The sequence below is a fragment of the Shewanella sp. 433 genome (genome assembly GCF_059338565.1).
In genome coordinates, this window is sequence record NZ_CM181703.1 from 1,268,769 (window position 1) to 1,326,439 (window position 57,671).

Genomic DNA, 57,671 nt, shown 5'->3' on the forward strand with positions numbered 1-57,671 from the left:
TTGTCTGACGAGTGGCGCTAACGGGGTAGGCTAGCTTCAACTTGTGCGATCTGCTGCTGTAATTGCGCATGGTCGTAGGCATTAATGTTGATATGGCCCACTTTGCGTTGAGGTTGCGGCGTCTTGTTATACCAGTGCAAACTGGCATTGGCGGTAAGCGCCTCCCTTGGCGCTGCAGCTGTGCCCAGTAAATTGAGCATTGCCGTAGCGCCTTGAGCTTGCGTAGCCCCTAGCGGCAGACCGGCTATCGCCCTGAGGTGGTTTTCAAATTGACAGGTCATGGCGCCCAGCTGTGTCCAGTGGCCGCTGTTATGCACTCTAGGCGCCAGCTCGTTAACCAGTAGTTTATCTCCCACCACAAATAACTCCATGGCGAGCACGCCCACATAGGGCAGGGCGTCAAAAATCGCCCGCATATAATCTTCGGCGGTTTGTTGCATCATAGGCGTTATCCCCTGAGCTGGGGCGATGGAGCGCACTAAGATCCCTTGATGGTGCACATTGTCGGTTAGCGGGTAAAACCGGGTTTCGCCTGTCGTGCTGCGCACACCGATAAGCGACACTTCCCGGTCAAACGCTATCCACTGCTCTGCCAGATAATCCGTTTGGGGTGGGCTGGCAACAAGCTGTGCTAGTTGTTTATCCTCTTTGACTAGCCACTGGTTTTTGCCGTCATACCCGTCATGTAGGGATTTAAGCACCATGGGCAGACCAATCTCTTTAGCGCTTTGGTCTAAGTCGATACCGTAGCAAAAAGGTGCACTGGGGAGCTGCAGTCGGGCTAGCAGCTGTTTTTCCTCGATACGGCTTTTGCAATGGGCAACGCTATTGACGCTCGGCGCGATACGGCAAAAAGCGGCTAAGCCTTGCAGTAAGTTAAGGTCGACCTGCTCCTTTTCTACCGTGAAAGCATCTGGCTGACCTAAGGCATCATAAAGGTCTGCAAGGTTATCGCCCGCTTGCCATGGCGCAATCAGTCCTAAACCTTCAACGCAGCTTAAATCGGTATCGCTGCCTGTATCGGCCACAAAGCTAAACTTGAGCCCCAGAGGGAGCCCAGCCAGTGCCAGCATGCGGGCTAATTGACCGCAGCCAATAATGCCAATACGCATTATTCTACCTCCAGTGGCACGCTGGCAGTTTGTGAGGCTCTCCAATCGATAAGCCGCTGAGTTAAAGCGCTATCACCTAATGCCAATATTTGCGCTGCCATCAGGCCGGCATTAAAGGCACCCGACTCGCCAATGGCTTGGGTGGCCACTGCAACACCTTTAGGCATTTGCACGATAGACAGTAAACTGTCCATCCCTTTTAAGGATTTGCTCGACACCGGCACCGCAATTACGGGCAGGTGGGTCATCGCGGCAGTCATGCCGGGTAGATGTGCGGCGCCGCCAGCGCCGGCAATGATCACCTCTATGCCCTCTTTAGCCGCATTATGGCTAAATTCGACCAGACGCTCAGGGGTACGATGCGCCGATACCACTTGAGTGTGATAGCTTATCTTTAGTGCATCGAGCACTGAGGTTGCATTTTTCATGGTGGGCCAATCACTCTGTGAGCCCATAATTATGGCGACTTTAGCTTGTGTCATTGCTGCCTCTTAAGTTGTTAACCAATGTGTAAATAGTGCGTAAGTGGGGATGCCAACCAATACGTTGAACGGGAAGGTGATCGCTAACGAGTAGGTGACAGACAGGCTATGGTCGGCCTGGGGAATGGCAACGCGCATCGCCGCAGGCACCGCAATATAAGATGCGCTGGCGCCTAAGGTGGCCAATAAGATAGCGCCGCCATTGGACAGCCCTAAATAGAGCCCCAGTAAACAGCCGATAAAGCCGCCAATTAAGGGCATGGCCACGCCAAATGCCAGAATAAAGCTGCCCATCTGTTTTAGCGCCTGAATTCGACTGGCCGCCATCATCCCCATCTCTAATAAGAACAGCGCCAAGACACCATGGAACAGGTCAAAGAACAGCGGCGTGATAGAGCCTATTCGGTCGGCGCCCCAGTAGCCAATAACCAGCGCCCCCACAAGTAGGATTAAGCTTTGATTACAAAACACTTCATGCAGTAACACGCGCCACTTTACCTGCTGGCCTTTTTCTTGGGCAAGGGCGATCCCGACGGCAATCGCTGGGATCTCCAGTAACACCACAAACAGCGGGAAATAGGCTTCATAACTGATATTTTGCGATTCTAAAAATGCCACCGCGACCGCATAGGTACCAATGCTCACCGAGCCATAATGGGCCGCAATCGAGGCGCTATCGGCGCGATTAAGCTGGCCGATAAAGCGTAAAATGGGAAAGGCGATAAGGGGTAATATTAATCCCATTGCGATGACCCACATCGACTGGGGTAATAGTGCGCTAGAGCCATGTTTGGCTAGCGCTACGCCACCTTTTAGGCCGATGGCGATTAATAAAAACAGGGTCAGAGTTTGATAGAGTGCCTTAGGAAATTGCACATTGGATTTTAACAATGTGGCTAACGCTCCTAAGATGAAAAAAGCGATAGTAATGTCGAGTTGCATATTAGCGTCTGCTTAAGTCAGATGTGATGTTGACCTGCGTTGTTGATGTCAGAGGCTGACGTTGGAGGCGCGATGATGAAGTGAGTCGATTGAAAAGAGTGACAGTGCACAGGGTGAAAACCGCGCCTGCAGACAGGAGCAGTCCGCCACCATTGTGACCCTGCATGCTAGCTACACCGCCAAGTGCGCCCACTCCTGTGGCAACGAGTAAACTAAATAACAGCGCGCGGTCCTGATGTATCTGCTCAATGATCTGTTTCATCCCATCCTCGCTTGTTTTGCAGCCGATAGATTTCGGCGACTAAATTTATGCGGTGATCTTGCCAAAAATAGGTTATATATAAAAATAGATATTTATTGGTTAATATATAGATAAAAATCTATACAAGGGGCAATCATGTCACTCAGATTACAAGCCCATTTAGGCACGCTGCGGCAGATGGAAATTTTGTTAGCGGTATATGATAGCGGCAGCGTCAGTGGCGCCGCGCAGCAATTACACCTGACTCAGCCGACAATCTCGATGCAATTAAAAAAACTGGCCGATGTAATCGGGCTGGCCTTGTATAACATCGTGGGCAGAAAAGTGGTGTTTACCGAAGCAGGGTTAGAGGTGGTGAAAACTGCCACCGAGGTATTAGACAGTTTTTCTCGTTTAGAGATGTCATTGTCTGACATGGGGGAGTTAAAGTCGGGAACACTTCGCTTGGCGGTGGTGACTACGGCTAAATATTTTATTCCACACTTATTAGGCCCCTTCTGTGAGCGTTACCCCAATGTCAGCGTGCAATTAAATGTGGGCAACCGTCAGCAGATCATCGAACGCCTTAAACAAGGTATTGATGATTTTTATGTGTTTAGTCATCCTCCGGGCGATCTAAATACCGAGAGTATCGAGTTTTTTAATAACCCGTTGGTTGCCATAGCCCATGAGCAACACCCGCTGGTGCAGCAGGCTGAGGTGTCGTTAGCTCAATTATGTGATGCGCCTTTTTTAATGCGTGAGAACGGCTCAGGTACCCGTTTAGCTATTGAAAATTTCATGAATCAACAGGGCGTTAAGCTCAATGTGAAGATGACCATTGAGAGTAACGAAGCCATTAAACATTCGGTGATGTCTGGTTTAGGAGTGAGTATCTTATCGGCCCACACCCTCACGTTTGGTGGCCATATGGGGCTGGCACAGTTGCGGGTGAAATCTTTGCCTATCAACTCCAACTGGTATTTTTTGTGGCTAAAATCGAAACGGCCCTCGGCGATAGCGCAGGCCTTTTTATCCCATGTACAGAGTGAGGGGCGTGAAATGCTGCTAACCGAATTGGCCCGTTGCGAGCCGATTTAAGGTGTTACTCCCACATGACGTTGTCTTGGGATGCTTGCGCCGCCTTGAGTAATTCGATAAGCGGCAAGGCGCGGTGACGCAGGCTGACATCTGGGGCATCTTCATCTTGCTCCTTATCGGCATCGTGCTGCGCGCGAGTCGCTTCGGTAGCGGCTGGCAGTGCCGTCACGGCGGCCGATAATTTTTGTAATGCAACAGGTACGTCAGCGGCCAAAATTGCGCCGGGCACTGTGGTGCTGTGGCCCATCATTTGTAATAAATGGGTCGCAACATCGCCAAACATGGTGATATCTGAATAGTACTTTGTCTTAAATGTAACCAACATGGCAAACCCCTTAAGTGTGGCGGATGATTGGTGATAGTAGGTTAACTTTCAGTATGATGCCTTAATCATGAGCCGACTACCTAAATCGGTACTTATCATGGGAAAGCTATTGAAGCAGATTATTGTGGCGTAGGTAGGTATCGCGACAAGGCTGGCTGACGACAGCCTTGTCGCGCTAAGCATAGGCACCTAGTGATTATCAGAACGCTCAATCACATCGCGGCTTTGCCACTGTATGGTTAGCAATACCAGTAATGCTGCGACACCAGCTATACCTAAATTAAATGGATTAAAGAGTACTAAGGGAACGATGAACAGGGCCACTAATCGCTCTATTAGGGTCAGCCTGCGCAACATATAGCCTTCGATAGCGATAGCCAATGCGACTATGATGGTGCTGGTTTGTGCTATCGCAAATAGAAAGCCTAGCCAGCTAACATCGGGATTAAGCAGATCGGTATAAGCCATCATGATGGGGATGATAAACAGGCCGCCGGCTAACTTAAACGCTTCTACCGACGACTTCATTGGGTTGGCGTTTGCCACACCGGCGCCAGCGAAGGCCGCCAATGCGATAGGCGGGGTGACATTGGAGGTTTGCGACAGCCAAAATACAATCAAGTGGGCGGTCAATAGCGGTAAACCAAAGTCACCCAGCATGGGCACGGCCATTACGGCTAGTACGATATAAGCTGCCGTTACCGGTAAGCCCATCCCCAGCACTAAGGCCACAATGCTGACCAGCCCTAGCGCTACCAACATATAGCCACCAGAAAAATCCATCACAAACTGGGTAAACTGCAAGCCAATACCGGTTTGGCCGACAACGCCTACTATGATCCCCGCCGCGCCACAAGCCACCGAAATCGGTAGCGCCAATAGCGCTCCGTTTTTCATGCCTGAGATAAATTTTCGTAAGCCGATGCGGCTATGTTTACGCAGCCCTGCGGTTAATAAGATTGCCGCGCAGCCTGCCACGCCCACCAGTAGCGGTGAATACGCCAGCATCAGCAGCACTGTGATCAGCACTAAAGGGATAAGGTGATGGGCGCCATCTTTCATGACGGTGATCACCGCTTCGGTGCGGCTTTGAGCCTGCAAGTTGAGCTTACAGGCCATCAGATGCACATAGAGCAAGGTACAGAAAAAGTACAAGATGGCTGGTGCTATCGAGGCTAACATGATGTCGCTGTAAGGCACGCCAGTAAACTGCGCCATAACAAAGGCGCCAGCGCCCATGATAGGAGGCATGATTTGCCCACCGGTGGAGGCTGCGGCCTCAATCCCCGCTGATTGCTCCGGGGTATAGCCGAGCTTTTTCATCATGGGAATCGTGACCGAACCTGTGGTAACAGTATTGGCGATGGCCGAACCTGAAATGGAGCCTAACCCAGCTGATGCTAACACCGCGGCTTTTGCCGGGCCACCGCGGTATTTACCGGCAATCGAAAAAGCCAGATCGATAAAAAACTTACCGGCGCCTGTCACCTCTAAAAACGCGCCAAACAACACAAAGATAAACACTGTGGTGGCGGCGATCCCTAAGGCGGAGCCGAACACGCCATTGGCGGAGTAAATCTGAAACTGGATCAGCTCTTGTAACGAATAGGCCTTAGTCGCTAACGCGCCAGGTAGCATATCCCCAAAAGCGCTATAACTGAGAAAGAGCAGTGCTATCAATACCATGACAGGGCCTACTGTGCGGCGACAGCCCTCCATCAATAATCCCAGCAAGGCGCAGCCCGCAATAAGATCGGCGCTGCCCAAGCCATACAGTAGATGATCGATATCGTTGTAATCAAATATCCACAGACGATAACCGGCAAAGACGGTGGCAGCGCACAGCACGAGATCGATTGCACGCCCTGGGAGATAGAGCTTGCTATAGCGGTTAGCAATCAGTGGGTAATGTAAAAAAATCAGCACCAACACCCAGGTGAGGTGGATAGGGCGAAAGTAGGTGGCCGATATTGTCGAGGTAATGCCTTGCCAGATCTGAAATGCCGAGAGTGCGACAGCAATGGCGAGGATCCCATAGCCAAAGAGTGTCACAATGCGCTCAAATGGCATCTGTCTATCGTTCACGAGAGGTGAGTTACTTCGATCGGCAGATGCATTGTGTTCAACTGCACTCATAAAAAATCCTTTATCAAACGGGAATGTTGACGGCTCCGCCGCGGCTTAGCCTGAAAATCATGTTACTGGCTACTGATATAAGCTGACAAAGGCAACTGTGTAGTTGCCTTTGTCAGTGATGCCAATGTTAGATACATCAGTTTCGCGGGGTAAATGCGCGGTGCATCAGCTCAGTGATGCTCTGCGGTTTACTTCGCGCTGGCATCCTTAGCAATTGAATCGAAATATTGCTGCGCGCCAGGGTGCAGTGGCACTCCCTTTAGGCGAAACGCATTTTCAGGTGTAGTCGCTTCGGCCACTTTAACCACTTTACGTACTTCGGCCATGTTTTCGAATGCCGCTTTGGTTAAGTTAAACGCCATTTCATCGCTCATCGTAGCGCTCACAACCAATACGTTCCACACACTTAATGTGGGGACGGCGTCTACCTTGTTGTAGACACTTTCAGGGATAGTGTAGCTGCTGTAGGCTGGGTATTGCGCCATGAAAGCCGCACTTTGCTCATCAGTGATCGGGATAAGATTGATATCATGGGTCAGAGCCACTTGGGTTACCGCGCCCACCCCTTGGCCGCCGACAATAAAGCCTGCATCGATTTGACCATTGGCTAAGGCGTTAGTGGTTTCTGAGTAGTTAAGATAAACCGCATCGATATCGTTTTTGATATCAATGCCCATCGATTCGAGCAATGCTGCAGAGGTTACGGCGGTGCCACTGGCTGGCGCCCCTAACGAGATACGCTTACCTTTTAATTGGTTTAGTGAGGTGATGCCCGATTTTTTGAGGCTGATGGCATGCACTAGGTTGGGATACAGCGCAAACAAGGTATTGACCGGCATAGCGCTCTTAAATTTACCTTCACCTTTGTAGGCATCAAGAACCACATTGCCCATGGCGATGCCGGCAATCATATCGCCTCGAACCACTTTAATGGTGTTCTCTACCGAGGCGGCGGTGACTTCGGCTTTCACATTAACATCGTCAACATGTTCAGACCATACTTTGGCTAAGGCGCCACCAAAGGGATAGTAAATACCGCTTTGGCCGCCAGTTCCGATGGAGTAGTTTTCGGCATGAAGTGCCGTTGGCAGCATAAGCAGTAGAGCGAGTGCTAAGACGCGATTAATCATAGTCGTTTCCCTTTTTCTATCAAACAGTGAATGTGACTGCAATAAAATTGTTTTAAATCTTATTGTTATATTATTCTTGTGGTTTTATTTGTTGGTTCAACGATAGCTTATCTGTCGTTCACGCACCTGATGCTCCAAGGTTGTCAGCGTGAACATATTAGACGATAACTTTGCTTCTTTGTTGCAAGAAGTGTTTTAATTGGTAATGCTTTTGAGTTTTTAGTGTTGTTGATAGTCAGTTAATACGTGATTGATGTCAAGTTACTGGGCTGTGGCTGGCTAAAGTCTGTGCGGTAGTGCAGATGATGTTAAGGTTATTTTCGAGATCAGTGAGGCGTTGATGCGGGTAAAGTTGGGCAGGAATAGACATGTAAGCTATAAAAATGCCAGTCACAGTGACTGGCATTTTAGTTTAGTTGCGTGGTCAATAAGCGATATTGCTCGGTAATTACTTAGCTATCACTTAGTTCACGCTTATCTTGTTTGGATCACCAAATGCGCACGCGCTCTTCTTCGCTGAGGTATAACGCATCGCCAGGTTGCACGTCGAACGCCTTGTACCATGCATCATGGTTACGTGGCGCGAGCGCGCGATAACGGCCCGGGGCGTGAGTGCCACCGCGCAGTTGGTTGAGCATGCTCTGCTCGGTGCGTTTTTCTTTCCACACCTGTGCCCAAGCCAAGAAGAAGCGTTGATCGCCCGTGAGGCCATCGATAATTGGGGCTTCTTTGCCGTTGAGACTGAGCTTATAAGCATGATAGGCCATAGATAAACCGCCCACGTCGCCGATGTTTTCCCCTAGGCTATTGCGGCCATTGACGAAGTTATCAGGAAGCGGTTCGTATTGACTGTATTGCTCAGCAAGACGATCGGCTTTGGCATCAAAGGCGGCGCGGTCTTGATCTGTCCACCAGTTACGTTGAATGCCATTCGCATCAGACTTTGAGCCTTGGTCATCGAAGCCATGTCCCATTTCGTGACCAATAACGGCGCCAATACCGCCATAGTTAACCGCAGGATCGGCGTTAGGATCAAAAAACGGTGGCTGTAAGATGGCCGCAGGGAAAACAATTTCGTTAAACGAGCTATTGTAGTAGGCGTTAACGCGTTGTGGTGTCATGCCCCAGCGGTTACGGTCAGTTTTTTCTAGCTCTTTAGCGACGCTATCGGCTCTAAAAAACTCTCTGAGGTTAGTGACATTGGTGACTAAGTCGGTGCGACTTAGGGTTAAACCATCAAACTCTTGCCATACGTCGGGATAGCCAATTTTGGGGGTAAAGGCTTTGAGTTTGGCGTGGGCGTTGACTTTGGTTTCGTCGCCCATCCAGTCGAGCCCATCGATGCGCTCACCTAAAGCAGTGCGTAGGTTCTCTACTAATTGCGCCATCTGTTGCTTCGATGACTCAGGGAAGTAGCGCGCCACGTACACTTTTCCGATAGCAAAGCCCAGTGACTGCGTGCCAGACATCTGCTCTACAGCACGCTTCCAACGTGGGCGAGGCTCTTGCTGACCGCTTAAGGTTTTACCATAAAAATCGAAACTGGTGGCGTAGATATCTTCCGACAATAATTCGGCATTGTTACTGATGGTGTGGAAGGTGAGGTAATCACGCCAGCTAGCCAAATCCTCATTATTAATTAAGGCGATCATGGCGTTAACTGGCTCAGGCTGAGAAATATTCAGCTGCGGGACTTGGTAGCCCGTTTGGGCAAAATAGCGATCCCAGTTAAAACCTGGATATTGTTTACTTAAGTCCTCACGTTTAATTTGATTGAGGGTCAAATCACGGTTGCGGCGCTTCTCTCTGGGCCATTGGCCTTCGGCCATCTTGGTTTCTAACGCTAAAATCGCCTCGGCGCGCACTTGGCCATCTTTAATACCAGCAAAAGCCAGCATATCGGCAATATGAGTCACATAAGCCTTGCGAATATTAACGAAGCGCTCGCTATCTTCTAAATAGTAGGAGCGATCGGGTAAGCCTAAGCCGCCAGCGCCAATGGACATCTCATATTGGTTAGGGTCGAGGCGATTGAACCACATCCCACCCCCAATGGGTGAGGTGCTGCCGATAAGCCAAGACTGACCAAATAGGGTGGTTAAATCGTCGGTAGAATCAATAGCCGCAATGCTATCTAAGGTGGGCTGGATAGGGGTGATGCCACGTTTGTTGATGGTATCGGTATCCATATAGGCGTTATAGAAATCGGCAATTAGTTGCTCTTCGGCGTTAAGGTTATCGCGAGCGGCAATATCATCGATGATCTCTTTGACCTGTTTCTCGCTGCGCTCGGCTAATGCGGTAAATGCACCATAACGAGTCTTATCGGCTGGCATCTGGTAGTTGTCGTACCAAGTGCCGCTGGCATACATAAAGAAGTCATCGCCAGGTTTAACGGCTAAGTTGCGCGCGGTTAAATCGACCCCAAAGCTGCCCAGTTCGGCTTGCTTGCTTGGGGTGGTGACTTCACTTTTTACATCGCTGGTATTTACATCAGATGTGCCACAGCCACTAAGAAAAGTGCTGGCCAATGCGATGGCTATTAAGGATTTTTTCATTGTTTTATATTCTTCCTTGCTGGTGGTAGCTTGTTGATTGATGTTGTTTATCTTGTAAGACTGTCAAAAAATGTCAACCGTATAATTGTTAGCAAAGTTTTAACCGACAAAAACACGGGGCCAAGGGGGGGGCTGAGGAGGTTATTGGGAGGTTAAGCTAAGAGGGACTCTTGGGTTGGAACTGGGCTGGAGCGCTTAGGGGATATGTTACCTCACCTTATGAATTATTCTACTGAGCCTTAACGTGCTATTGGCCAAGACAAGATTTGCAGATTGATAGAGATTGATAGAGACCTTCATGTCCGTGGGCGATACCAAACTCATACCCCTGATGGGCCATTTTGCTGCGTCAGTGAAATAATTGTGGGATATGGCGTGCATAAAGCTCAGATAGCGGGCGGCTATCTGAGCCTAAGGGGGTTACTGGCTAACCATTAATGCTGGAGATTAAGTGCGTAACTGCGCTTACGTTTAAAGGTGCGTCGACAAAAGGTTACTAAACTAAACGATAAGATCAGTGTGCCGACACCGGATACTAAGGTGATCAGCACCACATAGCTCAGTGGCATATTGAGCGCATCATGCAGTGGTCTAACAAACGTCGCTATTTGACCCGAAAGTGGTCTGTCGCTGTGTTTGAGTGCAGTCTGAATGATACCTTGCTGATAATTCATACTGATTTGGTCGGCTTCACGTAACCAGACATCGCTGTGGCTATCAAAGCGTATGCTGTAGATGAGCTCGGGTGTCTTGTTGTTACGCGGCTTACTCACGGCGACCAACTGAGATTCAGGCCAAAATTGCTGGGCGTTATTCAGCTGGCTCAGCCAGTCACTTTGTTGGCTAACCGGATATGGTATATCCGATGATGGCACTGATTTTACTGCATCGATCCACAGCCCTTTGTAAGTAATTAAAAAGCCGCTAATGCACAAAATAAATAGCGGGACAGAAATAAATAATCCCAGTTGTATATGGCTTTTTACCAAGCTGCTGGAGCGAGTGTTACGCGGAATACTCTGCTTGAGTCGAAACGACTTGCGCACACGCCACCACAGATAAATACCGACCAAGGTGATTGCGCCGCCCAGCAGTGATGCCCAAGCGTTAGTGTACTTACCTACATCGCCGAGTAAAAAGTTACGATGTAACCAAAAAATAGTGCTGTAAAAGGGAATGTCGGCAGAGGCACTGACAGACAGCTCATTGAGCTGATTATCGAACGCGATAGACTTGCCGCGCATCGATGCTTGAATATAGGGTTTGTACTCGGTAGGAAAGCGTACCGTGGTCATTTCAGGGTAACGTTCAAATAGCGACTGCAGAGCAGCGGCTTTCTGCTCAGTGGATAAGTGCATAAATGTCTGCCCGTGGTTATCGAGCCGCTTAATGATATCGACGCTGCCTAAATACACTCCAGTGGTTAATACGAGTAGCATGGTGATGCTGACACAAAAACCGACCCAATTATGGAACCACTTTAATGCTGGTACTAGATTCATATTGATCTTCTCACTCTACGCAGCGGTATTGCTGGCAGATTCTCCGTGATTAATGTTACGTGGCGATCATAAAAAGCAAGATTGCTTTTATGGTTAAGCCAATACGTAAACTTAAAATTATTTATGAGAATGATAATTACTCTCAACAAGAAGTTCAATTAAATAAATGTAAAGTTGTGCGGTTGAGTTCACAAATTATAAGGCGCGCCACTGCAGCTAACGTATTGCGGTCATAAGCCGCAGTGGATTATTAGTAAGCGAAGGAGTGAACGATATGATTGCCATCGTCTGAGACGGTAACTTAAGCCTGATAATCTTCATGCTTAAGTCTCGAGCGTAGGATTACTTGAGAATGATCTCTCGCATTCGATATTCGCCGGTGAGGGTTCTGACCTCGGGGTATTTTGCAGAGATCTCTTCAGACATTTTTTTATCTGCTTCAGTCCATTTTTTCATGAAAGCATCGTACTTTTGTTTGTTGGGTTCCAAGTCGCTGGCATTTTCGAAGGTGACCACTAACAACATATTAAAATCACCACTGGTGGGAAGATCGCTGCCATAAATTTTCCAGTCTTTAATGTAACCCAGTTCTTTTTGAATGTTAGCCGCTTTCACCCAGCTATCGCGCAGACCCGCTAAGTAGACGTCGCCCATATTAGGGTCGATACGCACTGTGGTGATGGCAATGATCTCGCTGCCCAGTTCATAATCCTGATAAACTTCAAGCCTGTCTTTAGCTACAATCGTGCCACTCAATAAGGTACCCAATAAGATAATTAACAGATTTTTCATTTTATTTGCTCCGGTGAGTAAGATATCTACATGCTCATTCGAACCTGTGCTGTATGAGCCTCAATGAGTATAGACAACTTAACATTCGCAGAGGCTATGCATTAAAAAGACGTATCTGGGTTATTTTGCTTATTTACTCAATGTGATAGGTGAGGGGAGTTGCTGAAGGTAAAACGGGTATGGTACAAACATTAAAAAGGAGCCTAACGGTCACTGCTCAATGATCTGTTAGGCTCCGATGACTTATCATTTCAAAGAGGCGTATGCCTTAAACATGACTTTCATGCTTGCAGCGATAAACTAATCGGACGATTTTTGGCGCTCGCGTTTATCTTTACGTTTCTCTTTTAATGAGCGTTGTGGCGCTTTCTTTGCCTTTTCTTTACTCATAGATATCGACTCCAACGTTTAACTCGCCATCAAATACCGCGCCGTTATTCGATTTTGATCGCTTGGGCTCAATTATTATTTCCAGCTCAAATTGAGGCGTTATATACATTAATCCATTTGATATTTAAGAGTTAACCTCACTGAAGCGTCATACAATTTATATCGCTTCTGGTGATATTTTTGGGCGCTTACGTTAAAAGCGCTGCCATGCTATTGAGTAAATGTCGCCCCAAAATGCGGTTAACGGCTTAATGATTTATCAAGTTAGATTAATCTTCACGGCCAATAAATGCCTTCAAAATAACATCTCCTTCTACATGAGCATGTCAGCCTAAGCCTTGTGCTTTGGGTTATCGACGTTCGCCGCCAGCCGCCACCAACAGCGAGTAAAATAAGCATGATGCCACGGAGCTGAGCATGCTTTAGTGTAAAGTCGTGCGGGTTTTCTTGTTACTACTTACCTGGGTGATAATAAAGAGCACTGGTTTGCCTAAAATATTAACTTGAGCCATCTCCCCTTTAGACTGCCCCAGTAAACTGGCGCCTAAATCAGAAATAACTGAAAAACGTCCTGCGCTGGGCTTGTGTTTGGGCGGGTAGACCAGTTCTATTTGATATTCTTGTTGGTCTTGCATATTCACAAGGCTGACTTGGCACCCGACACCAATTTTATCGCTTGAAGCGTTATCTTGAAGATCATCTAATTTTGCAATAACACCAGCCAGTGCTGTGGGGCGCAAAGATGCATTAAAGCTATTCTGTAAATAATAAGATTCAGTTTTTAATGTTAATGTCTGAAATACATTTTTAATAAATGAAGTAATCATATTTCCTCTAGTAGGTTAAAAGTGAGAAAAGATTAATTCGAGGTGTAAGTTTGTCAGCTTATATCGATATTAATATTTTTTATTTAGTGATTTTGCCGAGCGCAAGCAGCGCCCGGCTTATACTGGGAATATAAGTGAGAAGCGCGTTAGCACGAAAAAGTTGCAGCTTAGAATTGGGGCGCACTTTTTCTGGGAGAATAGTGATGAAAATGTATCGGTAAACATAGGTTTTACATCTCCAGTCGCTGTTAATAAAGGGGGGTTGTACGCTTAATGTTACTAGCATTTATCTAAGTTAGCCTCTGTGATAAATGCCATTCTAAAACTATTTACTCACTAATTACGAGTTGCAATTTTCACCTAGTGTAATAGCTAAGTTTTAGAGCGATTTTTATAATGGTCGTTCGTTTTTAATGAACTGACCTATACATTAGGCCAACTAAAAAAATAAAGCAAGCCTGATCATTTTATCGTGTGTTTTTTTATTTTTTAAGCAATTAATATGATAGTTATAAATAAAAAAGTTTAATGAGTAGTATTAATACCTGCTGAAATAAAGAGTATGGTCCATTTTTTAGCGGCAGTTTGCTGAATGATAAATGACAAGGTCTAGGATTAGGTTGAACCCCAGAGGTATGTAAAGGGGTTAGCGTTTCATTCAGCTATCGATAACTTATCATTTTTGATTAACTATCTACCTGAGGAATCGACAGTCTAGAGGGCGTGAAAGCGATTTAATGGTATCGTCCTTAGAACTGTAACATCTAGGATTAGCTTAACTTATTCTAATGAATCACTGGTTTTTATCGCTGAGTTTAGTGCTAGTATGGAGGGGTCTTAATGCACAGGTAGGAAGCTGACATCACACCAATTTTAACTAATTAAATTAATGCGTTGTATTAATAGTGTGTATTGCATATTGAGCAAGTAACTTACGTTTACTTCAGGACATCAAACGCTCGTTAAAATGACTAAGCTGTGAACGGTTAGCCTTAGCTAAGATGCCCCAGTAAACACTGGAGCTAAAAATGAGTAAAGAACATAAAAGCGGTAAAGAGAACAAGAAACAACCTTTAAAAACGGCTAAAGAAAAACGCAACGATAAATTGGCGAAGAAAGCCAACAAAGGTATGTTTGACAAGATTAAGTAACCAAGATGGTATTAGCGTTGTGCACGTGACACCTAGTCACTGGCAACGATTGTAGGATAGAGGCTGGCAGATACTGCTGGCCTTTTTGTTTTTCGCTTTGCCAATTAATGCTTTTTAACGCCTAATGAAGTAGGCAATTATTAATTGCCCTACTGCGCATCTTAATCCTCTCCGACTCCGCTGAACTTGGCTATTAAATACCCTAGGTGATCCAGAGATAATGGTTGTCAAATCGCCTCGCAATGCTCAAGAGGTGAGGCTAAACGCATTAAAAATCTCACTCTTTGATTATACTGGTTCAAATTTTGGCGCAATTTTTATTAAGCCATGAGATTGTCAGTTGCGTTAGTGTGCTATCTCATTTCACGCGGGTATTTGTATTAAATGCTGGCTGCAGTACTTTAGCGCCACGTCAAAACGGTCGCTTTGAGTCAGTTGCATCGTTCAGTTTGTTTATTTTGCTGCCTTGGATTGGACCGCCACATTTTTACAGGCATCTATTGACGACCTGCCTGTATTACCTATGTTGAATATGGTGATTATTGGAGAAATTTTGAGTCATTTTTATCACTCTTGCCGCTATCTGCTTGCCCCGTTATTGCTTACTGGCCTGTTATTGGGCGCCATCGATTATTTTAGTGCTCGCTGGGTGGGCTGGCTCGATACCATACAGGTGATGCCATATTGGTTACTTGCCATTGCGGCGCTGATCGCGCTGCAATTTAATCGTAGTCGCCTCAGTTATATTGCCAGCTTATTATTGCTGTTTTATGCGCTAACCCAGCATGGACTGCTAAGTCGAGAGGCTTATCAATGGGTGTTTATTGGCGGCGGGGTCATCACTGCGGCATTCTGTTTCATCAAAGACCGTGGTTTGCTCAGTATCCATACTTTGGTACGTCTTGGCATTATTACATTAAGCTTTTTAGCGGCTTATTTATGGTTAACTCTACTGGAGCATTCTCCAGAGATGGCGCAGCAGGTGCGTGAACGCTATCTGCCTTTCTTGTCTGCCAATGGCTTAGCCACATTACCGGTATTCTTAGCTGGCGCGGTCATGTTGTTTAAGCTGATTAAAGACAGTAACTTAGTGCATACGAGTCTTGGGCTGACGTTTATTGTATGGCTGATGCATTATTACGCTGCTGATTGGCAGTCGTTGGCGGTGCAGCTCAATATGATCGCCGTGTTCCTGTTATTGACTGTACTGTTTGACTCTTATTTTTTGGCGTATCGCGATGAGCTCACCGGCTTACCTTCGCGTCGAGCTCTGTTTAATCTCAGTTTGTCTTTAGGTCGAAAATACACAGTCGCAATGGTCGACATAGACCACTTTAAGAAGTTTAACGATACTTATGGCCACGATGTGGGCGATCAAGTGCTTAAGTTGGTGGCGGTAAAACTGTCGCAGGTCACTGGCGGCGGTAAGGCATTTCGCTATGGTGGTGAAGAGTTCACTATTGTGTTTGCTAATAAGCAAGCTAAACAGGTAATTGAACATCTCGATGCGGTGAGGCAATCGATAGAAGATTACGACATTGTGCTCAGAGAAACTAAGCGAAAAGCTAATCAGAATAGCCATGCGAGCAAAAATCGTAATAAAAAAGCGGTCGATAAACAGCGTATTGTCAGTGTCACGGTATCAATTGGGCTAGCCGAGCACCTCGGTGATCAAAATTTTGAGCAATGCATGAAGCAGGCCGATAAAGCCTTGTATAAGGCCAAGAAAAAAGGCCGTAATCAGGTGTGCGCTTAACCATGTCAGCCATAATATACTGAGCAGTATTGCGCCAAGGAGCTAATTGATTACGTACACCAATTTAAGATAAAGCCTAGTGCTAATTGGAGAGAGCATGACGGAGTTTTTACTGCAGCGACTCAGCGATATCAATTGGCATTTAGGCGGTGCCCAGTTGTTCTCGCTATCGCTACTGCTCATTTGGTTATGGGCGATTTGGCCGAGCGCCGATATAAAGACGCTGATCAACGATAAAGCGTTGCAATCACGGTTGTTATTAACCACCTTTGCCATTAATGGATTATGGTTACTCGATGCCAGTATTACCGCTGGCATCCACCTGCATTTTTTAGGTCTCGTCACCCTTATGCTAATGTTTGGCTGGCGTCTGGCAACGGTCATAGCACTATTACCTGTACTGTTTTTTGCCACCTTTATTTTAAAGCAACCTTTTGATTTTGCAATTTATACATTGGTTGCCATCGCCTTGCCCCTGTTTCTTTGCTATGCCGTTTACAGCATGGTGTATCAATATTTACCGCATCATCTGTTTATCTATATTTTTTGCGCGGCTTTTATTAATGGCTTGCTCTCTATGGTGTTTCATATGGGGGCTTGGTCTGCTTGGCTATGGTTAAGTGGTGATTACCCATGGGATTACTTGGTAGATAACTATTTGCTGTTAATTCCCTTGCTGGGTTTTCCTGAAGCGCTACTCAATGGTATGGCAGTGACCATGATGGTGGTGTATCGCCCACAATGGTTATATGACTACTCAGACAAGCATTATTTTTAGTTACGGCTTAAGCGGTAATATTTGTTGGGTCTACAGGACGATTTATTGGTATCATAGCGAGTAAATTATATAGGCGTGCGCCGGTTTTAAGGCGATGCATATCGACTGTACTCGAACACCCTAATTCACTGCTGCTTGAGCACAAGCTTGGCAGCAAATACTGTAGACACCGCAATGGCGGTCGTTGGAAATTCCATGATTGAACAGCAGCAAAACAACCCATTACATGGCCTAGGTTTAGAAACCATGGTCACTGAACTCGTCGATTTTTATGATTGGAAAATTTTATACGCGGCGTTGCGCTTAGAATGTTTTAATACCAATCCTAATATGGCGGCTTGCCTTAAGTTTTTGAAAAAAACTGAGTGGGCCAGAGAGCGGGTTGAAAGCTTTTACCTGTATCGTTTTAAGCGCATGCCTAAAGGTGATGCAGCGCAATTTGAACTCAAGCCTAGAGAGCGTGGCTTTGCCTATGGCATTGTGCCTCGTAAGCCACAAGAGTTAACGATTGAGTTAATTGAGGAAATGCGCGTTAAAGCCACTGCCGATTATGAGGCGATGAAGCAAAATAAGACGCGGCCTCAATACGGTAAAGATAAACCACGCGCTCAAGATGCCTATGCACAAAATAAGCGTTCGGGTCATAATCGCCCAGCGCCATCACAAGATCCCAATAATCCTTGGGGGAAGTGATTGCTATTGTGGCGATAAACAAAGGCGAATGGCTTACCATTCGCCTTTTTTGATCTTATAAGCATCGTTTTTAGTAAAGGTGCTCTTTAGCTGAGATGCTGTTTAAAAAAGCTTAAGGTGCGACTCCATGCCAGTTCGGCATTTTGTTCATCGTAACGCTGAGTCGAGTCATTATGGAAGCCGTGCTGGGTATTGGGGTAAGTAAACATCTGATAGTTGGCGTTAATACGCTTTAAATCTTGCTCATACTCAGGCCAAGTTTGATTAACCCTGTCATCGTGTTCTGCCAGTTGGATAAGTAAGGGCGCCTTGATATTACTGCGCAGCTCAGGTGTGGCAGGGGTGCCATAAAAGGGCACTCCGGCGGCCAATAATTGACTGTCCACCGCCGCTAAATAATTGACCATATAGCCACCAAAACAGAAGCCCACCGCACCGAGTTGACTATTGCTTAATGGATGAGATTTTAAGAAGCGCGCTGCAGCGACAAAATCATGCTGAATCTTATCCTTAGCTAATGTGCTTTGCATGGTTCTACCTTCATCGTCGTTACCCGGGTAACCCCCAAGGGGAAATAGTGCATCGGGGGCAAAGGCCACAAAGCCTGCTTTGGCTAAGCGCCGCGCAACATCTTTAACATAGGGGTTAAGGCCTCGGTTTTCGTGCACCACTAATACCACGGACAGCGGCCCCTGTAGCTGCGTTGGCACCGCTAAATAGCCGCGGCCTTTGCCATGGCCGTTAGGTGAGTCAAACTCTTGGTAGCTGGCTTTAATGTCCGGGTCATTAAATGAGACCTGCTCTGCTAAGGCATAATTGGGTAATAATGCCGAGGTGAGCAAGGTCATTGAATAACCTACTGCAACGAGTGTGGCCAGTTTTTTCATAAAGGTGCGTCTATCAATCACGCCATGGGCGTATTCGTCGTACCAATCGAAAGCTTCTTGGGGGATATGATTAAGTGGTTGCTGAGCCATTATGCTTCCCTTCCTCTTTTGTTATTAGGCAATCCAGTTGATGCGATAAATAGTGGCTAACCATTACGTTTTCGAAATAATTCTAAGATCAGTGATTAAGCACGTTATCGACCTAGTGTCAGTTATTAAGATAGTTGCAGCTTAGGTGGCTTTCAAACCTAGTAGCATGATCAGCGTGGCTTAAGGATTTAAGGATTTAAGGATTTAGGACTTAGGACTTAGTGGTTTAGTCGCTGACATTCGGTTAATTGGGCCCGCTGAGGTCACGCCGCGAGAAAATAGATGTTATTAACCGTGTATAAACGGGCTGTGATAAAGGAAGCATTGAGTCCAGAGCACTGCTGTTTCACTGCGTAATAGAGTTGTTTAACAGCGAAATAGGGGCTTAGGTTGGTCGCCGCGTGATAGCAAAAGGGCATAAGCGTTAAGCACTTGTGCCCCGTCGATTATCTTGCCGCGATAAGATGAGCGGTGAGCCTTTCTCGGTGTTTACCCCAGAGAGAGCTCTTTAGCGCGATCGGCGGCAGAGTCCATCGCATTAGCGACTAATGCATCAAGCTCACCGTGCTGAAACGCCAGTATGGCTTGCTCTGTGGTGCCTTTTGGCGAGGTCACTTGGCGGCGCAGCGTGGCAAAATCGTATTGGCTGTCCATCGCCATAGCAATGGCGCCCATGGCACTTTGCAACACGGCTTTAGTGGCTGTCGCCTGAGGTAAGCCTTGGTTAATGGCGGCTTTTTCCATCGCTTCTAAAAACAGAAAAAAGTACGCTGGTGAACTGCCAGCGGTTGCCACTATGGTCGACATTTGGCTTTCCTCTTGCAGCCAAACGGTGTCACCAACGGCGCGCATCAGGTGGTCGGCGGTATCGAGATCGGCTTGCAAGCTAGGTTTAGGAGCGTATAGGCCGGTTAACCCTTTACCTATGGCGGTGGGCAAGTTTGGCATGGCGCAGATCACCCGTTGATGATCGTCAAGCTTAGCGCTAATGGTGTTTTGTTTCACGCCTGCGGCAATCGAAATGACGAGCTTATCGCCATTATGCTGTGCAATTACCGGGGCTAACTCTTCGCACACTAGCGGCACAATAAAGGGTTTAACCGCCAAGATAATCACGTCAGCGAATGCAGCAGCGGTACTGTTGTCTTGATGCACGCGCACATTAAACTGCTCCACCATTTCGCTGCGCGTAGCCTGAGTCGGTGCGCATACCAAGATGTGTTGACTGGAGTGACCATGCTTGAGTAGACCGGCAATGATGGCTTTGGCCATATTACCGCCACCGATGAAGGCAATACGCAATTGTGGGTCTAAGGGTGAGTCCTGATTAAAGATAACGGTCTCCTTGAGGTATGTTATTGATGTTTGTAGCTGGGATGTCGATGCGGTGATAGCGACTCGGCAATCTATCTTTAATTGATGAGCGATTGCCGAGTCGAAGGGGTTATGCGCGTATTTGTCCGTCACCGCTGACTAAATACTTTTCAGTGGTCAATGATTCAATGCCCATGGGGCCATAGGCATGCAGCTTGGTGGTGGCAATGCCTATCTCGGCACCCAAGCCGAGTTCGCCGCCGTCAGAGAAGCGAGAAGAGGCGTTAACCATAACCACAGAGGCATCGACTGTTCGCTGAAAACGGGCGGCTGTGAGCTCATTTTGGGTGCTGATCACCTCGGTGTGGTGGCTACCAAAACGTCTAATATGGTCGATAGCCTGCTCGAAGTCATTCACCTGGCGAATGGCGATTTCAAGATCTAAGTATTCTTGACCAAAATCTTGCTCATCTATCACTTGGCACGCGTCAAAGTGTGGGCTGGCATGTTCACAGGCATTAATGGTTACCTTATGTTCTGCTAAGGCTGAGGCCACTTTAGGTAAAAACTCGGCGGCAATCTCTTTGTGGACCAGTAGGCCTTCTAAGGCGTTGCACACCCCGGTGCGCTGGGTCTTACCGTTAAGCAGTAAGGCTAAGGCACTATCAAGGTCGGCATCTTTATCGACATACAGATGACAAACACCTTTAAAATGCTGAATGACAGGTATTTTACTGTTGTCGGTGACAAAGTTAATTAAGCCTTCGCCGCCCCGAGGGATAATGACATCGATATAATCGCGTTGTTGCATCAACTCTAACATCAGGGCGCGATCGGGGTCGGGCACCACGGTAATCAACGCAGGCGGCAAGCCATAATGAGTCAATACCGTTTGCATAATTGAGGCGATCACCTTACTGGTTTGCAGCGCCTCTTTACCGCCACGCAGTACAACGGCATTGCCCGATTTAAAACATAAGGCTCCGGCATCGGCAGTCACATTCGGACGCGCCTCATAGATCATGCAAACCACCCCGAGTGGCACGCGCATTTTACGGATATTTAAGCCATTGGGACGCTTGCCCATGTCGCGCTCAGCACCGATAGGGTCGGGCAGTGAGGCAATGGTTTCAATGCCTTCGGCCATGGCCTCCACCCGCTCTGGGTTGAGGCTTAATCTGTCTATCATAGCGGCGCCAAGTTTGTCGGCATCGGCGTTAGCCAGATCAATCATGTTGGCGCTGAGGATCTCATAACTGTGAGCACGAATGGCGCGTGCCATATCCAATAGCACAGTATTTTTTAATTGTTCATCGAGTACCGCAAGGGTTTGTGCAGCTAACGCGGCATCTTGAGATAAGGTTTTTATTAAGCTCATATTTACTCCAATATGGCGATATTTTTGTCGGAAATGATCGCGCCAGTTTTTTGCTGGACATCATTAGCAAACTCGCGATCTTCTTGTTCCGCAATAAAGTTCAGTAGACAACTGCTGTAGTTGGATTTGGCTTTTGCCAGTTTAGTGCCATCGCCTTTGCGCACTAATACCGTATCCCCGACGGAAAAGTTACCTGTTACGGCAACTACATCGTCGCTGGTCAGCGGTGTATGGTGATCTAAGTCGCCATCGAAATCATTTTCGACGATCAGCTCACCTTGTGCTTGCGAGGTATGGGTCATCCAGTGCAGATGTTCCTGCATTGGGTGTTCAAACGGGGTAAACAGGGTCCCCGGATTTTGCCCTTTAAGCAGTTGGGTAAAGGTGTCGCCGTCAAAGCCATTGACTATCACAGTTTCGATGCCGTGAGAGATGGCTTTTTCAGCAGCCTCAATCTTAGTACGCATGCCACCTGTACCCACGTCACTGGTGGCTCCGCCCGCCATCGAATAGATATTGTCATTGATGTCGCTGACCTGTTTTATCAGCTTGGCATCATCATGGATGTTCGGGTTTTTGGTGTACAAGCCCTTTACATCGGAACAGATGATCAGCGCATCAGCGTCGGCTGCGGCGGCCACCATCGCCGAGAGGTTGTCGTTATCACCGACTTTTAACTTGTCGGTGGTCACGGCATCGTTCTCGTTGATGATTGGCAGCAAGCCATGCTCCAATAAACTGAAGATGGTGTTTTTAATACTGATGTAGCGCTCACGATGACGTAAATCACCATGAGTCACTAACAACTGCGCAGTGGGGAAATCGAATAACTTGTCCCACGTTGCCATCATGTCTGCTTGACCCGCAGCGGCCATCGCTTTTTTTACCGATACCGACGGCTTATCTATGCCATTAAATCGATGCCAGCCAGCGGCCACAGAGCCTGATGAAACCAATACCACTTCGCATCCGTTGGCGCGGCAGTTTGCAATAAACTGCGCGATACCCAATAGATAGTGGCTGCTGCAGCCTTGTTTGTGGGGTGCAATTAAGGCACTACCCACTTTAACGACAATGCGTTTCCAGTGTAAATCTGCCATGTTGCTTCCCCTAATTATCTTTCTTCTGCTAGTACGCGTCCGGCTTTATTGAACGTCTTGATCGTTTTGTGGCAAGGATCTTTAGAGAAGATACTGGTGATCCAGATAACTAAACTACTGACCACAAAGCCTGGGATCATTTCATACATGACGCTGGTTAAGGCTTCACCATCGGCCAGCACTGGCGCATAAATCCAAAACAATACGGTAGCGGCACCCGAAACGATACCGGCAATGGCTGCTTTGTAAGTTAAGCCCTGCTTGTGTAGGCTAAACAAGATCAGTGGACCAAAGGCTGCACCAAATCCTGCCCATGCGTTACTGACTAGCGACAAGATACTGTTAGAACGATCCATGGCCAATAAGCTGGCGACGATGGCGACACCAGCGACACCGAATCGACCCATTTTGACCATCTCTTCTTCGGTTGCTTCTTTTTTTGATGCCACACGATAAATATCTTCCGTGAGTGAACTCGATGACACCAACAGCTGCGATGAGATGGTACTCATGATCGCGGCTAGAATAGCGGCTAACAGGAAGCCACTGATCATTGGATGGAACAAGATCTCTGAAAAGACAATAAAGATGGTTTCGGGATCGGTAAGTTTTAACTGAAACTTGTTGGCATAGGCAATACCGATAAGGCCTGTCGCTAAGGCACCAATGATGGTAACTGTCATCCAGCTCATACCAATTCGCTTAGCGACTTTAATGTCTGATACCGAGCGAATCGCCATAAAGCGCACAATAATATGCGGTTGACCGAAGTAGCCCAAGCCCCAAGATAGGCTAGATATCAACCCAAGTAAGGTGACATTTTGCATCGCTTCACCAAAATGAGGGATCGATTCATAGGCAAAATTCATCATATTATCGGCAGTGGTGAACTCTTGGTAGGCCACAACAGGCACCAAAATCAATGCGACAAACATGATACACCCCTGAACAAAGTCAGTTAGACTGACGGCTAAAAAGCCCCCCAGCAGGGTATAAGAGACCACCACACCTAAGGTAATGATAAGGCCAAATTCATATTGAACATCAAAGGCCGACTCAAACAGTTTTCCGCCCGCCACTAAACCGGCTGAGGTATAGAGGGTAAAGAAGATCACGATAATGATGGCAGCAATAATACGAATATTACTGCTGGGATCATGAAATCGCTTGGCAAAAAACTCAGGGATGGTTAACGCATCGCCCGCCACTTCGGTGTAAACCCTAAGCTTAGGTGCAACAATTAAGTAGTTAACAAGCGCACCGAGTAAGAGTCCAAGTGCAATGTAAATAGTTTCAAAACCAACCAAAAACATCGCCCCTGGCAGACCCATCAACATCCAACCACTCATATCAGAGGCGCCCGCCGAAAGAGCGGTTACCTGAGGGCTGACTTTTCGGCCACCGAGAATGTAGCCCGAAACGTCACTGGTAGAGCGTTTATACGCGAATAACCCGATGCTGAGCATGGCAATAAAATAGATGGCCAGCGATACATAAGTGAGGTAATGCATGGATTATTGGCCTCCTAACGCTTTGTTATTATGAATCCCGTTAGGTTTCAACATGACAAAGAGATAGGTGCTTAAAATCGCTAACAAACACATCAACTCTACTCCCTCCTTTAGTCTCGTTTTTGTCTTCTGCCAAATGGTGGTTATGAGATTTTCTTCCGCTGCATTGTCTGACGACATTGTGCCCTCCTGAGCATAAATAGTGTGGTTAAGTAACACTAGCTGCACGCCAAGTAGTTAGAGTGCTAATAGTTAGTGGTCTAACTATCTTAACACTATTGAAGTTAAAGATTCCAGTTATGAGCTAATTTTTCAGCAGCTTGGACTTACTCAGAGGGTTTTACATTGTTTGAATGGTAATTAATTTGGGGGCTGATTTAGTGGCGGTGCTGTGTCGGTCGGTATGGTTGGTGCTTTTAGGGATAACTTATTTTTCGAGGGTTTAGCCAGCTCACGTTTTGCTAAGCCGTTGTTTGCTAAAATACCGCGTGACTTTATTGGGATGTTTTTTGTGTCACTTTTATGAGTTGTTTTTAATTAATGTTCTCGCCAAGCGGATTGGCGACTCGCCTCATTATCAGGCCCTTTTTAGTTGGCTGTACTTATAGTGGGTTTGGCAAGGTGATTAGCCATTCATCAAACGTTACAGCGCCGCCATAGTCAGAGGATATCATGCAGTTAGCTCCCATTGAGCGCGTGAAAAGCGCTTTTGTTGCAGGGATTTGGGCGACACTTGTCAGTATTGCGATTGGATTTGGATTTAAAATTTGGTTAGCGCAATGGGTGGTTAAAGCCGACTTGGCGTTATACCACACTGTGGTTGATATTATTTCGCTGTCGTTAATTTTGATGACAGGTTTTCGCGCCTCTATGGTGGTGAGCTACTCGCAAACCCAAAACGATAAAGATATCACTAACCTATTTAGATACAGCTTGATAGTGATGGTATTACTGACTTGGGGAGTGGTGCTGCCCTATATCAAACATAAGTTGCACATCGATGTGGCCTATTTTCATCTGGTGGGCATTATTTTGGGGATGGGCCTTAAGGTCTATTTTACCAATCAAATTGCCATGTACCGTATGTACAACATTTCAAATAAGGTCACCTGGTTAGACCCCTTAGGCCAGGTGGCGGCGTTTATGATCTGTTACTACCTACTGCGCCAGAGCGCCATCGCCTCGCTGTTTTACAGCCTGATGCTGTCATCGCTAGCGGTGGCAGGCTATATGTTTGTGAGGCGTCGCAAACTTATCGCCACCACACCGTTAGGGTCGGTAAGCATGACCCCCAGTTTGAAAAACTTTATGCAAAAAAGTTTTACCTCGGCGCTAGAGGCGGGCGCCAGCCTGTTTATGATCTACATTACTGTATTGCTCACCATCGGCCACTTTAGTGTCGATGAGTTAGGCGATTTTCAGGTGGTGGTTCGGCCTGTGATTGCCTATTTAACCTTATTGTTTGTATTTCCTATTTATCGATTTGTGTTACCCGAATTGGCGGTGTGTGTGCGCCAGCAGCAAGTTGAACAAGTGCGCCTGATCAAGCGTTGGGTGTATAAGGTGTCGATACTGGTCTCGCTGAGCTTTTTCCTATCGATGCTGCTATGTGGCCAATGGCTGGTCGATACGCTGTTTCCGGCATCCTATAGCAAGGCGGCCCCGGTGTTGATGCACTTTTCAATGTTCTTTATTTTTATGATGCTCAATGGCTATCAGCTGGCCTATATCAAGGCGCGGGGGTTGTTTTTACACAGTTTATTCATTCGAATAAGCGGCATATTAGCCTTGATTGGCAGCTACTACGGTTACACCCGTTTAACCGACAATGTGGTGGCGGTGATCCTCGCGCTGGGCAGCGGTTACCTCGTGATGTTTATCTTATCGACGGTGATTGAACATAAGGTGATTAAGCCGCTCACCGCAACATAAACTCACTGTGAGCGGCAAGAATATATTGGGCCAGCCACTCAGCTTATGGTTTCCGCTTTGTTAGCCTGATTTGAAACACCAGTTTCAAATCAGGCTGTTATACTCAAGTATTCATTACCATTACTTGGGGACACCGATGAGCTGGCAAAGTATTAACGAGTTACTCTCTTTTGTGTTATTTACCTATGATGGCTCACCCATTACCGTTTCGCAGGTACTACAGGTGCCATTGCTGCTGCTGTTAGCCTGGTTTGTGGTTACCCGTATTGGTAAATTGATCCGGCGATCATTATTATCACGTAAGGTGGCACCCGATGCGGTGCATCTGTTTTCGCGCATCTATTTGGTGTTGGCCATCGCGGTTATCTTAGTCACCAGTCTCGAGATCCTTAATATCCCCATCAAAGCCTTTGCCTTTGTCTCTGGCGCCGTCGCGATTGGTGTGGGCTTTGGCGCGCAAAATATCATTAATAACTTTATCAGCGGTTGGATTTTAATGTGGGAGCGGCCGATCCGTATCGGTGATTTTTTAGAGATAGGCGAAACCAAAGGAGTGGTAGAGAGCATCAATACCCGCTCAACGCTTATCCGCCGCAGCGACGGGGTGCATATGTTAGTGCCCAATAGCCACTTGCTGGAAAACACGGTCACCAATTGGACCTTAATCGACAACAACGCCCGCTCGACGGTGCGGGTCGGGGTCTCTTATGGCGTCGATGTGACGCTAGTGGCGCGCTTGATTAAGCAGGCACTCGATGAACGTGATGATATTTTAAAGTCTCCAGCGCCCATTGCCATATTTGAAGATTTTGGTGATAACGCGTTAATTTTTGATGGTATATTTTGGTTGTGTGCTAATTCTGAAGCGGAGATCCGTAAGATCCGCAGCGATATCCGCTTTCGCATTTATCAACTGTTTGACGAGCATGAGATTGTCATTGCCTACCCGCAGCGGGATATTCACCTCGATGGAGTCATTAGCTTGCAACGCTCGGCAGTTGTTGCACAGACTCATGAGTAGGTTTTGCGTGGTTATCTAAGCGACTCCCCACTAGGTTTCATTCTGGGTATTAAAAGCTAAATTATTTTTGGACAAAGTATCTTGGCCTTCGAATGAAGGTGTAGACATTTTTGACTGGTAGCATTTAGTCGAGTTAGTTTTTATGGATTGATGGTAGCGTTAACCTTCATGGCAACCAATTGCTTGCAGCATGCCTTTCGTGCAGGTATTTCGGTGGGGCGCTGCAAGTATATCCCTATAAGCTCGACGGTGGCATCTGATGTGAATGGATTCACAAATGCCGTAGTGACATGGATGTCAAAGAGCGGCCATGCCACCAACCCCCACCGCCATACCTACACCGACTTATCACTCTCTTCGATTTAGCCGTAATTGGCATCCACTGAACCGTTAAAAGCTAAATTGTTTTTGGACAAAATTATCATGGCCTTCGAATGAAGGTTGAGGCAAAACTAAGTTAGCTTTCTACTCGCCACTCACACCAAATGCAGTCAAATCGAAGAGGCGTTAGAGATAGGTGTAAGCGCGGTTTTGGCCCTTGGCGGCATGGATGCCGCCGTGGAGCGTATAGGGATATATTCACAGCGAGCCAAAAGAGCGCTTGCACATTCCCCGCCGGACAGGCGATTAATAACAGTGAAGGTTCGACCTTCAAACACTTTCAATAAATGAGAATGCTGCCTGCCGCTACTCAAGCAAATGTCATTGTTCTTCATGCCAAGGCCACCAAACTTTGGGGCAAAAGCTTCTTAGCCTTTAACTCACTAGTCGTATCAAATGAAGTCCAATCGAAGAAGCGTTAGAGATAGGTGTAAGCGCGGTTTTGGCCCTTGGCGGCATGGACGGCTCACAACGATATCCTTATCTAAAAGCCAGTTCGGCAATCCCTGCCTCTCGTTCGTTAGCACGAAGCGACGCTTCACTCACCGAGCCAAAAGAGCGCTTGCACATAAGCCTGCGGCAGGCAATTAACTGCCATTGAAGGTACGCCTTGAAGTACATCAAACCAACATTCACTAAATCAAATGTCATCGACCTTTATTTCAAAGACCAGCACACTTTGGGGCAGAACTAAGTGTGCTTTAACGCATTATGAGTCCCAAATGAAGCCAAATCGAAGAGAGAAAATGGCCCAGTGTAAGCGCGGTTTTGGCCCTTGGCGGCATGGACAAAAAATGTTCCTTACATTTTTTGGCATTCCCTCCATCCATGGAGGTCAGATACCGCCGTGGAGCGTCCATGGACGGCTCACAACGATACCCCTATCTAAAAGCCAGTTCGACAATCCCTGTCTCTCGTTCATAAGCACGAAGCTATGCTTCACTCACCGTGTCGCTGAAGTGTTTGCACATAAGCTCACCGCAGGTGATAGATTGCCATGAAGGTTGACCTTCAAACACCCGTTCCCAAAAAGACTCCGCCAATCATTACCCAAACAAAGTAAAAAAATGCCAAACCTTCATCCCAAGGTGAGGTGACATCACCTACAATATCACGATCGTCGCTAACCCGAGAAAGGCAAAGAAGCCAACCACATCGGTGACTGTGGTTAACACCACGCCGCCGGCGAGTGCGGGATCAACTCCCATTTTGCGTAGCACTGGCGGAATGGTTGTGCCCGCCAAGACACCAGCAAGCAAGACGATAATCATCGCCGAACCAAAGACGATACCCAACTGCCAATCGCCAAACCATTGAAAGGCGATAATGGCGACAATGGCTGCCCACAGCAGACCGTTTAATAGGCCAATACTAAACTCATGACCAATCAGTTTAAGCATGTTTTTGCTGTTCACCTGATTGAGTGCCAAGCCGCGAGTGACCATGGTAAGGGTTTGACTACCGGCAACCCCTCCCATGCTTGCGACTACGGGCATCAACACGGCGAGGGCGACAATTTTTTCAATTGACGCTTCAAATAGGCCGATGACCCAAGCGGCCAAAAAGGCGGTTAACAAATTGATGCCTAACCAGATAGCCCGTCGCGCTGAGCTTTGCAGCACTGGGGCGAACATATCGGGATGGTTATTTAAGCCCGCACGTGAAAATACCTCTTTATCGGCTTCCTCTTGGATAACATCAATGACGTCATCGACGGTAATACGGCCGATAAGCTTATGTTGCTCATCAACCACGGGAGCGGAAATAAGATCTTTATCTTTAAACACTTGCGCGACTGTGGTGTCTGGGGTGAATGGGGTAAAGCTGGTGACTTCGGTAAACATCACTTGTCGCACGCTAAGATCTAGTTCGTTAGAGACCAACTGACTTAGCGGCACAATACCGAGCAATATGTTGTTACGGTCAACCACCATTAAACTGTCGAGATGGTCGGGTAGGGTGCCTTCTCGCTGCCTTAAGCGGCGCAGGTATCGCAGGGCGGCTTTTATCGAAACATCGGCGCGCACGGCGGTGATGTCGACATCCATTAAACCGCCAGCGGTTTCGTCGGGATAGTGTTTGACTTGCTCATAACGTTCGCGGCGTTGTGAGTCCATGGCTTGTACCATGGCCGAGATCACTGTGATGGGTAAGTCGCTGTCGATATCGGCTAATTCATCCATCTGCATGACGCTGAGGCTGGCGATAAGCTCATCTTCATCGGTTTGTGAAATAAGCGGACGGCGTAGTTCAGGATGAAGCTCTAATAAGACTTTGCCGTAGAGTGCAGTGGGGACCATGGGCCACAAGATAAGACGTTCTTTCTGCGGCAAGGATTCAATCACGCGGGCCACTTCGGCGGCCGATGCGCTGGCTAAAAGGGTCTGTATTGTCTCATTATCATTTTGCGTCATAGCCTGATCGAGAGAGTTGATCAGATGATGAAATTTTTGCGTCATAGAGACCTGTTCCTGTGGGGGGTAAATGTCGCGCTAAAATCCAGTTTTCATTGCGAGGTCGGTAAAATTACTTTGCAACAGAGTTTAGTACCGTCGCCATTATGTGAGTCTAGTTGAAGGGTAACCTATAGCGTAATGGTTACCGTTTATCGTGTTGACCTAGATGGTGACCTATTTATGACTCGCACGTGAGTTGCCGCGCAGGACATAGCTGTGATGAAAGAGTGTCTCTGGCTAATGCTGAGTAAGGTAGTTAAGCTAATTATTTGAAATACCATACCCTATTGCTCGTTTTTATGCCAATCTAAGTTGAGGTTGTAAGGCCCAGCCACCTTGGCTTAGACGGTGATTTTTAGCGTGAATATCAGCAGAGGGAAATTACTGGCGTTAATATTGGATTAATGGGCGCGCCAGCGCCCATAGAGATGTCTGACAAACATGATTTACGGACAATTGACGCCACATTGATACTCGCCAGCGGGTTGAGATTGCCGAGCGAGGAAGTCTGCGTGACCAGAGATTAAGTACGGGAAAGCACCTTGGTAACGTGAGCATTGCCAGCAATTTGACTGGTTAATTTATGTCCTATATAGTACTTTCACTACATGCCAACCGAATTTGGTCTTCACCAGATGGGGCGTAATAAGCTCACCCGAGAAGCAGACTTTATCGAAGGGAGGCACCATTTGGCCTTGTTTAAACTCGCCTAAACTGCCGCCTTTCTTGCCCGACGGACATGTGGAGTGTTTCTTTGCCAGCAGATCAAACTTAGCGCCTTTAGCCAGTTGCTGCATGATCGCTTCGGCTTGCTCTTTGTGTTTGACTAAAATATGTAACGCTGCTGCGGTTCTTGCCATGATGTAAACTCATCTGTATTCAAAAGGATAACGCCAGCCATTGTGGCTTTTAAAATCAAATAGGCTGCGTTTTGTGGCGCAATTATAGCAATGACCGCCGTGATATTCATCGCCTTATATTGCTACGGTTGAATATCCTTGTGGTTAGGTTAGTCGTGGTCATGTTGCGGTGCTGTGTGGCGCGAGTGAATTTGCTATAATGCGCGACACATTTTGATGTTATTGCGTAAGGTTGGCCTCGATGGCGCGTTGTGTTGGTTCAGAGCTGCAACTTATTCATCTGTTTGTGCATTTAGTCAATGCAGGCGGTTTTTCTCAGGTGGCTAAAGAGTTAGATATGCCAGTGTCGACGGTCAGCCGTAAACTGACCAAGTTAGAGACCTTGCTCGATACTCAGCTTATTATGCGCAGTACGCGTAAATTGCGCTTAACTGAAGAGGGAAGCGCATTATTTGCTCGCTACCAAAACGTGGTGGCCCAGTTTGATAGCTGCGCCGAAGCGCGCCTAGATAAACCCGAGGGCACCTTGCGTATAGCGGCCCCGGTGTCCATCGTGTCGATGATCTTTATCGAGGTGATTAATGCGTTTTCCAAGGCCTATCCCGATATTCAACTGCACATTACCCAAGATAACGGCAGCATAGATTTGATTGATGAAGGGGTCGATGTCGCCATCGTTGGCGGCGCGCAGCCGGACTCTTCTTGGGTATCGAAATCGCTTGGGGTGCTCGATTATGGTTTGTTTGCCTCAAGCGGTTATTTGAACCAAGCCCCTAGAATCACTCATCCGGTGCAATTGCCTGTGCATCGCTTGATAAAAGTGTGGCCGCTGTTTAACTGGTCACTTAAACATATCGAGGGAGAGGATTTTTACTATGAAGGCCCGGCTAAGTTGACCCTTGGCGATCTGCATGGGGCGGTTAAGGCTGCTGTGGATGATGGCGGCATCTTGTATGGTCCATCGCTATTTGTGAAACCCGAATTAGCTAGCGGAGCGTTGCAGCGGGTGTTGCCCGACTGGCGTGGCGAGCAGCGGCGTATTTCCCTGCTGTATCATCAACGTAGTCAGCAACCATTAAAGGTCAAACTGTTTATTGAATTTATGCAAGATAAGGCCAGCAAGCTGTTTGATTAAACGGCTAGTTGATTAAATGGATAGTTGATTAAAGTGCGAGTAAATAAAAAACTGCCACCGACAAGGCGTCGATGGCAGCTGGCTCGAAGGTCAATTGCTGACCCGATAATTGTTAATTCAAGCCCAGAGGCGCATCGCGCCGCGGTCTTAAACTAGATAGACATTCAAACTGCATGCCCCATGTGCACCCACCACTAAGGCTTGTTCAATATCGGCGGTTTTCGATGGACCCGCGATAAACACGCCAAACTCACCCGTATCTAACCCAATCTTTTTGATGGCTTGGTGCATATTGGCAACCACTTTATCGGCTTCGACCACCAAAAACAGGTTTTCGCAGATAAAGGGGGTCACGCGATGGCCTAGGTTTTGGTTATTAACCCAAATGGCGCCATTTTCGGCGACGGCCAGATCGCCCGGGATCACCGCATAATCGATATCTTTAAGTTCGTGGGCAGTATCAGGGACGGCGCGATTGCCTTTGATCCCCTCAACCGTAGAGATCACCTGTAAGCCTTGAGCTATCAGCTCATCCACTTTAGCCTGTAAGCCTTCGAGCCCTTCGCGGCGGTGTAGTGTGCCCGCTACAGTGGCAAGATTGGTTTCAAACTGGCCAATAACGTCGTCAATACGGGGGCTCACATCGATATTCGGCATCGCTTGTGGCTCAACCGCAACGGTTTTGAGCGCCTGCAGGATAGATTGTTTGCTTGACATATTACTGACCTCTATTTTTGTTAAACCAGGCTTCGAAACTGGAGTTTGGCGCGACCGGTAATTCGCGGTATTTACCCCATGCCCCTGAGAAAGGCTTTAATAGGGCACCAGGTAAGATCCGCAGTGCGGTGCGAGCAACGCTCATCGAACAGTTGAGCATGGTTTCGCTGGCCATAAAGTTACCTACCAGTGGCATGTAGCTGCTCTTGCCGTAAGGCAGTTGCTTCGCTTGCGCTTTGAGGCGACGATGGTGGTGAATAATCTTATCCAGTGGCACCTTAGTGGGGCACACATACGTACAGCTGCCACACAAGGTACACGCCCAAGGCATAGAGTTGGTGGCGTCATGTTGTGAGCCGACGGCAATACCAATAGGGCCGGGAATGGTGTAGTTATAGCTAAAGCCACCCGAGCGACGATACACTGGACAGGTATTTAAGCAGCCACCACAACGGATACATTTTAGTGCTTCGGCTAAAATTTTATCCTGCAGCATCTTGGTGCGACCGTTGTCGACGATGATCACGTGCATCTCACCGTCAGTCTGTGGCCCACGGTAGAATGAGCTGTAGGTGGTGACAGGTTGGCCGGTGGCATTGCGTGCTAAGGTGCGTAGTAGCACGGCGGCGCTGTCGAGATCGGGAACCACCTTATCGATACCCATAGAGTGCAGCTGCAACTTCGGCAGGTTAGCGCCCATATCGGCGTTACCTTCGTTAGTGCACACCACCACAGCGCCTTTATCGGCAATGGCCATGTTCACCCCTGTCATGGCCGCATCGGCCGACAGGAATTGTTCACGCAGGTGAGCGCGAGCCGCACGGGTTAAATAGAGCGGGTCTGATGCGCCAGCATCGGTGCCGAGTTTGTCATGAAATAGATCGCCCACTTCCTCTTTCTTAAGGTGGATAGCAGGTACCACAATGTGTGACGGTGGTTGTTTGGCAAGCTGAATAATGCGCTCGCCTAAGTCGGTGTCGATCACCTCAATGCCATGGCTTTCAAGGTAGGGGTTTAAGTGACACTCTTCGGTGAGCATCGACTTTGATTTGACTAGTTTTTTGACCTGCTTTTCGGCCAAAATCTTATGCACTATCTGATTGTGTTCCACACCATCTTTAGCCCAGTGCACCTGAATGCCATTGGCTTGGCAGTTTTTTTCAAACTCTTCTAGGTATTGGCCTAAATGGGTAAGGGTGTGCAACTTAAGCTCAGACCCTAACTGACGCAGTTGTTCCCATTCGGGTAGGCTACCGGCGGCGCGATCGCGCTTTTCTCTCAGTGTCCATAACGCTTTAGAGTGCCAATCGACGCGAGGTTCATCTTGGCAAAATATTTCGGCTTTTTTCGCATGCGAGGCGGTAGTATGACTCGTAGACATAATGTACTCCTAAAGCGCGGCGTTAATAACTTGGGCGATATGTAAGGTTTCGATTGGCAGCTGTTGGCGCCTGATCATGCCATCTAGATGTAACAAGCATGAGGGATCGAATCCTACTGCGTATTTAGCCCCCGTTTCAGCGTGTGCTTGCGCCTTATCTTTGCCCATCTTGGCTGATACCGCGCCTTCATCGACGGCAAACGTACCACCAAAGCCGCAGCATTCGTCGTGACGGCCTGGGTAGACGATTTCAATATTAGGGATGTCCTTAAGTACCGCTTCCACTTTGTTCATGCGTGGCCCCATCTGTTCACTTGGAGTGGCTAAGTCGAGCATACGTATGCCGTGGCAGCTCAGTTGTAGGCTGATCTTGTGGTTAAACGGCTTGTTAAAGGCACCGATAGGCGCTACATCGTGAAGAAACTCAGTCAATTCATACAGTTTGTTGATCACAGCTTGGGCTTCTGGGCTGCTGTCAAATTCGTGGAAATTTTCTTTTGCGGCCACTAAGCAGGAAGCGGCGGGGCAGACGATGGCATCGCACTCGACGCCTTTAAAGGCGTTAAGCAGTTTGAGGGTGGTTTTTTTAGCCTCGTCAAAGCAACCCGAGTTAGTCATTGGTTGGCCGCAGCAGGTTTGCCCTTTAGGTAAGATCACCTGATGACCTAGTTTTTCCAATAGTTCAACGGTGGCGATACCAACGTGGGGCATCATTTGATTAACCAGACAGGGTATAAACAGTGCTATCTTCATGAAGCGCTCTCTTATTCAGTGACTGCATGGGAACCTATGTACTGGCAAGGAGATGCTCGAGTTGCCGTTACACAAGCAATGAATCTTTCCCATCTTGCAGGAATTGTTCGTGCCGATAATTTAAGCGTATATCCTTACAATAAGTAGTGCTAATTTAGTAAATATAAAACGGCATTTTTTCATAAATGAAACAGTCTATGTTCGACTGTTTTTATTGGTAAAATTTCTATGTGCTAGGTCAATAAATGGTGTTTTCAAACGACAATATAAAACGACTGTTTAAATTTTTTTATTTAAGCGTACAGCTGTAACTTTTTGAAAAGGCATATATTTAATCGTCGTCGTCGCTTGTAACTGTTAAATAAAGGCTTTTTTTGTTCTCAGAATGTTTGATCTCCTTCAAATTTTGTGACGTAATGCACACAAATTAAATGGTCGGATGAGTCTGAAGATGAGTATAAGAACAAAATTTAAAAAAGTACTGCCGAGTATTTCTACTACAGAACAAGAGGCGCTCGATGCGGGGGATGTGTGGCTAGAAGGGTCTATCTACCAAGGTGTGCCAGATTTCGACGCCCTGCGCGCTGTACCTGCGGTCAGCCTGTCTGCCGATGAGCAAGCGTTTCTCGATGGCCCTGTGCAGCAGTTGATCGAAATGGTCGATGATTTCGCGCTGCAAAATAGCACTCACCTGCCAGATAATATTCTTAACTTTTTAAAAGAGAATAAGTTTTTCTCTCTAATCATTCCTAAGGCCTATGGCGGGCTGGAATTTAGTCCTTATGCTAATTCGACCATTGTGGCCACCATTGCCGCTAAAAGCTCTGCGGTTGCGGTTACCGTGATGGTGCCTAACTCATTAGGCCCTGGCGAATTATTAATGCATTACGGCACCGATGCGCAGCGCGATTACTGGTTGCCACGCCTTGCTAATGGTCAAGAGATCCCCTGTTTTGCCTTAACGAGCCCTGAAGCGGGATCGGATGCGGGCGGGATCCCGGACGTCGGTACTGTCACTATGGGCGAGTACCAAGGCGAGCAAGTCTTAGGCTTGTCGGTTACTTGGGATAAACGCTACATCACCCTGGCACCTATCGCCTCGGTATTAGGCTTGGCGTTTAAGGTGCATGATCCCCAAGGGTTACTCGGCGGTAAAGAGATGCTCGGGATCTCTTGTGCGCTTATTCCTAAGTCGCATCCGGGCGTGCAGCTGGGTAATCGTCATGATCCTATGGGATGCCGTTTTTATAACGGCACGACTCGCGGCGAGAACGTATTTATTCCGATGGAATTTATCATAGGTGGCCAACAAAATATCGGCCGTGGTTGGCAGATGCTAGTGGCGTGTTTGGGCGCTGGGCGTGGTATTTCATTACCCGCACTTGGGGTGTCAGTCAGTCAGGCGGCATTTAAGTCGTCGGCTGAATACGCCGCGGTGCGTGAGCAGTTTGGTCTATCCATTGGTCAGTTTGAGGGGATTCAAGAGAAGCTGGCCGATATCGCGGGTAAAACCTATCTGCAAGAGGCGATGCGTGTATTGACCACCGAAGGCCTAGGCCTTGGGCTAAAACCATCGGTTGTTACCGCTATAGCCAAATACCATATGACCGAGATCGGCCGTGATGTATTGAACTCGGCGATGGATATTCAGGCGGGTAAAGCGATTCAGCGTGGCCCACAAAATACCTTAGCGTCAGGTTATGTGGCGCAGCCTATCGCGATTACGGTTGAAGGTGCCAATATTCTTACTCGTAACTTGATGATTTTTGGTCAAGGTGTGATGCGCTGTCATCCCCATTTGCAAAGCATGGTGGAGTCGATTCATAGCGATGCCGCCGATGCCGATAAGACATTTAATCGTATCTTTAGGCAAACGGTGGGTTATAGCGTTAACAATAGCTTGCGCGCCTTCCGCCTTGGTTTGCTGCCTTTTACAGCTAATGCGACATCCGGTTTGGGTGAGGTGATTGAATATGAAAAGTCGGTTCATAAGCTTGCCTCTAAGCTGGCGGTGTATGCCGATTTCTCGTTACTGGTATTGGGTGGCAAGCTCAAGCAGGCTGAGATGTTGTCTGCCCGTTTGGGCGATGTCATGAGCTACCTGTATGCGGCAATGGCTGCTATCCGTTATTACGAGCAGAAGGTGTCTGCCGCGAGCCGCGCTGAGGCCGCGCCGTATTTCCATTACGCGACCCGCTGGGCCTTGTGCAATGCAGAAAAAGCCTTGCTGGATTTCCTCGATAACTTCCCATCGGCGCCGACGCGTCAATTGATGAAACTCATCACAGTGACATACTCACCTAAGATGAGGAAAATCAACGATGATCTCGTGCGCGAGTTGGCTCATCAGGCGCAGTTAAATACTGGCTTTAAGCGTCAATTAACCCATCTAGTTAAACCTGTAGCGGGCGATGGTAACTACATTAACGAGCAGGCTTATTTAGCCAAGATTGCTTGTTTGCCGCTACTGGCTAAGGTGAAAAAGGGCTTGAAACAACGCACCTTTAAAAGCGGCGTGAAGTTTGCCTTAACCTTAGATGCCGCGCTTGATGCCGGTGTTATCACCCCGGGTGAACATAAGCAGCTGCAAGATTATAACCTCAAGCGTGAGCGCGCGATCCGTGTCGATGAGTTTGATTTCAACATGAACCTAGTCGATGACAGAGTCGAGTTGAAATTAGCAAATTAATGGCTTGTTATAACCTGTCATGCCATTAATACCAAGCCGCCACTAGGGCGGCTTTTTACTGGGCGCTATCGCTGTTACAATTTGATTTTTATTTGAAGGATATTAAGTGTTAAGCCGTAAAGCCTATCGAAGGCGAGGGCCCGATTACCGCGGTGGTGAACAGGTCAGCTTTAATGACATTAAAGAGGTCTTTGGCCTTAATCATATTCGCCTTGGCAGTTGGGTTGAGACCGACGAAAAGCATAAGGCGGCCAATTTGATCTTTGATGCCTTTGCCGATCTGGCCTTTATGCTCAAGCTGCCGCCTTGCGCAATGGGGCTGCGCCAAAGCCTTAACTTAGCCTTTGGCACTGGTGGTCAAATGGGCGTTCAAGCCCATTATATGCCAGCTCACCGAGAGTTAGCGCTGGCAAAAAATGCTGGCGCGGGGGCGCTTGCCCATGAGTTTTGGCATGCCTTTGACCATTATATTGCGCCGAAAGCCTATCAGGTGCGCACCGCTGGTATCGCCTTTGCCAGTAGTTGTTGGCTGGCCGATGTCGAGCCGATTAAACATCCGCTAAATCAGCGCTTAGCCCATGTATTTCAAACCTGTTTATTAAGTGCCGATGGCCAAGATAGCCACGACTTTGTGACCCGTGCCGTCGCCTTAGATAAACAGTATCAGCGCTACTATTTTGCTAAGCCAACCGAGTTGATGGCGCGGGCCTTTGAAGCCTGTATTGAGAGCCATCCAGAGGTCGATAACCCCTACTTAGTCGATGAAACCTTAAATTCAGATCTCGCGAACGCCGGTGGCTATCCTGATTTGGTGCACCGCGAGCAGATTTTTCAGCAACTACTTAACTATTTTGAACCTCTAGGCGAAGCATTAGCGCGTCAATAAGGCCGTTAATTACTCCACCCAATGTAAAACATCACGAATGATAGACCAGCGCGGTTTATCTTCTGTGGCGCCTTGGCCTAGCATCCAATAGTTATACAGCCGCTGCTGGTGGCCATCGACTTTGCGTAGCTTCTGCCAGTTATTGACGTAATTGAGTAGTGATTGATTGTCTTGGGCGACCGCATAAGCCACCGGATATTGCACCTTACTTTCGAGCAAGGCAATGCCGTAACCGGGGAAGAATAAGGTCCAAGCTGAACCGGCTTCGGCGCTGATCACTACCGCATCATATTTATCGGACTTCTGCCTAAAAAAGGTTTTATAACCGTCGATTTTAACAAAGGTGAGGTTGGGGTAGTTGGCCTTGGCTTCTTCGATAATGTCACTGTGCTCTACATAGGCGATGGTGGTATTTTGCAGCGTTAAAATCGATTGTTTGCGTTTAAAACTGTTGACCTTATGGTCTTTGGTGGCGATAGCTAAATTTAATTTGAGCACAGGGTCAACATAACTCAGCTGATCCATTTGGTTGATATCCATGGCTAAGCCTGACATGGCAATATCGAAAAATCCCGCCTTGAGTGACTCGGCCAAGTGATCTTTATGAAAAGGAATAAACTCCACTTTTACCCCTAAGTCTTCGGCGAGTTTACTGGCCATTGCGCTATCAAATCCCACTAATTGGGCGGCATTATTATAGTAGCTAAAAGGCACATTGCTGGGGATGTAACCCACCTTTAATACTCCGCGTTGACGGATGGTTTGCACATTGGCGATTGGGGCGCTTGGCGTTTTGCCGAGGACTGGGAACTGTTTTTTAACGATAGTCGGCACTTTATCGGCCACCTGCATATTGGCAATTACGCCGCTGGTGACATCAGGGCTGTGGATCAACATGCCCATACCCACTCGGCTCACCACTAAGGTCAAGGCGACTCCTACGACGACGCCAATACATAATTTCAGCAGTTGTGGTGGGCGCAGTCTTAAACGCCGCTCAAACAGGGATACCGTGAGTAGTGTTAAGGCAAATAGGTACATAACGGCGGCTATAGAGTTAAATTTTCCGGTAATAAAGCCTGACATCACAAACAGTTGAAACAGATCTTGCGGCAGATGCAGTAAGTCCAACATAAAAGGAATAGCGACATAGACGCTACCGAACAAAGAGAGCAGACCGCTAATCGACAATGACGGAAGCTCGCTAATGTCCACCGGAGTGCCGTTAAACCAGCCGGCAAACAGCACAAACAAAATGACCGTCAGTTTACCGATATTGGGAAAGGTAAAGGCGATGGGCACCAAAATTTCAATCAGGGTTTCGGCGTCATCGCTGAGGCTTTCATGTTCGCGCATGATCTGCTTACATTCGTCGACAATCACAGGGATCACGATAAAAATATTGCCGGTCGCGAATGCGGTGACCACGCTCGATTTTGCGATGCGCAGCGCTTGGGCATAGGTCACTGGGGTGAGTGAGGCGATGATCCACGGCAACAGCCAGAAAGTGAGCAGTAAACAAAGCACAAAATAGCTGATGAGATACACCTGCATACTGGCAAATTCATCGACTCCCATCGTGCCCGCCGCCGAGGCCGACATGGCAAAAATCCCTATCGGCAAGACCCGTACCAGCGCCTGAGTGATCTTAGAGAATATCTCGCTACAGGTATGCATAAAGGTGATGATAAGCTGTTTGTTTTCGCCCTCCATGCCAATGAGCGCCAGCCCCATGGCGATACTGAATACCACCATAGCAGGCACATAGCCCGCCGCCATCGACTCAAACGGGTTAGCCGGAATATACAGCTTAAAGTAATCGATAGGAGTCGTGGGCTCGACAATGCTGGTGCTGAAAAAAGAGGCCGTTTCAACAAAAGGAAATGACAGCGGCATGAGGGCCACCAGCACTAAGCCCATAAGCCACAGCAGTAACATGATGACGCCAGCGCGGCTAAAAATTAAACTGGCGGTGGTGCGCTTCAGTTTGCCGATACCGCCAATGAGAGAAACCAAAATAAAGGGCAGCACCGTCATCTGCATTAACAGAATGACGCTGGTGCCAATATTACTGAGCCAGCCGACCGACTCGCCAAAAAACAAGCCCACGCCAAAGCCTATAAACATGGCCACTATCATCTGGGTGGAGCTTTGCATCGCGCGCAGTTTTGTTAGCACAGGTTGATTCCATTTGAGTAGTCGATAACGCCCGGCTAGATGACGACAATGACTGGTGGGTAAATAATCGCTTACTGGTTGTTTATTATAGGGTCTGTAGCAAGGGAGGATAAAGGGTTAACAGTGATTATTGTCAGTATGGTGATTTATTTGTGTTAAAAATTATCATTACTAACGTCAATGGCGAAACGACTTACTGTGTATGCAGATGTGAGCGGTGATTTGTATGACACTGACTTAACATGCTTTGTTAGACTTTTATCCGTTTAGACGTCTATAATGCCCGCGGTCTTGACGGCGATGCCACTTTGTATGGAATAACAGTTGTGCATTGCCGTTATAGGTAACCAAATTCGAGTCAATCTTTTGTGGTGCCCAGTTGCGTCAGTCGCAATGGGATAATCGGGAAGCCTGTGAAAATCTGGCACTGCCCCCGCAACGGTGAAAGGTGAAAGCTGGGTGCGCTTGCTATAACTAAGCGTTAAAAAAACTCAGTCTTGTCGTATCAACCGCAGTTTGGGTTTATACCTATCCTCAGTCCGGAGACCGGCCCTTAAGGTGATTTTGAGATTTCGGCGGGCAGATCTCGAAATGCGACCTCATATCGTCTATCCGGCGGCGTGAAGTCGTGACCTCTTGCCCCGTTTCCCTTTTAGGAGTTAAAGGTAAATGGGTACACAACCTACAGCTATCGCCCTGTTAATTGGCGGTTTATTTAGTTTTTCTGCGTTTTCAGTGACGGCGCAAAATGACCCCTCTGCGCAAATCAATATCGGTGAGACCATTACCGTTATTGGTCGCAATGTCAGTACCCCTCTCAATATTGCCGCTAACGTCAATGTGATTGATGCCGCGGCGATTGAGATGAGTGGCGCAACGAGTTTAACCGAAGTGTTACGCGGTCAAAGTGGTATACAGATTTCTGATTCAAACACCGGAGCCGTATTTGCACTGCGGGGCTTTAGTGCTAGCCAAGCGGCGAGTAATACCTTGATTTTGATTGATGGACGTCGATTGAACAATATTGATATTGCCGCCCCAAGCATCAGCGCTATTGCCCTTAATCAAGTTGAGCGCATCGAGATCATGTCCGGGAGTGCGGGGGTGTTATATGGCGATCAGGCGGTGGGTGGTGTGATTAACATCATCACCAAGGCGCCACAGGGCAGTGGTGGCAGCGTGCAGCTTTCTTGGGGCAGTTTTGATACCTATAAAGGTAACCTTGATGTGTCAGGGGCGATAAACGCTAATTGGCGTTTTTATGGTGCGGCCAGTTATAACCAAGGGGATAACTATCGCGACCATAACGCGAATGAAACCTCATCGTTATTAGGGCGCTTGCAGTATCAAGACGATGCGCAGCACTTTTTTGCCGAAAGCAGTTACTATGACAACCGTCGAGAATTGGCTGGTGCATTAACCCTTGAGCAGATTGAACAAGACCCACGCCAATCAAATGCCAGCGCCCCAGGGGCCTATGACAGTTATCTGCATGAGATGACCACGGCGCTGCGTTCGGGCTACCAGCGTCAACTCAATCAGCAGTGGGAGCTTGGGGCGGATATTAATTATGCCGACACCTTAATCACTGGCCTCAATAGCTGGGGCAGCAACCGCCGTGATACGCGCTCATTACTAGAGTTTAACCCTAAGGCGATTGCTAACTTTACCACTGGCAACGGGCCGTTAACCTTAGTGAGCGGGCTCGATTTAAGCCGTGGTGAGTCGGTGTTTAGTAGTGGCCGTGAAAACGTGCAAAAGCAGATCAGTGCCTATGTGCAAGCCACTGTGCCACTGACTCAAAGTGTCAGTTACATTGTGGGGGGGCGTTATGCCGAGGTGACCGACGATCTGCGCGATCCCAGCGCCTACGCTAACGGCATTGAGTTGGATCAAGATGCCCACGCATTTGAACTTGGGATTAACTATCGTCCTACCAACGCTCAGCGTTTTTACCTGCGCGCCGACGATAATTTCCGCTTTGCCAAGGTTGATGAGCAAGCTTATACCCCGGCCAATGTGAAGGGGCTCAAGCCGCAAACTGGCCGCTCTTATGAAGCGGGGTGGGACTGGACGCTAGCGCAGCAAACACTGCGAGTGAGTGCCTATCGTCTCGAACTAGAAGATGAAATAGTGTTCGACCCTAGCGCCGATACTCCAACTGGTGGCAGTTTCCCTGGTGCTAACGTGAACGCCGATGCATCACGTCGTTATGGCGTCAGTTTAGATTGGGATTGGCAAGTCATGCAGCAGGTGCTGCTGGGGCTTGAATATAACTACATTGATGCCGAATTTACCGATGGCGTTAATGAGGGTAAGTCACTCTCTTGGGTGGCGAAGCATTCGGGTCGTGGCTATATCAGTTACGATATCAGTGAACATGTGCAACTGTTTGTTGAAGGTCTGTATACGGGGGAGCGCTTTATTGAGGGCGACAATGCCAACGTTGATCCTAAGCTAGCGGATTACCTGCTCACCAATGTCGCGCTTAACTATACTCGCGGCGCATGGTTAGCCAGCTTGCGAGTCGATAACCTACTTGATGAAGAGTATGTTAGCGCAGGTTATTACAGTGCATGGGGCAACGGTTATTACTCGGGGACTGGCCGCGCGCTGCGTTTAACCGCGAGCTACCGCTTTTAAGCGGTAATGCGTGCACGCCAAGTGACTTAAAGTAAGATAAAGCCAATCAGGTTTGCTGATTGGCTTTTTTATGGCCGCAATTTTATCGTAAGTGTATGCTAGAGCTAGCATTACTCGTGAGGTTCAGGCTTAACAGCTCCTTAAATTGATTAAGCCAGACTTAATCATTACAGGTTAGTCTTGTGAGTGGCAAAGCGATAAACAAGGAGTTAAAAGATGAAATTAAAATGGCTACTCTTGGGTATCGCCATCGTGTTGCTGGCCTGGCTACTGCCTCAAAAGGGCGAGACGTTAGCAACATTACCGCAGCATGGGCGTATTTTGGCCTTTGGCGACAGCCTCACCCAAGGCGTAGGCGCCAGTGCCGGAGCCGATTATCCCAGTGTTCTGGCTAACTTAACCGGCCTTGAGGTGGTTAATGCGGGAATTTCTGGCGAAACCAGCGGCGAAGGGGCGCAGCGATTTGCACAGGTGTTAGATGCCACTCAACCTCATTTAGTGTTATTGCTGCAAGGCGGCAACGATTTTTTACGTAATATGAGTGAGCATCAAGTTGAGCTAAATTTAGCGCAAATGATTGAGCAAGCCCAGCAGCGTGATATTGCCATTGTTTTAATTGCTGTGCCTCAAAAAGGGATTTGGCTGACACCTGCTAGTCTCTACAAGCGTTTAAGTGAGCAATATGGCTTACTCCTTATTGAAGACAAACTGGCAGAATTACTTAAATCGAGCGAGCTAAAATCTGATGCGATTCATCTCAATAATGCCGGTTATCGTCAGTTGGCTGTGCATCTGCATCAGCGTTTACAACAGGCCGGAGCTATTTAACGGCTTCAGGCATAATATGGCTGGGCGGATGTTGCGCTAAATAAGTGGGATATTTAGATTCACTTTTTACTCGCTGCTGCTATTTTGTTCAGCGAGTTCATCATTTATGACCCAGTTAACAAGCTTAATTGATTTATTTATATTAAAGTTTGAATTTGTGGCAAATCGACTTGACCGCAGCGGGCGTTTTATGGGTAAATCCGACGGTAACAATTGGCGATTTGCCACAACGATTAATCAGGTTAATAATTTCTCATGACAGATCTTGAGCATCAAGTATTCACTCAAGTGCGTGCGATTATCGGCAATGAAGAGCAGGTCATTGGTCGCCGTGGTATTCTTATCCCGTTAAAAAAAGCCATTATTGCCGACGGTGATATTCGTAATGTGATTGATATTGTCTCATCCGATCCTGCACTGGCAGCTCACATGCTGTATCGCAGTAATGCGGCTGCGGCCCCCTGTGTTGCTGCCATTAAAAATCGCTCCCTCAAAGATGCCTTGGTCCGTTTAGGCCAAATTAACATTTATCGTTACGCATTTACTTTCTATCTCAAAGAGCGCCTCGATGAGTTACCTCCGTTGTATAAAAAGTTGGTGACAGGTTACTGGACACTTACCGAAAGCATTGCGGCAGAATCGGTTGATAGCTTACACCAAATGGAAGGGGTGAATATTGACCCTGATGAAGTGCAAACTTTGGCGCTGTTTAGCGTGTTTGGCGAAATTGTCGCCTTAAGCGCCTTTGCTTATTTAAATGCCGAGTCGGAACAGTCTCTACCCCTGTCTATCATTAAATCGATCATTGATAATCATAAACAGACCCTCACCCTCGATGCTTTTGAGTCACTCGATTTAGATGAGGAATTACGTCAAGAGTTTATGATCGCGCACAACTTACGTCAGACACGTAACAGTGACTCACCCGGCCTGATTTTACGCCGAGTATTAGCGATGCGTAATCAGTTGCTTAAGCCACTCTAATCATTCTCAGTTGTAAACCATCAGCTCTAAAAATCTGTTTTTTTTAGTAAAAAATAGGTTTTTAGTGTCTAAATGGGCATCGTCATATCAGCTAAGCCATTATTGCATCTTCTTGTTTTACCATCCCTTCGTTAGCCACTAACTGCAACCAGTGTTGCGCCACTCTAGTTTTGCTACTGCTGCGGCGATAGGCCCCAAATAGCGGGCGCTTTAAGCCGTCGCGGCCTAATGGTAGCGCGCTAAGTGACAAGCCGTGGGCTTGGTTAATCGACCATGTGGGGAGGGCGGAGACGCCATCTTTACAGGCGATGCGTTGCAGTAGCATGGAGGTGAGATCGCATCGGATTTGTTTAGCGATAGGCACGCCCGCAGGCTCCATAAAATGGCGATAAATGTCTAAACGTTCGGGCGGCACAGGGTAGGTGAGCAAGGTATGCTGAGCTAAATGAGCTGGGCTGACAAAGGGCTGCGTTGCTAGGGGATGATCGGCGGCGCAGATAAGTTTTACTTCAAAATCAAATAAGTGTTGGTAGGTAATATCATGATCTGGAATAGGATCTGACGTCAGTACCACATCCAATTGCCCCTGCTTGAGTGCCGTTAGCGAATCAAATAGGTGCCGGCTCGATAGCTCTAAATTACTGTGGGGAAAACTGGCATTAAACTCAGAGATCACCGGCATTAGCCAGCGAAAACAGCTGTGGCATTCAATCCCCACAAACAGATCGGTATTGTCACTATTGAGACCATTTTTAAGCTCAAGTTCGGTCTCTGTCACCTTAGGTAATATCTCTTCGGCCAGATGCAGTAGTCGTGCTCCCTCCTGAGTAAACGACAGCGGTTTGCTCTTACGGATAAAGATGGCTGAGTTAATTCGAGTTTCCAGCTCTTTGATTTGATGGGATAAAGCCGATTGGGTGACAAAGCGTTTCTCAGCAGCCCCAGCAAGACTGCCACTTTCCTTGAGTGCAACTAATGTGCGTAAATGCCTAAGCTCTATCATTTTTACCTCAGATGAATCTTGCTCATGTTGGGGTTGAAATCAATTCCATTGCGAACCAACAGATTAACACAATAAACTTCTAGACGTCCAGACGCCTGTTTTGCTTGTGGCGTATTTATGGTTAATCAAGCTTGAGTTGTGATGTCGGAGCAGGGGCATCACACGTTGGCTTATCTCATTTAGAAGGGTATCAGTATGCAAACTATCAAGATCGCGTCATTAGGTTTTCCTCGAATTGGGCGTCAGCGTGAACTTAAATTTGCGTTAGAGCAATATTGGCGCCAAGAGATCACGCCAGCGGCGCTGCATGAGGTGGCCAACACTTTACGGCAAACTCATTGGCAGTGGCAGGCCGATGCGGGAGTGAGTTTGCTGCCAGTTGGTGACTTTGCCTACTACGATCAGGTGCTTACCTTAAGCGCCACCATTAATGCCATTCCAGCTCGCCATCGTGATGGCGACAAGGTGGATTTAGATACCCTATTTAGAATGGCACGAGGGCGCGCCCCAACAGGTGCGGCCAGCAGCGCCTCGCAAATGAAAAAGTATTTTAATAGTAATTATCACTATATCGTGCCCGAGCTGAGTCAAAATCAAACGTTCAGTATTGCCTATGAACAGTTATTTGATGAGGTGGAGCTGGCCAAAGCCTTGGGTCATCAGGTGAAACCTGTGTTGCTTGGGCCACTGTCTTACCTCTACTTGGCAAAATGCGAGGGGCAAGCATTTGATAAGTTGAGTTTGTTACCCCAATTGATTGAGGTTTATCAGGCGATCCTTGCTCGCTTTAAAGCCCAAGGGGTGACATGGGTACAGCTTGATGAACCCATCTTAGCATTGGAGTTAACGCCTGAGTGGCAAGCGCCCTTCACCGCAACCTATGCCTCATTGAGCCAGGTGCAGGTTAAGCTGTTTCTGGCCAGCTATTATGGCTCGGTGGCACATCACCATGGGCTCATTGCGAATTTAGCTGTGGCGGGGATTCATCTGGATTTAGTCAGTGCGCCAGAGCAGTTGTCGTTGTTTGCGGGCAGTTTACAGCCCGAGCAAATATTGAGCCTAGGGGTGATTAACGGTCGTAATGTCTGGGCGGCCGAGTTAGATAAGATTGCCGCAGATATTGCCCCTGTGGTGGCCGATTTAGGCAAGCAGATCTGGTTAGCGCCGTCTTGCTCGTTACTGCATAGCCCGGTGGATCTTGATGTGGAAACCGAGCTTGATACAGCGCTGCGTCAGCAGCTCAGTTTTGCCAAACAAAAACTCAATGAGCTTAGCCAGTTGCGTACTCTATTAATCGAGCCAGCCTCAGAGGCTGCTCTGGCCACAGCCCAGCGTTGCCGCGCGCGCCGCGAGGCCAGACAGCAGGCGGCTAATTCGCAAGTGAATGAGCGCGTCGCTGCCTTAACCACTGGCGATTTTGAGCGCCAAAGCCGTTTTGCCCAGCGGCAAGTATTACAGCAACAGTGTCTGCGCTTGCCTTTGCTGCCGACCACGACCATAGGCTCGTTTCCACAAACCCCAGCCATACGAGGACTGCGCAGTCGTTGGCGTAAAGGTGAGTTGACCGAAGCGGCGTATATTGCCCAGTTGCAAGGTGTTACTCGCGACACCATACAAAGGCAGTTGAAACTGGGGATCGATGTGTTGGTCCATGGTGAAGCTGAACGTAACGACATGGTGGAATACTTTGGTGAACAGTTAGATGGCGTCGGTTTTACCCAATTTGGTTGGGTGCAAAGTTACGGCTCTCGTTGTGTTAAACCGCCCTTGATTTATGGTGATGTCTCACGGCCTAAGCCGATGACATTAGATTGGGCCACCTACGCCCAATCGTTGACTGACAAACCCGTAAAAGGGATGCTGACTGGCCCGGTTACCATCTTGCATTGGTCATTTGCCCGCGAAGATATTAGCCGCGAGGTGATCGCGAACCAATTGGCCTTGGCCATCCGTGATGAAGTGGTTGATCTGCAAAACGCGGGGATTAAGATTATCCAGATCGATGAGCCGGCATTTCGTGAAGGGTTGCCGCTGAAACAATCACAGTGGCAAACCTACTTAGATTGGGCTGTAAACGCCTTTAAACTCAGCGCCGCCGGCGTTAAGGATGACACCCAGATCCACACCCATATGTGTTACAGCGAGTTTAATGCTACCATCGCATCGATTGCCGCCATGGACGCCGATGTGATCACCATTGAAACTTCGCGCTCACATATGGAGTTGCTCAATGCCTTCGAAGATTTCGACTATCCCAACGAGATAGGCCCTGGCGTGTATGATATCCATAGCCCGAATATCCCCAGTGTCGAGCAGATGGTTGCGCTTATCGACAAGGCGGCGACTAAAATTCCTGTTCGCCAATTGTGGGTTAATCCAGATTGTGGGCTCAAGACGCGCACTTGGGATGAAGTTGAGCCGGCATTGCAACATATGGTGACGGCCACGCAGCAGCTAAGACGCCGACTGGGTTAGCTTGATGAGTTAATGAGTTTTATTTTTCTTGGCTGACGGGGCATGCAAGCAGTTGGCTTTAAATGGGCCAGCTGTTTTTTAATACTTAAGTAAATCAAAGCATATCAAATTTTTAAATCAAATCGCATTGCGTTAGACTTCACTTAATTACTTGGCTTTCGTCCAAATACCTATCGTTATTCGTCAACTCAAATGTAGGGTTAAACATGAACAAATTATTAGTGTCGGCTGCGTTTGCCGCTTCAACCGTCTCCTTTGCTGGACAAGCTGACTCGGCGCAAGCCCACCAAGATGAACGTGCTGCAAATAAGCCCGAACAGGTCACCATGCTGCCTGTCCTGACTGGGCAAATGGCGCAAAAGATAGTTAATTTTGCATTTTTACAAGCTCAACAAGATCAATTGGCGGTGTCTATCACTGTGGTCGATAGATCAGGACAAACCTTAGCCGTGCTTAGGGATCATCAAGCTGGGGTGCACACCATTCGTGCCAGTTATAAAAAGGCTTACACGGCTAACTCGCAAAAAAGACCGACTGCTGTGATTGCCAAAGGGATTAAAGAGGGCACCATTCCTGAAGATATCAGGTACTTGGATGAAAATATTTTAGCCATGGACGGCGGCATTCCCATCTATATTAATGATGTGGTTGTTGGCGGCATTGGCGTGGGCGGTGCCCACGGCAGTGAAGATGTGCGCATTGCTGAGGCGGGCTTAAAAGCGCTGGCGGCAGTTAACTAGGTCGTCGGTTGAATTTTCGAGCTCTGTTGTTTTTGGCTTAATTGTTTGGAATGAGTTTTCCATTCAATGCGTATAGTGCAATAGGCTACATAGAGATGAGTCGCTAAGCGGCTCATCTCTTTTTTTCATCACTCAACCTAGCGATCAGTTGTCATTAATCGGCATGATACCGGCGTAGTTGATACCCGATAGCTGCGCCATCTCTCTATGCCATGTGGCTAAGTCATTAGGGTTAAAATCACTGAGGTGATGATGACCACAGGCGCGCGCCATCACCTGCATCAGCTCAGTTGAGGCGGCAAGAAAGTTGGCCAGTTGCTGCGCCGAGGTGTCGATATGCAGCCGTTGGCGCAGGTCAGCATTTTGGGTGGCGATACCTGCTGGGCAGTTATTGGTATGACAAATTCGCGCGGCTACGCAGCCAATGGATTGCATCGCACTGTTTGCGATGGCGACGCCGTCGGCGCCCAAGGCCATGGCTTTAACAAAGTCCATCGGTAATCGAAGGCCGCCAGTGATAATCAAGGTGACGCGTCCGCTAGCGCCTTGGCTGTCTAAATAGCGCCGCGCCCGCGCTAGAGCGGCAATGGTTGGGACGCTGATATGGTCGCGAAATATTTGTGGCGCGGCGCCTGTGCCACCACCACGACCATCTAAGATGATGTAGTCGGCGCTGGCATCGAGGGCAAACTGAATATCTTGCTCAATATGGTTGGCGCTCAGTTTAAAGCCGATAGGCACGCCGCCACTGAGCTCACGTACGCGATCGGCAAAACGTTTGAAGTCGCTGACCGAGCGCAGATCATGAAAAGTCGGTGGTGAGATGGCATCTTCACCTGCTGGTATTCCCCGTACTTCGGCTATTTTTCCCTGATTTTTGATGCCAGGTAGGTGGCCGCCAGTACCGGTTTTGGCGCCTTGGCCGCCTTTAAAATGAAATGCCTGAATCGAGTGTAATAGCGCCTCTTTATAACCAAATTTGGCGCTAGCCAGCTCATAAAAATAACGTGAGTTGGCCGCTTGCTCGGCGGGTAACATGCCCCCTTCACCAGAGCAGATGCCTGTTCCTGCCAGTTCTGCTCCTTTGGCTAAGGCGATTTTCGCCTCTTCAGACAGGGCACCAAAGCTCATATCAGAGACCAATAAGGGGATGCTAAGTTGTAGCGGCTTACGCGCCTCGGGCCCGATGATAAGCTCGGTGCGCACCTCCTCATCTTCAAATAGCGGTTTTGTTGCCATCTGCGCGGTCATTATTTGGATATCGTCCCAATGGGGCAACTGTTGGCGCGGCACGCCCATGGCGACCACCGGGCCATGATGCCCCAGAGTGCTTAGCCCCTCTCTGGCTAGCTGGTGGATGAGGGCAACACTGGGCTCTTCTGCTGTGGCGATGGCGCTTGGCATCTCATCATCGCTGGAGGTCGCAGCTATGCCCGGGCCTTCTGTGCCGACTTGCTCTTGGGTAAATTGTTTATGACTGCCGTCGCAAAAAGGGGCATTACCTGTGTGCTTGCAGGCGCAAAGGTAGGCGTCGCCATCTTTTTTGGCGGTAAATGCTTTTGGCTCAAAGCCGCTGCCTTGGTGGGAACCATCGCAAAATGGCTGGTTGCTAGAGCGGCCACAGACACAAAAAAAGTATTCCTTACCTTGGGTTAATTCGACCTTCTTGGGTTTGTTGTCAGCAATAATTGGCTTGTCCATTCGAGCTCCTATGCAGATGAACTACGGCGATTTGATTGCCTTCAGTCTAGGAGATTTTTGCCATTAATGCCGATAGTGGGCTTTTTACGCGCAGAGGTAAAAAAGCTTTCTATACTCAAAGTAGACGACCAACTAACTTGGGAGAATCATTATGAGTCACACCTATAAGATCATCGAGCTTGTCGGATCTTCACCCATCAGCTCCGATGAAGCGATAAAGAATGCCATCGCCGAAGCGAGTCAGTCGTTACATCATTTACGCTGGTTTGAGGTGGTTGAGACCCGCGGCCATTTAGAGGAGGGGCTCATTGCCCACTGGCAAGTCACGGTTAAGGTGGGTTTTACCTTAGATACTGACAGATGAAGGAAGCAGGCGTATAGCGTGGTTTGCGCTACGCCTGCTATTAAGGCTTACGCATCTCTTGGTAAGCCTTTTTCAATGGTGCGGACTACGCGCTGGGTCTTGCGGTTAGGGTGCTGCGCGGCGACAATTTGTACCGCTAATGTACTGGTCTCATCGGCGGGTGGGTTGGCTTTTGTTTGCTGCTGCATTAACGCCCAGTCAATATGTTCTATTACCATCTCATCGACCTCATCGCTTATACGTCTGTGCTGCAGCGCGGCCATAATGGCATCCGAGTGCGGTGCATTGCCCAGCGCCACGGCAATGTTACGAAGCCAGCGCTTATGGCCAATACGGCGAATGGCACTGCCTTCGGTGTAACGTAAAAACTCGGCTTCACTCCAAGCAAACAGTGCGAGCAATTGCGGGTGTTTAAGTGGGTCGCGAGTGTGAAAGTCACTCTCTTGGGTCAATGGTGCCTGCGCATTGACGGGGCACACCAGTTGGCAGTCGTCACAGCCGTAGATACGGTTGCCGATCAGCGGCCGAAATTCGATTGGGATCGCGCCCTGCAGTTCGATGGTCAGGTAAGAGATACAGCGCCCGCCATCGACAACATAGGGTTCAACTATGGCGTTGGTGGGGCACGATTTGATACAGGCGACGCAGGTTTGGCAATCGGCCTGAATGGGCACATCTATCGGCAGCGGCAGATCAATAAGCAGTTCGCCTAAGAAGAACCAGCTGCCGGCCTGATGATTGAGCAATAAGCTGTGTTTTCCCGTCCAACCAATGCCCGCCTTCTCGGCTAATGGTCGCTCAAGAATAGGGGCTGAATCGACAAAAGGACGAAAGTTGGGTTTTTCCATGCCTAAACTGGTTAATTCTGCCTCAATCTGTTGCCCCAATTTTTTGAGCCGATTACGGATCATCTTATGGTAATCACGGCCTCCGGCATAACGAGAAATATAGGCCATATTCGGGTCGCGTAAATGGGTGGCAAAGCCAGCCTCGGGTGGCAGATAATCCATTCTCGCCGAGATCACTCTTAAGGTACCGGGGTGGAGTTCTTGCGGGCGGGCTCGCATCATCCCGTGGGCCTGCATGTAGTGCATCTGTGCGTGATACCCCTTGTCGAGCCATGCTTGTAGCTTGGGCTCTTCTTGGGTTAAGTCGGTATCGGTAATGCCTATTTGTGCAAATCCGAGCGCTTTGCCCCACTGCTTTATCTTGATGGCAAGTTGTTGCAGTTGGCTGCTATTGAGTTGAGATAGCGCTGTTGGCTGTGTTTGCATGGTAATGGTATCGACATAGTGATGATGGCTAACTGCCACATAATACCAGTTAAGCCGCAGTGGCAACACCTTGAGTGGCTCACAAGCTTAATCAGCAATTAGTGCCAGCATCAGAATTAGTATCAGCAGTAGCGTGAGGTCGTAGCGTAGCACTGGGCGCAAATGACTGAGTGCAGCTTAGTGGGGGGACCGATTGGGGGCGTCGATGAAGCGTGGCAGGCAACTCATATGGGGTTTATGGCACTCAGTTTTGCTTTTCGTCTGCGCGACAGGTATAAAGTCAGCCTTTTCCCGATATCTATTTTAAGCGAGTTATAGTGAAACGATTATGCGCAAGTATTGTCATGCTGCTAAGTTCATCTTACTGCAGCGCATCTAGCCTTGAACAGTCGGGGGATGTATTGCATCTGCTGTTACCTGCGGTCACTTTAGGCGCCTCTATTGCCGTTGAAGATGATTATCAGGGCAGTTGGCAGCTGATCAAAAGCGGCGTGGTCTCGCGTGTGGCGGTCGAAGGCTTAAAATATGCCATCGATAAACAGCGTCCAGATGGATCGGGCGATGATTCTTTTCCCTCAGGACACACCGCCGATACCTTTGCCGCGGCTACTTTTGTGCAGCAACGCTATGGTTGGCAGTGGGCGATTCCGGCTTATGTGGCTGCCGGTTATGTGGGTTATACCCGGGTGGCGAGTGATAAACACTATCTGGAAGATGTGTTAGCGGGCGCAGCGATTGGCATAGTGTCGGGACTCTATTTTACCGATCCCTATAAAGGCATCACTATCAGCCCGATTGCCGGTAAAGATAACTATGGTATTTATATCAGCGGGACATTTTAATTAAAGGGTTTACAAACATATGAATTATCAGAGTCAAGCCTATCAACAGCGGGCACAACAGGTGGCGTTAAACGTCTGCAATAGCGTTATCCCTATGGATAAGGTGCCGGCTAATTTGATGGAAGCTTATGCCAATCTTTGTCAGGAATTGATTGAAGATAAAGACCAAAAATTTGCAGCCGTGTGGGATGGCCTACCAGCCAGTGCCAGTGCATTATTGCCGCAAGCCGATTTTCATGGTTTTTATATCGCTAACGCTTGGTTGCAACTGAGTCGTGTGGCGCAAGATATTGCCGAGCTGGCCGACAGTGATGAAGCGATTGATGAAAAAGAGTACAACAATATTTTTACGCGTTTATCGGATGCGTCATTAAAAGAAAGTGCTAAAAAGCTTAAAAAAGCGCGTACCGACAGAGCCTTACTCAACAGCATCAAGAGTGTGATTGGCGGCGAGTGATAAGGTATCGCTCGCCATGACGATGCGACATGTGAGTGCCACTAAGACATAATGAACGCCCATCATTAACGCGGTTAATGATGGGCGTTTTTTTAGGGGGTATAAGCGGTTAAACCGAGGCTATTTCGGCGGCGGTTAAGTAGCGCCACTCGCCAGGTGCGAGCGCCTCGTCCAGTTCGATATGGCCGACACATTCGCGGTGTAAGCCAACAACTTTATTACCCACAGCGGCAAACATGCGTTTGACTTGATGGTACTTACCTTCGGTGATTGTTAGTCGCACCTGTTGCGGGTCAATAATCTCTAAGGTGGCAGGTTTAGTGAGGCCATCTTCATTTTTCAGTGCTATGCCTTGGGCAAACTCGGCAATGAGCGCTTCACCAATTGGATCGGCCAGCTGAACCAGATAGCGCTTACCGCACTCTTTTTTCGGTGAGGTGATTTTATGTGACCATTGGCCATCGCTGGTGATCAGTACCAGCCCAGTGGTATCGACATCTAAGCGACCAGCAATGTGCAGCTCTTCTGGTTTGGCGACATCGATAAGGCTCAGCACCGACGGGTACTCTTCATCTATGGTAGAGCAGATGGTATTGACTGGCTTGTTGAGCATGATAAAGCGAGGACCAATCACTGAGATGACTTCACCATTAAGGCAAATTTGATGGTGTGGAGTCACTTTAAAGCCGGAGTCTTTGACTATGGTGCCATCGCAGGTCACATCGCCTCGATGCAGGGCTTTTTTGGCCAGTGAGCGGGTTAAAGAGGTGGACTCGCAGATAAATTTGTCTAAACGCACAGGTTACTCGGCAATAAAATCATAATGGCAGACATTATGAGGCTAGCGCCGGCAAAGGGAAAGGGGTAGCGTAGTAATTCGCTCGACGTCACTAGCCACCATTACGATGATGTCGAGATTTAACGCTTGCAAGGATAACCCATGACAATAACACTTACAGACTTGGCTGATAGTCCATTTACTCAGATGATTAATGGCGAGGAGTATTATTGCTTAGAACCGCAATTACAAGCGTTTTGGCAACAGCAGCAACAACTTAATCAGGTGGCTAATCGCACAGGCCAACTCGACAGGCAACTGCTGCCCAATATTGTCCCCAGCGCCCATATTCAATCTCCATTCTTTATCAGCTACGGGATCAATGTGCACCTAAGCGACGAGGTGTTTATTAATGCCAATGTCACCTTGCAAGACAATGCCCCCATCTATATTGGTCGTAATACTATGCTAGGGCCCAATGTGCAGTGTTACACCGCCAGCCACCCACTAGAGGCCGAGCGCCGCCTACAGGGATGGGAAACCGCTAAGGCGATTGATATTGGTGAGCGAGTGTGGATTGGTGGTGGGGCGATTATTCTCCCTGGGGTGACGATTGGTAATGAGGCGGTGATTGCCGCGGGGGCTGTGGTGAGTAAAGATGTGGCGGCTAAAACCCTTGTCGGCGGCAATCCAGCGAGAGAGATTAAACAGCTTTAACGGCAGGGTTATGGGTTATATGGCACCTGTGATACGAAACCTTTAGTTACATATCTGTGGTGCAATGACGTCAGTAGAATGGGAGATTAACTTGTTTACATTGGCCCAAACAATTTAACATGTATGGTTTGCAGCAAGTAACCCATTTGAACTCGATGATAAGCGCCACAGGGTTCTAGTGTGATAGTCACCTAAGTACTGTTCAACATGGCGACAGAACAATAAATAGCAACAAAACAATAATTCAATCAGCAAATACCAAGGAATTCAGATGAAGAAAGTGCTCGTAGGCGGACTTTGCGCCTCATTAATCGTGGGCCTTAGCGCCTGTAATAACAATAACGTCGAAGTTAGTGCGCCAGAGATGGCCAAAACAGAAGCCGCGGTTGCCGTTGAGCAGGCGCTGACGTCGGGTATCGACTTTGTCAACTTTGATAAATCGGTTCGTCCGCAAGACGACTTTTATTCATATGTGAATGGCACCTGGATCAATAACACCGAGATCCCAAGCGACCGTACTAGCACGGGCGCTTTCTATGATTTACGTGAAAAGTCTCGTGATGACGTTAAAGCCATTATTGAAGAAGTGGCTGCAACGGCTAATCTTACCGCGGGCAGTGACGAGCAAAAAGTGGCCGATCTGTATCGCTCATTTATGGACACAGACACCTTAAACGCATTAGGGATAAAGCCTATTCAGGCTGAACTAGATAAGATTGCCGCACTGCAAAATAAAAATGAATTAGTCGAGTATTTTGCCCATAGCCAAGTGATTGGCGGGGGCACACCCCTAGCATTTTACATCAACATCGACGCCAAAGATTCTAGCCGTTATGCCACCCATATTTGGCAGTATGGCTTAAGCTTGCCAGAAAAAGATTACTATTTTAACGAGGCAGAGCGCTTCGTTAAGATCCGTCAGGCGTTTGTCGAACACATTGAAAAAATGTTCACGTTGGCAGGCTTACCTAATCCTAAAGCTAGCGCTGAACAGGTGTTAGCCCTAGAAACCGCAATCGCTAGCCGTCATTGGGATGTGGTCGAAACGCGTGATAGCACTAAGACCTATAACCTGTATCAAGTGGCTGAGCTCTCTAGCTTAGCACCAGACATCAACTGGGACGGTTACCTCAAAACCTTAGGTGCCGACCAGCAAGCAGACATTATCATTAACCAACCTAGCTTTATTGAAGGTTTCAATGAGGTGCTTAAGGCTAATGATTTAGCCACATGGCAGACCTATATGACTTGGCAAACCCTCACCCATTTTGCCGGTAATTTAAGCTTAGATCTCGACAAAGAGAATTTTGAGTTTTTCGCGAAGACCCTTAATGGCCAAGCCGAACAAGAGCCTCGTTGGAAGCGCGGCGTGGGCGCGGTGAATTCAGTCTTAGGTGAAGTTGTCGGCAAGGTGTACGTTAAGCGTCACTTTACTCCTGAAGCTAAAGAGCGCATGCAAGGTTTGGTTGAAAACTTACGCGGCGCCTACGGCGAAAGTATCGAAAACTTAAGCTGGATGAGTCCAGACACCAAAGTGGCGGCTAAAGATAAGTTGGCTAAATTTGACCCTAAAATCGGCTATCCCGATCGCTGGGAAGATTACACTAAGCTGACCATTAAAAGTGATGACTTAGTGGGTAACGCCATGCGCGCCAGTACCTTAAGCCATGATAAAGAGCTAGAAAAACTCGGCTCAGCGATTCGGAAGTGGGAGTGGCACATGACGCCGCAAACCGTTAACGCTTACTACAATCCAACGATGAATGAAATTGTCTTCCCTGCGGCTATCTTACAACCGCCATTTTTTAACATGGCGGCCGATGATGCGGTTAACTATGGTGGCATTGGCGCTGTAATTGGCCATGAAATGGGCCATGGTTTCGATGACCAAGGTGCTAAGTTTGATGGTGAAGGCAACATGCGTGATTGGTGGACAGAGCAAGACTTAAAAGAGTTTGCCGCGCGCGGTAAAGCCTTAGTCGAACAGTACAATAACTATGCGGTGTTCGACGACCTTAAAGTCAACGGTGAGTTGACGCTGGGTGAGAACATTGGCGATCTGTCGGGAGTGACCATCGCCTACAAGGCTTACAAGATGTCACTCGATGGCAAAGAAGCGCCGGTTATTGACGGCTTGAGTGGTGATGAGCGCTTCTTTATCGGCTTTAGCCAAATTTGGCGCGCTAAGATGAAAGAGGAAGCGATGCGTAATCGAGTGGCTACCGATCCTCATTCACCCGCTAAATTCCGTGCGATAGGAGCACTGTCAAACATGCCCGA

Annotated in this window: 46 protein-coding genes and 1 riboswitch (1 of these 47 only partly in view); of the genes, 20 read left to right on the plus strand and 26 right to left on the minus strand. The window is 48.0% G+C overall.

Features of this window, described 5'->3' with window-relative positions; all coding sequences use genetic code 11:
* Positions 1 to 17: 17 nt before the first annotated feature.
* Genes AC5YB1_RS05720 through AC5YB1_RS05735 form a run of 4 tightly spaced genes read right to left on the minus strand, consistent with a single transcriptional unit; the run spans position 18 to position 2,798 of the window.
* The gene (locus AC5YB1_RS05720; protein ID WP_494521071.1) at positions 18 to 1,112 is read right to left on the minus strand and encodes a 5-(carboxyamino)imidazole ribonucleotide synthase; all 1,095 of its coding nucleotides are present in this window, start codon (positions 1,110 to 1,112) and stop codon (positions 18 to 20) included.
* Complete coding sequence (gene purE / locus AC5YB1_RS05725; RefSeq protein WP_494521072.1) at positions 1,112 to 1,594, minus strand: 5-(carboxyamino)imidazole ribonucleotide mutase; 483 nt, start codon at positions 1,592 to 1,594, stop codon at positions 1,112 to 1,114. The genes AC5YB1_RS05720 and purE overlap by 1 nt, the downstream gene beginning before the upstream one ends.
* Positions 1,595 to 1,603: 9 nt before the next feature.
* Positions 1,604 to 2,536: a sodium-dependent bicarbonate transport family permease gene (locus AC5YB1_RS05730; protein WP_494521073.1), complete on the minus strand. Its 933-nt coding sequence runs from the start codon at positions 2,534 to 2,536 to the stop codon at positions 1,604 to 1,606.
* Between the two features lies 1 nt (position 2,537).
* Positions 2,538 to 2,798, minus strand: a complete 261-nt coding sequence (locus AC5YB1_RS05735; protein ID WP_494521074.1) for a hypothetical protein — start codon at positions 2,796 to 2,798, stop codon at positions 2,538 to 2,540.
* Positions 2,799 to 2,933: 135 nt separating this feature from the next.
* On the opposite strand from AC5YB1_RS05735, the gene AC5YB1_RS05740 reads away from it, so the two are divergent.
* A complete protein-coding gene (locus AC5YB1_RS05740) occupies positions 2,934 to 3,878 on the plus strand; it encodes a LysR family transcriptional regulator (protein WP_494521075.1) in 945 nt (314 codons plus the stop codon).
* 4 nt (positions 3,879 to 3,882) lie between these two features.
* Here AC5YB1_RS05740 and AC5YB1_RS05745 read toward each other — a convergent pair whose 3' ends face one another.
* The 7 genes from AC5YB1_RS05745 to AC5YB1_RS05775 form a co-directional block, all read right to left on the minus strand.
* Entirely contained in the window at positions 3,883 to 4,203 is a 321-nt protein-coding gene (locus AC5YB1_RS05745) for a DUF1840 domain-containing protein (protein ID WP_494521076.1), read from the minus strand.
* 189 nt (positions 4,204 to 4,392) lie between these two features.
* Entirely contained in the window at positions 4,393 to 6,339 is a 1,947-nt protein-coding gene (locus AC5YB1_RS05750; protein WP_494521077.1) for a TRAP transporter permease, read from the minus strand.
* 188 nt (positions 6,340 to 6,527) lie between these two features.
* Positions 6,528 to 7,469 carry a TAXI family TRAP transporter solute-binding subunit gene (locus AC5YB1_RS05755; RefSeq protein ID WP_494521078.1) on the minus strand — a complete coding sequence of 314 codons (942 nt, stop codon included), beginning with the start codon at positions 7,467 to 7,469 and terminating at the stop codon, positions 6,528 to 6,530.
* 488 nt (positions 7,470 to 7,957) lie between these two features.
* The gene (locus AC5YB1_RS05760; RefSeq protein WP_494521079.1) at positions 7,958 to 10,027 is read right to left on the minus strand and encodes a M13 family metallopeptidase; all 2,070 of its coding nucleotides are present in this window, start codon (positions 10,025 to 10,027) and stop codon (positions 7,958 to 7,960) included.
* 434 nt (positions 10,028 to 10,461) lie between these two features.
* Entirely contained in the window at positions 10,462 to 11,529 is a 1,068-nt protein-coding gene (locus tag AC5YB1_RS05765) for a PepSY-associated TM helix domain-containing protein (protein WP_494521080.1), read from the minus strand.
* A gap of 342 nt (positions 11,530 to 11,871) precedes the next feature.
* Complete coding sequence (locus AC5YB1_RS05770) at positions 11,872 to 12,321, minus strand: hypothetical protein (protein ID WP_494521081.1); 450 nt, start codon at positions 12,319 to 12,321, stop codon at positions 11,872 to 11,874.
* A gap of 812 nt (positions 12,322 to 13,133) precedes the next feature.
* A complete protein-coding gene (locus tag AC5YB1_RS05775; protein ID WP_494521082.1) occupies positions 13,134 to 13,538 on the minus strand; it encodes a GreA/GreB family elongation factor in 405 nt (134 codons plus the stop codon).
* Between the two features lie 1,028 nt (positions 13,539 to 14,566).
* Between AC5YB1_RS05775 and AC5YB1_RS05780 the strand changes: the two genes are divergently transcribed.
* The 4 genes from AC5YB1_RS05780 (at position 14,567) to AC5YB1_RS05795 (ending at position 17,916) form a co-directional block, all read left to right on the plus strand.
* Positions 14,567 to 14,689 carry a hypothetical protein gene (locus AC5YB1_RS05780; RefSeq protein ID WP_494521083.1) on the plus strand — a complete coding sequence of 41 codons (123 nt, stop codon included), beginning with the start codon at positions 14,567 to 14,569 and terminating at the stop codon, positions 14,687 to 14,689.
* Between the two features lie 553 nt (positions 14,690 to 15,242).
* Complete coding sequence (locus AC5YB1_RS05785) at positions 15,243 to 16,445, plus strand: GGDEF domain-containing protein (RefSeq protein WP_494521084.1); 1,203 nt, start codon at positions 15,243 to 15,245, stop codon at positions 16,443 to 16,445.
* 97 nt (positions 16,446 to 16,542) lie between these two features.
* Positions 16,543 to 17,223, plus strand: a complete 681-nt coding sequence (locus AC5YB1_RS05790; RefSeq protein ID WP_494521085.1) for an energy-coupling factor ABC transporter permease — start codon at positions 16,543 to 16,545, stop codon at positions 17,221 to 17,223.
* 195 nt (positions 17,224 to 17,418) lie between these two features.
* Positions 17,419 to 17,916 (plus strand): VF530 family protein, encoded by a 498-nt coding sequence (locus AC5YB1_RS05795; protein WP_494521086.1) that lies wholly within the window; start codon positions 17,419 to 17,421, stop codon positions 17,914 to 17,916.
* Positions 17,917 to 18,002: 86 nt separating this feature from the next.
* On the opposite strand, the gene AC5YB1_RS05800 is transcribed toward AC5YB1_RS05795, so the two are convergent.
* From AC5YB1_RS05800 to putP, 5 genes are all read right to left on the minus strand, one after another.
* A complete protein-coding gene (locus AC5YB1_RS05800) occupies positions 18,003 to 18,893 on the minus strand; it encodes a dienelactone hydrolase family protein (RefSeq protein ID WP_494521087.1) in 891 nt (296 codons plus the stop codon).
* 489 nt (positions 18,894 to 19,382) lie between these two features.
* On the minus strand, positions 19,383 to 20,360 hold the full coding sequence (gene proC / locus AC5YB1_RS05805; protein ID WP_494521088.1) for a pyrroline-5-carboxylate reductase: 978 nt from the start codon (positions 20,358 to 20,360) through the stop codon (positions 19,383 to 19,385).
* Positions 20,338 to 21,585 carry a glutamate-5-semialdehyde dehydrogenase gene (locus tag AC5YB1_RS05810; protein ID WP_494521089.1) on the minus strand — a complete coding sequence of 416 codons (1,248 nt, stop codon included), beginning with the start codon at positions 21,583 to 21,585 and terminating at the stop codon, positions 20,338 to 20,340. The genes proC and AC5YB1_RS05810 overlap by 23 nt, the downstream gene beginning before the upstream one ends.
* A 2-nt stretch (positions 21,586 to 21,587) precedes the next feature.
* Complete coding sequence (gene proB / locus AC5YB1_RS05815; RefSeq protein ID WP_494521090.1) at positions 21,588 to 22,685, minus strand: glutamate 5-kinase; 1,098 nt, start codon at positions 22,683 to 22,685, stop codon at positions 21,588 to 21,590.
* A gap of 14 nt (positions 22,686 to 22,699) precedes the next feature.
* Positions 22,700 to 24,196: a sodium/proline symporter PutP gene (gene putP, locus AC5YB1_RS05820; RefSeq protein WP_494521091.1), complete on the minus strand. Its 1,497-nt coding sequence runs from the start codon at positions 24,194 to 24,196 to the stop codon at positions 22,700 to 22,702.
* 672 nt (positions 24,197 to 24,868) lie between these two features.
* On the opposite strand from putP, the gene AC5YB1_RS05825 reads away from it, so the two are divergent.
* Together AC5YB1_RS05825 and AC5YB1_RS05830 are read left to right on the plus strand one after the other, a co-directional pair.
* Complete coding sequence (locus AC5YB1_RS05825) at positions 24,869 to 26,128, plus strand: hypothetical protein (protein ID WP_494521092.1); 1,260 nt, start codon at positions 24,869 to 24,871, stop codon at positions 26,126 to 26,128.
* 136 nt (positions 26,129 to 26,264) lie between these two features.
* A complete protein-coding gene (locus tag AC5YB1_RS05830) occupies positions 26,265 to 27,149 on the plus strand; it encodes a mechanosensitive ion channel family protein (protein WP_494521093.1) in 885 nt (294 codons plus the stop codon).
* A gap of 1,484 nt (positions 27,150 to 28,633) precedes the next feature.
* Here the strand turns inward: AC5YB1_RS05830 and mgtE are convergent.
* Complete coding sequence (gene mgtE / locus AC5YB1_RS05835; protein WP_494521094.1) at positions 28,634 to 29,989, minus strand: magnesium transporter; 1,356 nt, start codon at positions 29,987 to 29,989, stop codon at positions 28,634 to 28,636.
* A 578-nt stretch (positions 29,990 to 30,567) separates the two neighbouring features.
* Complete coding sequence (ppiC, locus tag AC5YB1_RS05840; protein ID WP_494521095.1) at positions 30,568 to 30,846, minus strand: peptidylprolyl isomerase PpiC; 279 nt, start codon at positions 30,844 to 30,846, stop codon at positions 30,568 to 30,570.
* A gap of 241 nt (positions 30,847 to 31,087) precedes the next feature.
* On the opposite strand from ppiC, the gene AC5YB1_RS05845 reads away from it, so the two are divergent.
* A complete protein-coding gene (locus tag AC5YB1_RS05845; protein ID WP_494521096.1) occupies positions 31,088 to 31,981 on the plus strand; it encodes a LysR family transcriptional regulator in 894 nt (297 codons plus the stop codon).
* Positions 31,982 to 32,128: 147 nt separating this feature from the next.
* Here AC5YB1_RS05845 and AC5YB1_RS05850 read toward each other — a convergent pair whose 3' ends face one another.
* From AC5YB1_RS05850 to AC5YB1_RS05860, 3 genes are read right to left on the minus strand one after another with little or no spacing between them, the layout of a single operon-like run.
* A complete protein-coding gene (locus AC5YB1_RS05850) occupies positions 32,129 to 32,698 on the minus strand; it encodes a LutC/YkgG family protein (protein ID WP_494521097.1) in 570 nt (189 codons plus the stop codon).
* 1 nt (position 32,699) lies between these two features.
* Positions 32,700 to 34,079, minus strand: coding sequence for a lactate utilization protein B (locus AC5YB1_RS05855; RefSeq protein ID WP_475514640.1), 1,380 nt, complete (start codon positions 34,077 to 34,079; stop codon positions 32,700 to 32,702).
* Positions 34,080 to 34,088: 9 nt separating this feature from the next.
* Entirely contained in the window at positions 34,089 to 34,832 is a 744-nt protein-coding gene (locus AC5YB1_RS05860; RefSeq protein WP_475514639.1) for a (Fe-S)-binding protein, read from the minus strand.
* Positions 34,833 to 35,283: 451 nt separating this feature from the next.
* On the opposite strand from AC5YB1_RS05860, the gene AC5YB1_RS05865 reads away from it, so the two are divergent.
* Together AC5YB1_RS05865 and AC5YB1_RS05870 are read left to right on the plus strand one after the other, a co-directional pair.
* Positions 35,284 to 37,521, plus strand: a complete 2,238-nt coding sequence (locus AC5YB1_RS05865) for an acyl-CoA dehydrogenase (RefSeq protein ID WP_494521098.1) — start codon at positions 35,284 to 35,286, stop codon at positions 37,519 to 37,521.
* A gap of 106 nt (positions 37,522 to 37,627) precedes the next feature.
* Positions 37,628 to 38,407: a CLCA_X family protein gene (locus AC5YB1_RS05870; protein WP_494521099.1), complete on the plus strand. Its 780-nt coding sequence runs from the start codon at positions 37,628 to 37,630 to the stop codon at positions 38,405 to 38,407.
* A 9-nt stretch (positions 38,408 to 38,416) separates the two neighbouring features.
* Here the strand turns inward: AC5YB1_RS05870 and AC5YB1_RS05875 are convergent, their stop codons facing one another.
* Positions 38,417 to 40,585, minus strand: a complete 2,169-nt coding sequence (locus AC5YB1_RS05875) for a cation:dicarboxylate symporter family transporter (RefSeq protein WP_494521100.1) — start codon at positions 40,583 to 40,585, stop codon at positions 38,417 to 38,419.
* A 352-nt stretch (positions 40,586 to 40,937) separates the two neighbouring features.
* A riboswitch (cobalamin riboswitch) is annotated at positions 40,938 to 41,154 on the plus strand.
* Positions 41,155 to 41,254: 100 nt separating this feature from the next.
* Here AC5YB1_RS05875 and AC5YB1_RS05880 point away from each other — a divergent pair.
* The 3 genes from AC5YB1_RS05880 (at position 41,255) to AC5YB1_RS05890 (ending at position 45,040) form a co-directional block, all read left to right on the plus strand.
* A complete protein-coding gene (locus AC5YB1_RS05880) occupies positions 41,255 to 43,228 on the plus strand; it encodes a TonB-dependent receptor (RefSeq protein WP_494521101.1) in 1,974 nt (657 codons plus the stop codon).
* A 216-nt stretch (positions 43,229 to 43,444) separates the two neighbouring features.
* Positions 43,445 to 44,056, plus strand: coding sequence for a GDSL-type esterase/lipase family protein (locus AC5YB1_RS05885; protein ID WP_494521102.1), 612 nt, complete (start codon positions 43,445 to 43,447; stop codon positions 44,054 to 44,056).
* 255 nt (positions 44,057 to 44,311) lie between these two features.
* A complete protein-coding gene (locus tag AC5YB1_RS05890) occupies positions 44,312 to 45,040 on the plus strand; it encodes an HDOD domain-containing protein (RefSeq protein ID WP_494521103.1) in 729 nt (242 codons plus the stop codon).
* A gap of 91 nt (positions 45,041 to 45,131) precedes the next feature.
* On the opposite strand, the gene AC5YB1_RS05895 is transcribed toward AC5YB1_RS05890, so the two are convergent.
* Positions 45,132 to 46,043, minus strand: a complete 912-nt coding sequence (locus AC5YB1_RS05895) for a LysR substrate-binding domain-containing protein (protein WP_494521104.1) — start codon at positions 46,041 to 46,043, stop codon at positions 45,132 to 45,134.
* A gap of 204 nt (positions 46,044 to 46,247) precedes the next feature.
* On the opposite strand from AC5YB1_RS05895, the gene metE reads away from it, so the two are divergent.
* Positions 46,248 to 48,518, plus strand: coding sequence for a 5-methyltetrahydropteroyltriglutamate--homocysteine S-methyltransferase (metE, locus tag AC5YB1_RS05900; RefSeq protein WP_494521591.1), 2,271 nt, complete (start codon positions 46,248 to 46,250; stop codon positions 48,516 to 48,518).
* Between the two features lie 206 nt (positions 48,519 to 48,724).
* On the plus strand, positions 48,725 to 49,258 hold the full coding sequence (locus AC5YB1_RS05905) for a GlcG/HbpS family heme-binding protein (protein WP_494521105.1): 534 nt from the start codon (positions 48,725 to 48,727) through the stop codon (positions 49,256 to 49,258).
* A 144-nt stretch (positions 49,259 to 49,402) separates the two neighbouring features.
* Here the strand turns inward: AC5YB1_RS05905 and AC5YB1_RS05910 are convergent, their stop codons facing one another.
* On the minus strand, positions 49,403 to 50,959 hold the full coding sequence (locus AC5YB1_RS05910) for a glutamate synthase-related protein (RefSeq protein WP_494521106.1): 1,557 nt from the start codon (positions 50,957 to 50,959) through the stop codon (positions 49,403 to 49,405).
* 151 nt (positions 50,960 to 51,110) lie between these two features.
* Here AC5YB1_RS05910 and AC5YB1_RS05915 point away from each other — a divergent pair, with 151 nt between their 5' ends.
* A complete protein-coding gene (locus AC5YB1_RS05915) occupies positions 51,111 to 51,323 on the plus strand; it encodes a dodecin (protein ID WP_110457480.1) in 213 nt (70 codons plus the stop codon).
* A gap of 47 nt (positions 51,324 to 51,370) precedes the next feature.
* Here AC5YB1_RS05915 and queG read toward each other — a convergent pair whose 3' ends face one another.
* Entirely contained in the window at positions 51,371 to 52,597 is a 1,227-nt protein-coding gene (gene queG, locus AC5YB1_RS05920) for a tRNA epoxyqueuosine(34) reductase QueG (protein WP_494521592.1), read from the minus strand.
* Between the two features lie 344 nt (positions 52,598 to 52,941).
* Between queG and AC5YB1_RS05925 the strand changes: the two genes are divergently transcribed.
* Complete coding sequence (locus AC5YB1_RS05925) at positions 52,942 to 53,439, plus strand: phosphatase PAP2 family protein (protein WP_475517033.1); 498 nt, start codon at positions 52,942 to 52,944, stop codon at positions 53,437 to 53,439.
* A gap of 19 nt (positions 53,440 to 53,458) precedes the next feature.
* Positions 53,459 to 53,896: a DUF3069 domain-containing protein gene (locus tag AC5YB1_RS05930; RefSeq protein WP_110457482.1), complete on the plus strand. Its 438-nt coding sequence runs from the start codon at positions 53,459 to 53,461 to the stop codon at positions 53,894 to 53,896.
* Between the two features lie 109 nt (positions 53,897 to 54,005).
* On the opposite strand, the gene rsuA is transcribed toward AC5YB1_RS05930, so the two are convergent.
* Positions 54,006 to 54,695: a 16S rRNA pseudouridine(516) synthase RsuA gene (gene rsuA / locus AC5YB1_RS05935; RefSeq protein WP_494521107.1), complete on the minus strand. Its 690-nt coding sequence runs from the start codon at positions 54,693 to 54,695 to the stop codon at positions 54,006 to 54,008.
* A gap of 141 nt (positions 54,696 to 54,836) precedes the next feature.
* Between rsuA and AC5YB1_RS05940 the strand changes: the two genes are divergently transcribed.
* Both AC5YB1_RS05940 and AC5YB1_RS05945 read left to right on the plus strand, forming a co-directional pair.
* Complete coding sequence (locus tag AC5YB1_RS05940; protein ID WP_494521108.1) at positions 54,837 to 55,391, plus strand: sugar O-acetyltransferase; 555 nt, start codon at positions 54,837 to 54,839, stop codon at positions 55,389 to 55,391.
* A 271-nt stretch (positions 55,392 to 55,662) separates the two neighbouring features.
* A protein-coding gene (locus AC5YB1_RS05945) for a M13 family metallopeptidase (RefSeq protein ID WP_494521109.1) crosses the window boundary here: on the plus strand, positions 55,663 to 57,671 show its 5' portion. 76 nt of this gene lie beyond the right edge of the window; only the first 2,009 of its 2,085 coding nucleotides appear in the window; it begins with the start codon at positions 55,663 to 55,665; its stop codon lies off the right edge, out of view.

What these genes read in the sequence shown, in the direction of transcription:
- mgtE (WP_494521094.1), bottom strand. Translation starts at nt 29,989, where the DNA reads ATGACGCAAAAATTTCATCATCTGATCAACTCTCTCGATCAGGCTATG.
- AC5YB1_RS05775 (WP_494521082.1), bottom strand. Translation starts at nt 13,538, where the DNA reads ATGATTACTTCATTTATTAAAAATGTATTTCAGACATTAACATTAAAA.
- AC5YB1_RS05850 (WP_494521097.1), bottom strand. Translation starts at nt 32,698, where the DNA reads ATGTCAAGCAAACAATCTATCCTGCAGGCGCTCAAAACCGTTGCGGTT.
- proB (WP_494521090.1), bottom strand. Translation starts at nt 22,685, where the DNA reads ATGGCAGATTTACACTGGAAACGCATTGTCGTTAAAGTGGGTAGTGCC.
- AC5YB1_RS05830 (WP_494521093.1), top strand. Translation starts at nt 26,265, where the DNA reads ATGAGCTGGCAAAGTATTAACGAGTTACTCTCTTTTGTGTTATTTACC.
- AC5YB1_RS05890 (WP_494521103.1), top strand. Translation starts at nt 44,312, where the DNA reads ATGACAGATCTTGAGCATCAAGTATTCACTCAAGTGCGTGCGATTATC.
- AC5YB1_RS05855 (WP_475514640.1), bottom strand. Translation starts at nt 34,079, where the DNA reads ATGTCTACGAGTCATACTACCGCCTCGCATGCGAAAAAAGCCGAAATA.
- AC5YB1_RS05780 (WP_494521083.1), top strand. Translation starts at nt 14,567, where the DNA reads ATGAGTAAAGAACATAAAAGCGGTAAAGAGAACAAGAAACAACCTTTA.
- AC5YB1_RS05795 (WP_494521086.1), top strand. Translation starts at nt 17,419, where the DNA reads ATGATTGAACAGCAGCAAAACAACCCATTACATGGCCTAGGTTTAGAA.
- AC5YB1_RS05720 (WP_494521071.1), bottom strand. Translation starts at nt 1,112, where the DNA reads ATGCGTATTGGCATTATTGGCTGCGGTCAATTAGCCCGCATGCTGGCA.
- AC5YB1_RS05895 (WP_494521104.1), bottom strand. Translation starts at nt 46,043, where the DNA reads ATGATAGAGCTTAGGCATTTACGCACATTAGTTGCACTCAAGGAAAGT.
- queG (WP_494521592.1), bottom strand. Translation starts at nt 52,597, where the DNA reads ATGCAAACACAGCCAACAGCGCTATCTCAACTCAATAGCAGCCAACTG.
- AC5YB1_RS05885 (WP_494521102.1), top strand. Translation starts at nt 43,445, where the DNA reads ATGAAATTAAAATGGCTACTCTTGGGTATCGCCATCGTGTTGCTGGCC.
- AC5YB1_RS05745 (WP_494521076.1), bottom strand. Translation starts at nt 4,203, where the DNA reads ATGTTGGTTACATTTAAGACAAAGTACTATTCAGATATCACCATGTTT.
- putP (WP_494521091.1), bottom strand. Translation starts at nt 24,196, where the DNA reads ATGCATTACCTCACTTATGTATCGCTGGCCATCTATTTTATTGCCATG.
- AC5YB1_RS05730 (WP_494521073.1), bottom strand. Translation starts at nt 2,536, where the DNA reads ATGCAACTCGACATTACTATCGCTTTTTTCATCTTAGGAGCGTTAGCC.
- AC5YB1_RS05880 (WP_494521101.1), top strand. Translation starts at nt 41,255, where the DNA reads ATGGGTACACAACCTACAGCTATCGCCCTGTTAATTGGCGGTTTATTT.
- AC5YB1_RS05930 (WP_110457482.1), top strand. Translation starts at nt 53,459, where the DNA reads ATGAATTATCAGAGTCAAGCCTATCAACAGCGGGCACAACAGGTGGCG.
- AC5YB1_RS05755 (WP_494521078.1), bottom strand. Translation starts at nt 7,469, where the DNA reads ATGATTAATCGCGTCTTAGCACTCGCTCTACTGCTTATGCTGCCAACG.
- AC5YB1_RS05810 (WP_494521089.1), bottom strand. Translation starts at nt 21,585, where the DNA reads ATGAGCTTAATAAAAACCTTATCTCAAGATGCCGCGTTAGCTGCACAA.
- AC5YB1_RS05910 (WP_494521106.1), bottom strand. Translation starts at nt 50,959, where the DNA reads ATGGACAAGCCAATTATTGCTGACAACAAACCCAAGAAGGTCGAATTA.
- AC5YB1_RS05915 (WP_110457480.1), top strand. Translation starts at nt 51,111, where the DNA reads ATGAGTCACACCTATAAGATCATCGAGCTTGTCGGATCTTCACCCATC.
- AC5YB1_RS05845 (WP_494521096.1), top strand. Translation starts at nt 31,088, where the DNA reads ATGGCGCGTTGTGTTGGTTCAGAGCTGCAACTTATTCATCTGTTTGTG.
- purE (WP_494521072.1), bottom strand. Translation starts at nt 1,594, where the DNA reads ATGACACAAGCTAAAGTCGCCATAATTATGGGCTCACAGAGTGATTGG.
- AC5YB1_RS05750 (WP_494521077.1), bottom strand. Translation starts at nt 6,339, where the DNA reads ATGAGTGCAGTTGAACACAATGCATCTGCCGATCGAAGTAACTCACCT.
- AC5YB1_RS05790 (WP_494521085.1), top strand. Translation starts at nt 16,543, where the DNA reads ATGACGGAGTTTTTACTGCAGCGACTCAGCGATATCAATTGGCATTTA.
- AC5YB1_RS05865 (WP_494521098.1), top strand. Translation starts at nt 35,284, where the DNA reads ATGAGTATAAGAACAAAATTTAAAAAAGTACTGCCGAGTATTTCTACT.
- AC5YB1_RS05760 (WP_494521079.1), bottom strand. Translation starts at nt 10,027, where the DNA reads ATGAAAAAATCCTTAATAGCCATCGCATTGGCCAGCACTTTTCTTAGT.
- AC5YB1_RS05905 (WP_494521105.1), top strand. Translation starts at nt 48,725, where the DNA reads ATGAACAAATTATTAGTGTCGGCTGCGTTTGCCGCTTCAACCGTCTCC.
- AC5YB1_RS05800 (WP_494521087.1), bottom strand. Translation starts at nt 18,893, where the DNA reads ATGGCTCAGCAACCACTTAATCATATCCCCCAAGAAGCTTTCGATTGG.
- AC5YB1_RS05825 (WP_494521092.1), top strand. Translation starts at nt 24,869, where the DNA reads ATGCAGTTAGCTCCCATTGAGCGCGTGAAAAGCGCTTTTGTTGCAGGG.
- AC5YB1_RS05860 (WP_475514639.1), bottom strand. Translation starts at nt 34,832, where the DNA reads ATGAAGATAGCACTGTTTATACCCTGTCTGGTTAATCAAATGATGCCC.
- AC5YB1_RS05770 (WP_494521081.1), bottom strand. Translation starts at nt 12,321, where the DNA reads ATGAAAAATCTGTTAATTATCTTATTGGGTACCTTATTGAGTGGCACG.
- AC5YB1_RS05765 (WP_494521080.1), bottom strand. Translation starts at nt 11,529, where the DNA reads ATGAATCTAGTACCAGCATTAAAGTGGTTCCATAATTGGGTCGGTTTT.
- AC5YB1_RS05940 (WP_494521108.1), top strand. Translation starts at nt 54,837, where the DNA reads ATGACAATAACACTTACAGACTTGGCTGATAGTCCATTTACTCAGATG.
- AC5YB1_RS05735 (WP_494521074.1), bottom strand. Translation starts at nt 2,798, where the DNA reads ATGAAACAGATCATTGAGCAGATACATCAGGACCGCGCGCTGTTATTT.
- ppiC (WP_494521095.1), bottom strand. Translation starts at nt 30,846, where the DNA reads ATGGCAAGAACCGCAGCAGCGTTACATATTTTAGTCAAACACAAAGAG.
- AC5YB1_RS05740 (WP_494521075.1), top strand. Translation starts at nt 2,934, where the DNA reads ATGTCACTCAGATTACAAGCCCATTTAGGCACGCTGCGGCAGATGGAA.
- AC5YB1_RS05925 (WP_475517033.1), top strand. Translation starts at nt 52,942, where the DNA reads ATGCTGCTAAGTTCATCTTACTGCAGCGCATCTAGCCTTGAACAGTCG.